Source organism: Pseudomonas sp. M47T1 (assembly GCF_000263855.1).
Taxonomy (GTDB): Bacteria; Pseudomonadota; Gammaproteobacteria; order Pseudomonadales; family Pseudomonadaceae; genus Aquipseudomonas.
This window is the reverse complement of record NZ_AJWX01000005.1, coordinates 112,565-168,712: the sequence shown is the minus strand read 5'-3', so window position 1 is coordinate 168,712 and position 56,148 is coordinate 112,565. Positions and strand designations below refer to the sequence as shown.

At 64.0% G+C, this 56,148-nt stretch carries 52 protein-coding genes, 3 pseudogenes and 1 riboswitch (2 of these 56 only partly in view); of the genes and pseudogenes, 27 read left to right on the top strand and 28 right to left on the bottom strand.

Features of this window, described 5'->3' with window-relative positions:
• From prpC to PMM47T1_RS08230, 3 genes are all read right to left on the bottom strand, one after another.
• Positions 1-983: the 5' portion of a bifunctional 2-methylcitrate synthase/citrate synthase gene (prpC, locus tag PMM47T1_RS08240; RefSeq protein WP_008367566.1), read on the bottom strand. The gene continues 145 nt to the left of window position 1, outside the view; the window shows 983 of its 1,128 coding nt (coding positions 1-983); the start codon lies at positions 981-983; its stop codon lies beyond the left edge, outside the window.
• Positions 984-1,057: 74 nt separating this feature from the next.
• Positions 1,058-1,948, bottom strand: coding sequence for a methylisocitrate lyase (gene prpB / locus PMM47T1_RS08235; protein WP_008367565.1), 891 nt, complete (start codon positions 1,946-1,948; stop codon positions 1,058-1,060).
• 3 nt (positions 1,949-1,951) lie between these two features.
• Complete coding sequence (locus PMM47T1_RS08230) at positions 1,952-2,635, bottom strand: GntR family transcriptional regulator (protein ID WP_008367564.1); 684 nt, start codon at positions 2,633-2,635, stop codon at positions 1,952-1,954.
• A gap of 207 nt (positions 2,636-2,842) precedes the next feature.
• On the opposite strand from PMM47T1_RS08230, the gene PMM47T1_RS08225 reads away from it, so the two are divergent.
• The gene (locus PMM47T1_RS08225; protein ID WP_008367563.1) at positions 2,843-3,340 is read left to right on the top strand and encodes a methylated-DNA--[protein]-cysteine S-methyltransferase; all 498 of its coding nucleotides are present in this window, start codon (positions 2,843-2,845) and stop codon (positions 3,338-3,340) included.
• Here PMM47T1_RS08225 and PMM47T1_RS08220 read toward each other — a convergent pair.
• The gene (locus PMM47T1_RS08220; RefSeq protein ID WP_008367562.1) at positions 3,303-4,196 is read right to left on the bottom strand and encodes a LysR family transcriptional regulator; all 894 of its coding nucleotides are present in this window, start codon (positions 4,194-4,196) and stop codon (positions 3,303-3,305) included. The two genes, PMM47T1_RS08225 and PMM47T1_RS08220, sit on opposite strands and share 38 nt — an antisense overlap.
• 146 nt (positions 4,197-4,342) lie before the next feature.
• On the opposite strand from PMM47T1_RS08220, the gene PMM47T1_RS08215 reads away from it, so the two are divergent.
• From PMM47T1_RS08215 to atzF, 8 genes are all read left to right on the top strand, one after another.
• On the top strand, positions 4,343-5,341 hold the full coding sequence (locus PMM47T1_RS08215) for an NAD(P)H-quinone oxidoreductase (protein ID WP_043300871.1): 999 nt from the start codon (positions 4,343-4,345) through the stop codon (positions 5,339-5,341).
• 174 nt (positions 5,342-5,515) lie between these two features.
• A riboswitch (guanidine-I (ykkC/yxkD leader) is annotated at positions 5,516-5,617 on the top strand.
• Positions 5,618-5,678: 61 nt separating this feature from the next.
• Positions 5,679-6,746 (top strand): putative urea ABC transporter substrate-binding protein, encoded by a 1,068-nt coding sequence (locus tag PMM47T1_RS08210; RefSeq protein ID WP_008367560.1) that lies wholly within the window; start codon positions 5,679-5,681, stop codon positions 6,744-6,746.
• A 17-nt stretch (positions 6,747-6,763) separates the two neighbouring features.
• A complete protein-coding gene (locus tag PMM47T1_RS08205; RefSeq protein ID WP_008367559.1) occupies positions 6,764-7,579 on the top strand; it encodes an ABC transporter permease in 816 nt (271 codons plus the stop codon).
• On the top strand, positions 7,576-8,358 hold the full coding sequence (locus PMM47T1_RS08200; RefSeq protein WP_008367558.1) for an ABC transporter ATP-binding protein: 783 nt from the start codon (positions 7,576-7,578) through the stop codon (positions 8,356-8,358). Before PMM47T1_RS08205 ends, PMM47T1_RS08200 begins: the two co-directional genes overlap by 4 nt.
• Positions 8,355-9,080, top strand: a complete 726-nt coding sequence (locus tag PMM47T1_RS08195) for an urea amidolyase associated protein UAAP1 (RefSeq protein WP_008367552.1) — start codon at positions 8,355-8,357, stop codon at positions 9,078-9,080. The genes PMM47T1_RS08200 and PMM47T1_RS08195 overlap by 4 nt, the downstream gene beginning before the upstream one ends.
• A 10-nt stretch (positions 9,081-9,090) precedes the next feature.
• The gene (locus PMM47T1_RS08190; protein WP_008367551.1) at positions 9,091-9,711 is read left to right on the top strand and encodes an urea amidolyase associated protein UAAP2; all 621 of its coding nucleotides are present in this window, start codon (positions 9,091-9,093) and stop codon (positions 9,709-9,711) included.
• Positions 9,712-9,878: 167 nt separating this feature from the next.
• Positions 9,879-13,436, top strand: a complete 3,558-nt coding sequence (gene uca / locus PMM47T1_RS08185) for an urea carboxylase (RefSeq protein WP_008367548.1) — start codon at positions 9,879-9,881, stop codon at positions 13,434-13,436.
• A complete protein-coding gene (gene atzF, locus PMM47T1_RS08180; RefSeq protein WP_008367546.1) occupies positions 13,433-15,235 on the top strand; it encodes an allophanate hydrolase in 1,803 nt (600 codons plus the stop codon). The genes uca and atzF overlap by 4 nt, the downstream gene beginning before the upstream one ends.
• 165 nt (positions 15,236-15,400) lie before the next feature.
• Here the strand turns inward: atzF and thiM are convergent, their stop codons facing one another.
• Complete coding sequence (thiM, locus tag PMM47T1_RS08175; protein ID WP_008367543.1) at positions 15,401-16,255, bottom strand: hydroxyethylthiazole kinase; 855 nt, start codon at positions 16,253-16,255, stop codon at positions 15,401-15,403.
• 154 nt (positions 16,256-16,409) lie between these two features.
• A complete protein-coding gene (locus tag PMM47T1_RS08170) occupies positions 16,410-17,852 on the bottom strand; it encodes an NCS1 family nucleobase:cation symporter-1 (RefSeq protein ID WP_008367541.1) in 1,443 nt (480 codons plus the stop codon).
• A gap of 262 nt (positions 17,853-18,114) precedes the next feature.
• Here PMM47T1_RS08170 and PMM47T1_RS08165 point away from each other — a divergent pair, with 262 nt between their 5' ends.
• On the top strand, positions 18,115-18,813 hold the full coding sequence (locus PMM47T1_RS08165; RefSeq protein WP_008367539.1) for an AzlC family ABC transporter permease: 699 nt from the start codon (positions 18,115-18,117) through the stop codon (positions 18,811-18,813).
• Complete coding sequence (locus PMM47T1_RS08160) at positions 18,810-19,121, top strand: AzlD domain-containing protein (RefSeq protein ID WP_008367535.1); 312 nt, start codon at positions 18,810-18,812, stop codon at positions 19,119-19,121. The genes PMM47T1_RS08165 and PMM47T1_RS08160 overlap by 4 nt, the downstream gene beginning before the upstream one ends.
• Positions 19,122-19,127: 6 nt before the next feature.
• Here PMM47T1_RS08160 and PMM47T1_RS08155 read toward each other — a convergent pair whose 3' ends face one another.
• The 4 genes and pseudogenes from PMM47T1_RS08155 to PMM47T1_RS30795 all read right to left on the bottom strand — a co-directional run.
• On the bottom strand, positions 19,128-19,652 hold the full coding sequence (locus PMM47T1_RS08155) for a DUF2867 domain-containing protein (protein ID WP_008367533.1): 525 nt from the start codon (positions 19,650-19,652) through the stop codon (positions 19,128-19,130).
• Between the two features lie 172 nt (positions 19,653-19,824).
• Positions 19,825-20,823 carry a nucleoside hydrolase gene (locus tag PMM47T1_RS08150; RefSeq protein WP_008367531.1) on the bottom strand — a complete coding sequence of 333 codons (999 nt, stop codon included), beginning with the start codon at positions 20,821-20,823 and terminating at the stop codon, positions 19,825-19,827.
• A gap of 140 nt (positions 20,824-20,963) precedes the next feature.
• On the bottom strand, positions 20,964-21,689 hold the full coding sequence (locus tag PMM47T1_RS30800; protein ID WP_443216085.1) for a methyl-accepting chemotaxis protein: 726 nt from the start codon (positions 21,687-21,689) through the stop codon (positions 20,964-20,966).
• A gap of 132 nt (positions 21,690-21,821) precedes the next feature.
• Positions 21,822-22,847: pseudogene (locus PMM47T1_RS30795) on the bottom strand (HAMP domain-containing protein); the annotation flags it as partial.
• 266 nt (positions 22,848-23,113) lie between these two features.
• Between PMM47T1_RS30795 and PMM47T1_RS08140 the strand changes: the two are divergent.
• Positions 23,114-23,311 (top strand): hypothetical protein, encoded by a 198-nt coding sequence (locus PMM47T1_RS08140; RefSeq protein WP_008367527.1) that lies wholly within the window; start codon positions 23,114-23,116, stop codon positions 23,309-23,311.
• A gap of 11 nt (positions 23,312-23,322) precedes the next feature.
• Here the strand turns inward: PMM47T1_RS08140 and PMM47T1_RS08135 are convergent, their stop codons facing one another.
• Positions 23,323-24,216 (bottom strand): LysR family transcriptional regulator, encoded by an 894-nt coding sequence (locus tag PMM47T1_RS08135; protein WP_008367525.1) that lies wholly within the window; start codon positions 24,214-24,216, stop codon positions 23,323-23,325.
• A 111-nt stretch (positions 24,217-24,327) separates the two neighbouring features.
• Between PMM47T1_RS08135 and PMM47T1_RS08130 the strand changes: the two genes are divergently transcribed.
• The 3 genes and pseudogenes from PMM47T1_RS08130 to PMM47T1_RS29715 form a co-directional block, all read left to right on the top strand.
• Positions 24,328-25,869: an MFS transporter gene (locus PMM47T1_RS08130; RefSeq protein ID WP_008367524.1), complete on the top strand. Its 1,542-nt coding sequence runs from the start codon at positions 24,328-24,330 to the stop codon at positions 25,867-25,869.
• Between the two features lie 61 nt (positions 25,870-25,930).
• Positions 25,931-27,553: an alpha,alpha-trehalase TreA gene (gene treA, locus PMM47T1_RS08125; RefSeq protein WP_008367523.1), complete on the top strand. Its 1,623-nt coding sequence runs from the start codon at positions 25,931-25,933 to the stop codon at positions 27,551-27,553.
• A gap of 56 nt (positions 27,554-27,609) precedes the next feature.
• Positions 27,610-27,753 (top strand): annotated as a pseudogene (locus PMM47T1_RS29715) (catalase); the annotation flags it as partial.
• Between the two features lie 98 nt (positions 27,754-27,851).
• On the opposite strand, the gene PMM47T1_RS08120 reads toward PMM47T1_RS29715, so the two are convergent.
• Entirely contained in the window at positions 27,852-29,156 is a 1,305-nt protein-coding gene (locus PMM47T1_RS08120) for an ATP-binding protein (RefSeq protein WP_008367522.1), read from the bottom strand.
• The gene (locus PMM47T1_RS08115; protein WP_008367521.1) at positions 29,153-29,893 is read right to left on the bottom strand and encodes a response regulator; all 741 of its coding nucleotides are present in this window, start codon (positions 29,891-29,893) and stop codon (positions 29,153-29,155) included. The genes PMM47T1_RS08120 and PMM47T1_RS08115 overlap by 4 nt, the downstream gene beginning before the upstream one ends.
• Positions 29,894-30,123: 230 nt before the next feature.
• Between PMM47T1_RS08115 and PMM47T1_RS08110 the strand changes: the two genes are divergently transcribed.
• The 3 genes from PMM47T1_RS08110 (at position 30,124) to PMM47T1_RS08105 (ending at position 31,882) form a co-directional block, all read left to right on the top strand.
• Positions 30,124-30,387, top strand: a complete 264-nt coding sequence (locus PMM47T1_RS08110; RefSeq protein ID WP_043300868.1) for a DUF2790 domain-containing protein — start codon at positions 30,124-30,126, stop codon at positions 30,385-30,387.
• A 111-nt stretch (positions 30,388-30,498) separates the two neighbouring features.
• Positions 30,499-30,633, top strand: a complete 135-nt coding sequence (locus PMM47T1_RS30565; protein ID WP_274379842.1) for a hypothetical protein — start codon at positions 30,499-30,501, stop codon at positions 30,631-30,633.
• Between the two features lie 31 nt (positions 30,634-30,664).
• Entirely contained in the window at positions 30,665-31,882 is a 1,218-nt protein-coding gene (locus PMM47T1_RS08105) for a multidrug effflux MFS transporter (RefSeq protein ID WP_008367516.1), read from the top strand.
• Positions 31,883-32,367: 485 nt separating this feature from the next.
• Here PMM47T1_RS08105 and lpxO read toward each other — a convergent pair whose 3' ends face one another.
• From lpxO to PMM47T1_RS08085, 5 genes are all read right to left on the bottom strand, one after another.
• The gene (gene lpxO / locus PMM47T1_RS08100; protein ID WP_008367515.1) at positions 32,368-33,267 is read right to left on the bottom strand and encodes a lipid A hydroxylase LpxO; all 900 of its coding nucleotides are present in this window, start codon (positions 33,265-33,267) and stop codon (positions 32,368-32,370) included.
• Between the two features lie 181 nt (positions 33,268-33,448).
• A complete protein-coding gene (locus PMM47T1_RS08095) occupies positions 33,449-34,636 on the bottom strand; it encodes a hypothetical protein (RefSeq protein ID WP_008367514.1) in 1,188 nt (395 codons plus the stop codon).
• Between the two features lie 140 nt (positions 34,637-34,776).
• Positions 34,777-35,433, bottom strand: coding sequence for a DNA oxidative demethylase AlkB (gene alkB, locus PMM47T1_RS08090; protein ID WP_008367512.1), 657 nt, complete (start codon positions 35,431-35,433; stop codon positions 34,777-34,779).
• Between the two features lie 24 nt (positions 35,434-35,457).
• Positions 35,458-35,619 (bottom strand): hypothetical protein, encoded by a 162-nt coding sequence (locus PMM47T1_RS30080; protein WP_008367510.1) that lies wholly within the window; start codon positions 35,617-35,619, stop codon positions 35,458-35,460.
• Between the two features lie 20 nt (positions 35,620-35,639).
• Positions 35,640-35,942: a DUF1883 domain-containing protein gene (locus PMM47T1_RS08085; protein ID WP_008367508.1), complete on the bottom strand. Its 303-nt coding sequence runs from the start codon at positions 35,940-35,942 to the stop codon at positions 35,640-35,642.
• Between the two features lie 154 nt (positions 35,943-36,096).
• On the opposite strand from PMM47T1_RS08085, the gene PMM47T1_RS08080 reads away from it, so the two are divergent.
• Positions 36,097-36,453 carry a hypothetical protein gene (locus PMM47T1_RS08080; RefSeq protein WP_008367507.1) on the top strand — a complete coding sequence of 119 codons (357 nt, stop codon included), beginning with the start codon at positions 36,097-36,099 and terminating at the stop codon, positions 36,451-36,453.
• A gap of 96 nt (positions 36,454-36,549) precedes the next feature.
• Here the strand turns inward: PMM47T1_RS08080 and PMM47T1_RS08075 are convergent, their stop codons facing one another.
• Positions 36,550-36,831 carry a hypothetical protein gene (locus tag PMM47T1_RS08075; RefSeq protein ID WP_008367506.1) on the bottom strand — a complete coding sequence of 94 codons (282 nt, stop codon included), beginning with the start codon at positions 36,829-36,831 and terminating at the stop codon, positions 36,550-36,552.
• A gap of 328 nt (positions 36,832-37,159) precedes the next feature.
• Between PMM47T1_RS08075 and galU the strand changes: the two genes are divergently transcribed.
• The 8 genes from galU to ahpF all read left to right on the top strand — a co-directional run bounded on the left by galU (position 37,160) and on the right by ahpF (position 47,075).
• On the top strand, positions 37,160-37,999 hold the full coding sequence (gene galU / locus PMM47T1_RS08070) for a UTP--glucose-1-phosphate uridylyltransferase GalU (protein ID WP_008367505.1): 840 nt from the start codon (positions 37,160-37,162) through the stop codon (positions 37,997-37,999).
• A gap of 263 nt (positions 38,000-38,262) precedes the next feature.
• Complete coding sequence (gene gorA / locus PMM47T1_RS08065; RefSeq protein ID WP_008367504.1) at positions 38,263-39,621, top strand: glutathione-disulfide reductase; 1,359 nt, start codon at positions 38,263-38,265, stop codon at positions 39,619-39,621.
• Positions 39,622-39,942: 321 nt separating this feature from the next.
• On the top strand, positions 39,943-40,479 hold the full coding sequence (locus PMM47T1_RS08060; RefSeq protein WP_008367503.1) for a fimbrial protein: 537 nt from the start codon (positions 39,943-39,945) through the stop codon (positions 40,477-40,479).
• A 64-nt stretch (positions 40,480-40,543) separates the two neighbouring features.
• Positions 40,544-41,263 (top strand): fimbrial biogenesis chaperone, encoded by a 720-nt coding sequence (locus tag PMM47T1_RS08055; RefSeq protein ID WP_008367502.1) that lies wholly within the window; start codon positions 40,544-40,546, stop codon positions 41,261-41,263.
• Between the two features lie 17 nt (positions 41,264-41,280).
• Positions 41,281-43,701: a fimbria/pilus outer membrane usher protein gene (locus PMM47T1_RS08050; protein ID WP_008367501.1), complete on the top strand. Its 2,421-nt coding sequence runs from the start codon at positions 41,281-41,283 to the stop codon at positions 43,699-43,701.
• Positions 43,698-44,678: a fimbrial protein gene (locus PMM47T1_RS28615; protein WP_008367499.1), complete on the top strand. Its 981-nt coding sequence runs from the start codon at positions 43,698-43,700 to the stop codon at positions 44,676-44,678. Before PMM47T1_RS08050 ends, PMM47T1_RS28615 begins: the two co-directional genes overlap by 4 nt.
• A 150-nt stretch (positions 44,679-44,828) precedes the next feature.
• Complete coding sequence (ahpC, locus tag PMM47T1_RS08040; protein WP_008367498.1) at positions 44,829-45,392, top strand: alkyl hydroperoxide reductase subunit C; 564 nt, start codon at positions 44,829-44,831, stop codon at positions 45,390-45,392.
• 120 nt (positions 45,393-45,512) lie between these two features.
• Positions 45,513-47,075: an alkyl hydroperoxide reductase subunit F gene (ahpF, locus tag PMM47T1_RS08035; RefSeq protein ID WP_008367491.1), complete on the top strand. Its 1,563-nt coding sequence runs from the start codon at positions 45,513-45,515 to the stop codon at positions 47,073-47,075.
• A 225-nt stretch (positions 47,076-47,300) separates the two neighbouring features.
• Here ahpF and gloA read toward each other — a convergent pair whose 3' ends face one another.
• The 9 genes and pseudogenes from gloA to PMM47T1_RS07990 form a co-directional block, all read right to left on the bottom strand.
• Entirely contained in the window at positions 47,301-47,819 is a 519-nt protein-coding gene (gene gloA, locus PMM47T1_RS08030; RefSeq protein ID WP_008367489.1) for a lactoylglutathione lyase, read from the bottom strand.
• Between the two features lie 256 nt (positions 47,820-48,075).
• The gene (locus tag PMM47T1_RS08025; RefSeq protein ID WP_008367487.1) at positions 48,076-48,441 is read right to left on the bottom strand and encodes a histone-like nucleoid-structuring protein, MvaT/MvaU family; all 366 of its coding nucleotides are present in this window, start codon (positions 48,439-48,441) and stop codon (positions 48,076-48,078) included.
• Between the two features lie 393 nt (positions 48,442-48,834).
• The gene (locus PMM47T1_RS08020) at positions 48,835-49,773 is read right to left on the bottom strand and encodes a carbohydrate kinase family protein (protein ID WP_008367485.1); all 939 of its coding nucleotides are present in this window, start codon (positions 49,771-49,773) and stop codon (positions 48,835-48,837) included.
• 17 nt (positions 49,774-49,790) lie between these two features.
• Positions 49,791-51,257 (bottom strand): xylulokinase, encoded by a 1,467-nt coding sequence (gene xylB, locus PMM47T1_RS08015; protein WP_008367483.1) that lies wholly within the window; start codon positions 51,255-51,257, stop codon positions 49,791-49,793.
• Positions 51,258-51,261: 4 nt separating this feature from the next.
• Complete coding sequence (locus tag PMM47T1_RS08010; RefSeq protein ID WP_008367481.1) at positions 51,262-52,743, bottom strand: mannitol dehydrogenase family protein; 1,482 nt, start codon at positions 52,741-52,743, stop codon at positions 51,262-51,264.
• Between the two features lie 15 nt (positions 52,744-52,758).
• Positions 52,759-53,862 (bottom strand): ABC transporter ATP-binding protein, encoded by a 1,104-nt coding sequence (locus tag PMM47T1_RS08005; RefSeq protein WP_008367479.1) that lies wholly within the window; start codon positions 53,860-53,862, stop codon positions 52,759-52,761.
• A 149-nt stretch (positions 53,863-54,011) separates the two neighbouring features.
• Positions 54,012-54,848: a carbohydrate ABC transporter permease gene (locus PMM47T1_RS08000; protein ID WP_008367477.1), complete on the bottom strand. Its 837-nt coding sequence runs from the start codon at positions 54,846-54,848 to the stop codon at positions 54,012-54,014.
• Positions 54,849-54,858: 10 nt separating this feature from the next.
• Positions 54,859-55,769: pseudogene (locus tag PMM47T1_RS07995) on the bottom strand (carbohydrate ABC transporter permease).
• A gap of 100 nt (positions 55,770-55,869) precedes the next feature.
• A protein-coding gene (locus PMM47T1_RS07990) for an ABC transporter substrate-binding protein (RefSeq protein ID WP_008367473.1) crosses the window boundary here: on the bottom strand, positions 55,870-56,148 show its final stretch. It continues 1,044 nt past the right edge of the window; only the last 279 of its 1,323 coding nucleotides appear in the window; its start codon lies beyond the right edge, outside the window — the gene reads right to left on this strand; the stop codon is at positions 55,870-55,872.

Here is a 56,148-nt window from a genome sequence, read left to right as displayed (position 1 = left end):
AGCTCGGTCGGGATGCCCATGAAATGGTACGCCGAGGCGTGATAGAAGTCGGCGTTGGGGAACAGTTTCTTCTGCTCCCACATGGTCTTGTCGATGGCTTCGGAGACAGGGAAGAGCACAGTGTCACCGACCTCGGCCGCAAGCTTTTTCGACCAGCCCTTGATCACCTCGTTGCGCGGATCGCTGTCTTTGTAGATGGCGTGGCCGAAACCCATGATCTTGTCCTTGCGCTCCAGCATGCCCAGGGTGCCGCGCACGGCTTGCTCGGGGTTGCGGAACTTCTCGATCATGGCCATGGCCGCCTCGTTGGCGCCGCCGTGCAGTGGGCCGCGCAGGCTGCCGATGGCGGCCGTGACGCACGAATGCAGGTCGGACAGGGTGGAGGCGCACACGCGGGCGGTGAAGGTTGAGGCGTTGAATTCGTGCTCGGCGTAAAGAATCAGCGACACGTTCATCACCTTGCGGTGCAGCTCGCTGGGCGCCTTGCCGTGCAGCAGGTGCAGGAAGTGGCCGGCTACGTCGGGCTCGTCACTGGTGCAGTTGATGCGCACGCCGTGATGGCTGAAGCGGTACCAGTAGCACATGATCGCCGGGAAGGCGGCCAGCAGGCGGTCGGTGGCGTCATGCTGCTGGTCGAAGGTTTTTTCCGGTTCCAGGTTGCCCAGGAACGAGCAGCCGGTGCGCATCACGTCCATGGGGTGGGCGTTGGCCGGAATGCGCTCCAGCACTTCCTTCAGCGCCTTGGGCAGGTCGCGCAGGGTGCTCAGCTTGTGCTGGTAGTGGTCCAGGTCCTGGTGGTTGGGCAGCTCGCCATACAGCAGCAGGTAGGCCACTTCTTCAAACGTGGCGTGCTCGGCCAGTTCGCGCACGTCGTAGCCACGGTAGGTCAGGCCGGCGCCCGCCTGGCCCACGGTGGACAGGGCGGTCTGCCCGGCCACCTGGCCACGCAGGCCGGCACCACTCAATACTTTTGCTTCGGCCATGGTTGTCTCCATTCTTGAATTTATTGTCTGGATTCACGGTGTTACATAATTTTCATGGGCCCTGGTGTTGTGGGTCAGGCCTTTTTCTGGGCGAACAGGGCGTCGAGCTTCTGTTCGAACACGTGGTAATCAATGGCGTCGTACAGCTCCATGCGAGTCTGCATGGTGTCGATGACATTTTTCTGCGTGCCGTCGCGGCGGATGGCGGTGTAGACGTTGTCGGCGGCCTTGTTCATGGCGCGGAAGGCCGACAGCGGGTACAGCACCAGGGAAACGTCCACCGACGCCAGTTCTTGGGTGGTGTACAGCGGCGTGGCGCCGAATTCGGTGATGTTGGCCAGGATCGGCGCGCGCACGCGGTCGGCGAACAGTTTGTACATGGCCAGTTCGGTGATGGCTTCAGGGAAGATCATGTCGGCACCGGCCTCGATGCACGCTTCGGCGCGGTCCAGGGCGGCGTTCAGGCCGTCCACGGCCAGCGCGTCGGTGCGCGCCATGATCACGAAGCTGTCATCGGTGCGCGCGTCCACGGCGGCCTTGATGCGATCGACCATTTCCTGCTGGCTGACGATTTCCTTGTTCGGCCGATGGCCGCAGCGCTTGGCGCCCACCTGGTCTTCGATGTGAATGGCCGCAGCGCCGAACTTGATCATCGACTTGACTGTGCGCGCCACGTTGAACGCCGAAGAGCCGAAGCCGGTGTCCACGTCCACCAGCAGGGGCAGATCACACACGTCGGTGATGCGGCGCACATCGGTGAGCACATCGTCCAGGCCGCTGATGCCCAGGTCCGGCAGGCCAAGGGAGCCGGCGGCCACGCCGCCACCGGACAGGTAAATGGCCTTGAAACCGGCACGCTTGGCCAGCAGCGCGTGGTTGGCGTTGATGGCGCCTACCACTTGCAGCGGATGTTCACTGGCCACGGCATCACGGAAGCGTTGACCGGGGCTGTTTTTATTGTTCATGACTCACCTCTCAGGCTGGGTGGAAGCGTCGGCGTAGTGACGCTCGATATTGCGACGCGATGCACCGATATGGCGGCGCATCAGCAATTCGGCCAATTCGCCGTCGCGGTCGGCGATGGCGTCAAGAATACGGTGGTGTTCGGCGAACGCCTGGCGAGGGCGGTTGGGGGTGGCCGAGAACTGGATACGGTACATGCGCACCAGTTGGTACAGCTCGCCACACAGCATCTGCACCAGGGTGCGGTTGCCGCTGCCCTGGATGATGCGGTAATGAAAGTCGAAATCGCCTTCCTGCTGGTAGTAGCCCACGCCGGCCTGGAAAGCTGCGTCGCGCTCGTGGGTGTCGAGCACATGGCGCAGTTCGTCGATTTCGGCGTCGCTCATGCGTTCGGCGGCCAGGCGGCAGGCCATGCCTTCCAAGGACTCGCGGATCTCGTACAGTTCGATCAGCTCGGCATGGCTGAGCGAGACCACCCGTGCCCCCACATGGGGAATGCGCACCAGCAGCCGCTGGCCTTCCAGGCGGTGGATGGCCTCGCGCAGCGGCCCGCGGCTGATGCCGTAGGTACGGGCCAGTTCCGGCTCCGAGATTTTGCTGCCGGGGGCGATATCACCTTTCACGATAGCGGCCTGGATACGTCGAAAGACGTTTTCGGACAGCGTCTCGGTGTCTTCATGGATGAGCATATTGTCGACACGTTGTAGTTTTGTTTGAGTGAAATTAACGTTATGTGCGATTTTAGTCAAAGGAAAAAGAGAGATTGTCGACAATGATCGAATTCAACCCGCGTGGCTGCTGCCGCCAGGCTGCGGCGACACATCGGCGCAATATTCGGGGTTTTCTGCATCGCCCGCTGCTTTACAATGGCCGCTCATTCGCGGGAAACCATTGCCATGCCTGACGCCTTCACGTTCCTTGAATCCCCGGTGGGGCGGCTTACCCTGGTGGCGCGCGGCCCGAAGCTGGCGGCTATCTTGTGGGAAGAGGACCGGCCCAGCCGCGTGCGTCTGGGTGAATTGTGCGAGCAGGAGGACCACCCGATGCTGATGCGCACCGCCACTCAGTTGCAGGAATACTTTGCCGGGCAGCGGCAGCAGTTCGACCTTGAGCTGGATTTCGCCGGCACCGATTTCCAGGTACAGGTGTGGCACGCACTGTTGACCATTCCTTTTGGCGAAACCCGCAGCTACCTGGACATCGCCACGCAACTGGGCAACCCCAAGGCCGTGCGCGCGGTGGGCGCCGCCAATGGCCGCAACCCGATTTCCATCATCGCGCCGTGCCACCGGGTGATCGGCAGTTCGGGCAACCTCACCGGGTTTGCCGGTGGGCTGCCGGCCAAGCAGTACCTGCTTAACCTGGAACGTCGCGACCTGTTGTCGATGTGTTGAAGGCCTGCACCAAGGCCTGTACCACCACATCGACCCGCGCCGTATGGCGCAGGTCGGCGTGGCTGACCAGCCACACTTCATAAGGCTGCGTACGCTGGCGCTCGGGCCACACCCGAATCAAGCCGTCGCGCAGGCCCGCGACCAGCGGCAGCTCGCCCAGCCCCAGGCCGGCGCCGATGGCCTGGCGTATCAGCAGGCTGGTGTTGGCACTGCACCCCAACTGGGCCTGATCGGCCGATTCGTCCAGCAAGGTAGCGGCCTGGCCGGCGTCCAGGTGTGGTTGCCAGGCCACCCATGAGTGGCCGGCAAAGCCGTTGGCGGGCAGGGGCACGCCGTGACGCTGCAAGTACCCCTGGGAAGCAAACAGCCCTACCGGCCAGCAAGCCAGGCGCCGCACCAGCAGGTCGGGGTTGTCGGGCTTGATGGTGCGGATGGCAATGTCGGCCTCGCGCCGGGCCAGGTTGAGCATCTGGGCGCTGGCCTTGACCTCCACCTGCACGTGCGGATAGTCCTGACGCAAGCGGGCAAGGGCAGGGATGACGAAATCCACGGCCAGGGAATCGGTGGTGGCCACCCGCACCTGGCCGCTGGGTTGGTCATCCATGCCCTGGATACGCCGCTGCAGGTCGTGGGCCGATTGCTCCATTTTCAACGCCGCGCTGTACGCCGCCTCGCCCGGTGGTGTCAGCCGGTAACCGTCCGAACTGCGCAAGAACAGCGTGGCCGCCAGTGCCTGCTCCAGGGCGGCGAGGCGCCGGCCCACGGTGGCTTGGTCCACGCCCAGCTGGCGGGCGGCACCGCGCAAGGTGTGCTCGCGGCACAGGGCCAGGAAAAAACGCGTGTCGTCCCAATTCATCGCCGCTCCGATGATGCATATATGCATCGCTACCATGAGAAATCGCTGCATTATCGCATCATTTCCCAGCGTTATGATGAACGCCTGTCTTCTGGCTGTTGTCTGTGCCAGACACCCTTCGACTCCGGAGCCCGACCATGCCTGCCATTCCTTTGCCGTCCACCATGACCTATATCGAGATCACCACCCCTGGTGGCCCCGAAGTGCTCCAGCCGCGCACCGGCCCGCTGCCCGTGGCCCAGGCCCATGAACTGTTGATCAAGGTGCATGCCGCCGGGGTCAACCGTCCCGACGCGCTGCAGCGCGCCGGCAAATACCCCATGCAGCCGGGCATGAACCCCTTGCCGGGGCTGGAAGTGGCGGGGGAAATCGTGGCACTGGGCGCCGAGGTCAAGGGCTTTGCCCTGGGCGACCGGGTGTGCGCACTGACCAATGGCGGCGGCTATGCCGAATACGCCACGGTGCCGGCCACCCAGGTGCTGCCGATTCCGGCGGGTATCGACATGGTGTCGGCGGCAGCCATACCCGAGACGTTTTTCACCGTGTGGGCCAACCTGTTCGACATGGCGCACCTGGGCGCTGAAGAAAGCGTGCTGATCCATGGCGGCACCAGTGGCATCGGCACCACCGCGCTGTCGCTGTGCCGCGCTCTTGGCATCAAGGCGTTCGCCACCGCTGGCAGCAGCGAGAAGTGCGAGCAGATCCGCCAGTTGGGTGGCGAGCCCATCAACTACCGGGAGCAGGACTTCGCCAAGGTGATTGCCGAACGCACCGGTGGCAAGGGCGTGGACGTGATTCTGGACATCATGGGCGGGCCGTATTTCGAGCCCAACGTCGCTTCCCTGGCGCGCCGTGGACGATTGGTGGTGATCGGTTTCCTCGGTTCGCCCACGGTCAAGGAAGCCAATTTGCTGGCGATCATGGCCAAGCAGGCGGTGGTCACCGGTTCGTTGCTGCGTTCGCGCAGCACCGAAGAAAAGGCGGTGATTGCCGCCGGCCTCGAGCGCCACGTCTGGCCGTTGTTGGCCGAGGGCAAATGCCCGCCCGTGCTGGACCAGGTGTTCCCTCTGGCCGATGCCGCCGGCGCACACCGGCGCATGGAAGGTGGCGACCATGTGGGCAAGATCGTGCTTAAGGTCATTTGAGTACGCGCAGGCCACCCTTTGGCGCACCACCCGTGCCGAGCGGCCCACTATGGTGCGCTCGATGGTCTGTCACATGGCCGGCCGCCACGGTTTTCAGGGGGCGGGCCACCTTGGCACGCCTTTCGCTTTCACCTTCAGTGTTCGGCACTCAAACGGATGCGCGACACACAATTTGCAATAGCTGACTAGGGTTCCGGCTCGCCACAGGCGAGTGGCTGGTCCGAGAGCCAGCGACCTCCAGTAGAGGTTACACGGCGGGATAAAAGCCCGGGAGAACAGGACACTTTTTGGTGTCGCGTTGCTCCTGGCCGTCCCCATCACTACTGGAGGTTGTTACATGCACAAGCCCCGTCGTTCCCGCCTGCTGATTGCCGGCATCCTCGCTGTGTTCTCCTTCGCGGCCCAGGCTGCGCCCAAGACCCACTTCAATGTCTGCTGGACGATCTATGCCGGCTGGATGCCCTGGGAGTACGCCAAGGCACAGGGCATTGTCGACAAGTGGGCGAAGAAGTACGGCATCACCATTGATGTGACCCAGCTCAACGACTACGTAGAGTCCATCAACCAGTACACGGCCGGCCAGTTCGACGGCTGCACCATGACCAACATGGACGCCCTGACCATTCCCGCCGCCGGTGGCGTGGAAAGCACCGCGCTGGTGGTCAGCGACTATTCCAACGGCAATGACGGCATTGTCATCAAGGGCACCGGCAAGACCGTGGCCGACCTGAAGGGCATGAACGTCAACCTGGTGGAACTGTCGGTGTCGCACTACCTGCTGGCGCGGGCGCTGGACAGCGTGGGCCTGAAGGAAGCCGACCTGAAGGTGGAGAACACCTCGGACGCCGACATCGCCGCCGCCTTCAACACCGATCAGGTCAAGGCCGTGACCACCTGGAACCCGATGCTTGCCGAGGTCAAGGCTAAGCCGGCCGTCACCGAGGTGTTCGACTCCAGCAAGGTGCCGGGCGAGATCATGGACATGATGGTGGTGAACACCCAGACCCTGAAAGACAACCCCGCGCTGGGCAAGGCGCTGACCGGCGCCTGGTTTGAAACTGTGGCGCTGATGAACGCCGACAACGCGGCGTCCAAGGCAGCACTGGAGCACATGGCCAAGGCGTCGGGCACTGACCTGGCCGGGTTCGAGGCGCAATTGCACACCACCAAACTGTTCGCCACGCCCCGCGAAGCATTGGCTTTCGTCAGTGACAAGCAGATCCCCACCACCATGGGCTACGTCGCCGACTTTTCCTTCAAGCACGGCCTGTTGGGCCAGGGTGCCCAGGACAGCAAGGCGGTGGGCATGACCTTCGCCGGCGGCGCCACCCAGGGTGATCCCGCCAACCTCAAGCTGCACTTCGACCCCAGCTACGTGCAGATGGCCGCTGACGGTAAATTGTGAACCTTGAGGTCAATGCCATGCGCCTGATCAATCGCCGACCGGAACGTGCCAGCCGCCTGTTGCTGGTGATCCTGCCGTTTGCCTTGCTGCTGTTTGCCTACCTGGTGGGCTCGGCGTCGCGGCTGGCAGACAACCCCAGCGACAAACTGTTGCCCAGCGTGGCGCAGATGAGCCAGGCCGTGGACCGCGCGGCCTTCACCGCCGACACCCGCACCGGTGAATACCTGCTGTGGCAAGACACCGGTACCAGCCTGCGGCGCTTGGCACTGGGCCTGGGCATCAGTGCGGTGCTGGGCCTGTGCCTGGGCATAGCCGCCGGCATCGTGCCGCTGCTCGGCGCGCCGTTATCGCCGCTGATGACGGTGTTGTCCATGGTGCCGCCGCTGGCGATCCTGCCGATCCTGTTCATCGTGTTCGGCCTGGGCGAGCTGTCCAAGGTGGTGCTGATCGTCATCGGCATCACGCCCATGCTGGCCCGTGACCTGGAGCAGCGTGCCCGGGAAATTCCCCATGAGGTGCTGATCAAGGCGCAAACCCTGGGTGCTTCCACCTGGACCCTGATCCTGCGCGTGGTGTTGCCCTACCTGTTGCCGCGCCTGTTGATTGCCGTGCGCCTGGTGCTGGGTTCGGCGTGGCTGTTCCTGATCGCGGCCGAGGCCATCGCCTCGACCGACGGCCTGGGGTACCGGATTTTCTTGGTACGCCGTTACCTGGCCATGGACGTGATAGTGCCCTACGTGGTGTGGATCACGGCCTTGGCCTGGGTGATGGACTGGGGCCTGAAGGCCCTGACCCGCAAGGCCTTTCCCTGGTTCGAGGGGGCGCAACCATGAGCTTTATCCAGGTCAATAGCCTGTGGCAGCAGTACGGCGAGCAAGTGGTGCTGGAACAGATGAACCTGAGCATCGCCGAGGGTGAGTTCTGCACCCTGGTGGGCGCCTCCGGCTGTGGCAAATCGACGTTCCTGCGCCTGTTGCTGGGCCAGGAAACCCCCAGCCGCGGGAAGATCCTGCTGGACGGCCAGCCGCTGCCTGGCGAGCCAGACGCCAGCCGTGGGGTGGTGTTCCAGCGCTATTCGGTGTTCGCCCACCTGACCGTGCTGGACAACGTGGCGCTGGGCCTGGAGTTGCCCAACGCACCCTGGCTGGGCCGCCTGTTCGGCGCCGCCAAACAGCGCGCCCGCGAGCAGGCAGCCAGTTTGTTGCAGCGGGTGGGGCTGGGCCATGCATTGGATAAATACCCCAGCCAACTGTCCGGGGGCATGCAGCAACGGCTGGCCATCGCCCAGGCGCTGATCATGAAACCGCGAGTATTGCTGCTGGACGAGCCGTTCGGTGCGCTGGACCCGGGCATCCGCAAAGACATGCATGGGCTGCTGCTGGAATTGTGGCGCGAAACCCGCCTGACGGTTTTCATGGTCACTCATGACCTGTCAGAAGGCTTCAACCTGGGCACCCGCCTGCTGGTGTTCGACAAGGTGCGCCACGACCCCCATGCGCCCCAGGCGTTTGGCGCACGCATTACCTACGACATTGCCTTGAACTCTGATCGTCGCGCCGCGCGCGCGGCGCTCGCTGCCGTGAACCCGGCCCTGATGGAAGCCTGCACATGACTGAATCGACCTTGCCTTTCCCGGCCTTTGCCGAAGAACTGCTGCCTGGCGGCGGCCATCGCTCGTTCGTGCTCAAGCGCGGCGAACTGCTGCGCCTCACCGACCTCAATGGTAACGCCAACGTCAGCCTGACCCTGCTCAATGCGGCGGAAAAAACCGAGCGCCTGAACCTGCCCGACAGCCTCAAGGGCCAGCACACGGCCAAGCTCACCACCGGTCATTGCCTGTACTCGGACATGGGGCGGGTACTGGCGGCCATCACCACCGACACCTGCGGCTGGAGCGACAGCCTGGGTGGCGTGCTGTGCGCCGAGGAAGTGCTGCACAAGTACGGTCAGGGCCGCTATCAGGAGCTGCGTAACGGTGCGTACCGCAACGGCACCGACAACCTGCTGGTGGAGCTGGGCAAGTGGGGGTTGGGCCTGTCCGACCTGCTGATGACCCTGAACCTGTTCAGCCGCGTGGACGTCGACAGTGCTGGCGGCCTGCACTACGTGCCCGGCAACTCGCGCGCCGGTGACCTGATCGAGCTGTACGCGCCAATGGATACCCTGGTGGTGCTCACGGCCTTGCAACACCCCATGGACCCTAATCCCGCATACGCCCCCCAGCCGGTGTTGCTCACCTGGATGAAGGCCCACCCCGAGGTTGCGGAACACTGCCGCACGTCGCGCCCCGAGAACGAACGCGGTTTCATCAACACCGATCGGCTGTTTGCCTGAGGAACTGACCATGACCCCCCTTGCACGTGAACCCCTGTGGCGCTCGGTCGTCCCTGCCGGCGCGCCGTCACTTACCGAAGTAAAAGCCGGCCAGACCCTGCGCATTCTCGACCTGGAAGGCAACCAGGCCGTCGATACCCTGTTCTTCAGCCTGGCCAACCCGCGCGAGCGCTATGACGTGCAGCGTACGTTGCGGCGCCAGGGCAGCGTCTACCTGACCACCGGCAGCGTGCTGTATTCCAACCTGGGCCACCCGATGCTGACCATCGTCGATGACACCTGCGGGCGCCACGACACCCTGGGCGGTGCCTGCGCCCAGGAGAGCAACACCGTGCGCTACGCCCTGGACACGCGCCACATGCACAGCTGCCGCGACAACTACCTGCACGCCTGCCTGCACGACGGCCGCCTGGGCAAGGGCGACATTGGCCCCAACATCAACTTCTTCATGAACGTGCCGGTCACCGCCGAGGGCGGCCTGACCTTCGAGGACGGTATTTCCGCCCCGGGCAAATACGTGGAGCTGCGCGCCGAAATGGACGTGATTGTGCTGATCTCCAACTGCCCGCAATTGAACAACCCGTGCAATGGCTACAACCCCACGCCAGCGGAGTTGCTGGTATGGGCGTGACCCTGCGGCGCTGGCTGTTTGCCCTGTGCCAGAGCCGCGCCGGCCAGTGTCGGCCCCGGCGCCAGGCTTGAACGCCACCGGGGACGGCCCCGGCATGCGATCGTCAATGTGCGGGACGGCCCGCACCCCAGTCGAGGCGCCGGATGGCGCCTCCAGGGAACCCTGCCATGTTCGACACACTGTTGATTGCCAACCGCGGCGCCATTGCCTGCCGCATTTTGCGTACCTTGCGCACCCTGAAGGTCAAGGGGGTGGCGGTGTACTCGGAGGCGGACCTTGCCAGCCGCCATATTCTTGAAGCCGACCAGGCCTTGAGCCTGGGGGAGGGCGCTGCCGCCGGCACCTACCTGGACGTGAACAAAATCCTTGCCGCCGCCCATGACAGCGGCGCCCAGGCCATTCACCCAGGCTACGGTTTTCTTTCGGAAAACGCCGCGTTTGCCGAGGCCTGCGAGGCGGCGGGCATTGCCTTTGTAGGCCCCACGCCCCAGCAACTGCGGGTGTTTGGCCTCAAGCACACCGCCCGCGCCCTGGCCCGCGAGCATGGCGTGCCCATGCTGGAAGGCACAGAACTGCTGGGCAGCCTGGACGACGCCTTGAGCGCCGCCGCGAACATTGGCTACCCGGTGATGCTCAAGAGCACGGCCGGCGGCGGCGGCATCGGCATGCGCGTTTGCCGCGACGCTGCCGAGCTGAGCGAGTCATTCGCCGCGGTGAAGCGCCTGGGCCAGAACAATTTCAGTGACGCCGGGGTGTTCCTGGAAAAGTACATCCAGCGTGCCCGTCACCTGGAAGTTCAGGTATTCGGCGACGGCTGCGGTGAGGTATTGGCGTTGGGCGTGCGTGATTGCTCGGTACAGCGCCGCAACCAGAAGGTGCTGGAGGAAACCCCGGCACCCAACCTGCCGCAGGGTATGGCCCAGGCGCTGTGCGAAGCGGCGGTGCGGCTGGCCCGGGCGGTGAATTACCGCAGCGCCGGTACCGTTGAGTTTGTATTCGACAGCGGCAGCGGGCAGTTCTATTTCCTTGAGGTCAACACCCGCCTGCAGGTGGAGCACGGGGTGACCGAACAGGTGTGGGGCGTGGACCTGGTGAGCTGGATGGTGCAGCTGGCGGCCGGCGACCTGCCGCCGTTGGCCACCTTGGCCGCGGGTTTGCAGCCACGTGGCCACGCCATCCAGGCGCGGTTGTACGCCGAGGACCCAGGCAAGGACTTTCAGCCTAGCCCCGGCCTGCTGACCGAAGTGGTGTTCCCGCCAGCCGACGGCCAGCACCTGCGCATCGACACTTGGGTGGAAGCCGGCTGCGAGGTGGCGCCGTACTTCGACCCCCTGTTGGCCAAGCTCATCAGTTGGGCGCCTGACCGCGAACAGGCCAGTACCGGCCTCGACCAGGCCCTGGCCAATAGCCGGGTGTATGGTGTGGAAAGCAATCGCCACTACCTGCGCCAGATCCTGGCAGACCAACCTTTCGCTGGCGGCCAGGCCTGGACCCGTTGCCTGGAAGGGCTGGCCTACCAGGCCGACACTCTGGAAGTGCTGAGCCCCGGTACCCAGACCAGCGTGCAGGACTACCCCGGGCGGCTGGGCTACTGGGCCGTTGGCGTGCCGCCGTCCGGGCCCATGGACAGCCGCGCGCTGCGCTTGGGTAACCGTTTGCTGGGCAATCCCCAGGGCGCTGCCGGGCTGGAAATCACCATGAGCGGCCCGACGCTGCGGTTCAATACCGACGCCGTTGTCGCCATCACCGGCGCGTGTTTGCCGGTCAGCCTGGACGGCGTCGCGCAGCCCCTGTACACCAGCCTGCTGATCAAAGCCGGGCAGGTGCTGGCGCTGGGCAGTATTGAAGGTGCCGGCGCCCGCAGCTACCTGTGCCTGCGCGGCGGCGTGGACGTGCCCGATTACCTGGGCAGCAAGAGCACCTTTACCCTCGGTCAATTCGGCGGCCACGGCGGGCGTGCCTTGCGCACCGGTGACGTGTTGCACCTGGCGCCCTTGCAGGACGCCTCGGCGGGTACGCAGGCGGCGGCTGAGGACGTGCCGCATTGGCCGGCCTTGCGCCACATCCGGGTGATCTACGGTCCCCACGGCGCGCCGGAGTATTTCACCCCGGCCGCCATCGAGGTGTTTTTCGCGGCCCACTGGGAGGTGCACTTCAACTCCAGCCGCACCGGCGTGCGACTGATCGGTCCAAAGCCGGAGTGGGCACGCACGGACGGCGGCGAAGCCGGCCTGCACCCCTCCAATATCCACGACAACCCCTACGCCGTGGGCGCGGTGGATTTCACCGGTGACATGCCGGTGATTCTCGGCCCCGACGGCCCCAGCCTGGGTGGCTTTGTGTGCCCGGTGACGGTGATCGAGGCCGACCTGTGGCAACTGGGCCAATTGAAGGCGGGCGACAAGGTGCAGTTCGTGCCGGTGTCGTTGGCCTGCGCGCGCGACCCGCAGGCCATGACAGTGGCCGAACCGCTGGCCTCGCCCATTGTGCTCGACATTGGCCAGGGCGACCGGCGCCTGGTGGCTCGCCTGGCCGGTGACACTCACGTGCTGCTGGAGGTGGGGGACGCCGAACTGGACCTGGTGCTGCGCTTTCGCGCCCATGCGTTGATGCAGGCGCTGGCCGCCCAGGAGTTAACCGGGGTAATCGACCTGACGCCCGGCATTCGATCACTGCAAGTGCACTATCAACCCGAGCAACTGCCCCTGGCGCAGTTGTTGGCCCAGTTGCAAGGTGAATGGGCCCAGGTGTGCAGCGCCGGGGACCTCAGCGTGCCGTCGCGCACCGTCCACCTGCCGTTGTCCTGGGATGACCCGGCGTGCCAGTTGGCCATCGAGAAATACATGACCACGGTGCGCAAGGATGCGCCCTGGTGCCCCAGCAACCTGGAATTCATTCGCCGCATCAACGACCTGCCGGACCTGGCCGAGGTGTACCGCACGGTGTTCGAGGCCAGTTACCTGGTGATGGGCCTGGGCGACGTGTACCTGGGTGCGCCGGTGGCCACGCCCCTGGACCCGCGTCACCGCCTGGTGACCACCAAGTACAACCCCGCGCGCACCTGGACGGCCGAGAACTCGGTGGGCATCGGTGGCGCCTACTTGTGCGTGTACGGCATGGAAGGGCCGGGCGGTTATCAGTTCGTGGGCCGCACCCTGCAAATGTGGAATCGTTACCGCGAGGTGGCGGCGTTTGCCGGCAAGCCGTGGCTGCTGCGGTTTTTCGATCAGATCCGCTTCTACCCGGTCAGCGCCGACGAGTTGCTGCGCATCCGTCGTGATTTCCCCCAGGGGCGCTACGACCTGCGCATCGAACAGGGCCAACTGAACCTGGCCGAGTACCAGGCCTTCCTGGCGCGCGAAGCGCAGAGCATCGCCGCGTTTCGTGGCCAGCAGCAGGCGGCCTTCCAGGCTGAGCGTGAGCGCTGGATTGCCAGCGGGCAGGCACACTTCGAAAGCGAGGAAGCCTACGCGCCTGCGCAGGAGGAGGCGACTTTGCAGCCCGGCGAACACAGCGTCGACAGCCCCATTGCCGGCAACCTCTGGCAGGTGCAGGTCAGCGTGGGCGACCAGGTGGCCGCGGGCACGGCGTTGGTGGTGCTGGAGTCGATGAAAATGGAAATTCCGGTGCTGGCGCCCTGCGCCGGTGTAGTTCTTGAGATTCGCGTGCAACCGGGCAGCGCCGTGCGCGCCGGTCAGCGCGTGGTGGTTCTGGAGGCGCAATGAACATGATCGTGAGTACACAGGCAATGACTGACCTGAACCTGGACACCCTGCGTGAAGCCTATCGCACCGGCCGCCAGCAACCCCGCCAGCTGATCCTGGCGCTGCGCGAGCGGGCGGCAGCGTTGAACGACGAATACCGGATGTTCATTCACCTGCTGACGCCTCAGGAACTGGAGCCGTATTTCACCGCCCTGGCTGGGCGGCACCTGGATGACCTGCCGTTGTACGGCGTGCCCTTTGCCATCAAGGACAACATCGACCTGGCGGGTGTGCCGACCACGGCCGCCTGCCCGGCGTTTGCGTATGTGCCGCAACGTTCGGCGACGCTGGTGGAACAGCTGATCGCGCTAGGCGCCGTGCCCCTGGGCAAGACCAACCTGGACCAGTTTGCCACGGGCTTGAACGGCACCCGCAGTCCCTATGGCGCCTGCCGCAACAGTGTGCTGGCGGACTATCCGTCGGGAGGTTCGAGCGCCGGTTCACCGCTGGCGGTGGCATTGGGCCTGGCCAGTTTTGCCCTGGGCACCGACACGGCCGGTTCGGGCCGGGTACCGGCGGCGCTGAACAACCTGGTGGGCCTCAAGGCCAGCAAGGGGCTGTTGTCCACCGCAGGCGTTGTGCCGGCTTGCCGAACGCTGGACTGCGTAACCACCTTCACCCGCACCGCCCGCGAGGCCAGCCACCTGTTGGCGTTGACCGCACGTCTTGACCCGCGCGACGAATACAGCCGCGCCAACCCGGCCTGGAATGATGCCACGGCATTCGGTGCTCTGCGGCCGTTTCGCTTCGGCGTGCCGCAGGTGCAGGACCTGCAGTTCTTCGGCTGCGACGAAGGCCCGGCGTTGTTCGCCGCGGCCGTGTCCCGGCTTGAGGCGTTGGGCGGTCAAGCCGTGAGCCTGGACTTGTCACCCTTTCTGGAGGCCGCCCGGCTGTTGTACGACGGCCCTTGGGTGGCTGAACGTTACAGCGTGGTCGGCGAGTTGGCCGAGCGTGACCCAGGCGCAGTGTTACCGGTGATCCACGCGGTACTGGCCAAGGCGCCGGGCGTCGATGGTGTACAGACCTTCCGTGCCCAGTATCGCCTGCAGCGGCTCAAGGCCCGTTGCGACGCGTTGATGGCTGACCTTGAGTGCGTGCTGACGCCCACCATCGGCCGCCCGGTCACCCTGGCCGAACTCGCCGCCGAACCGGTGCTGCGCAACGCCGAGCTGGGCTATTACACCAACTTCATGAACCTGCTGGACTACAGCGCCGTGGCCGTGCCGGCCGGCACCATGGCCAACGGCTTGCCGTGGGGCGTTACACTGTTCGGCCGAGCCTTTACCGACCAGTACCTGCTCAGCCTGGCCAACGCCTTCCAGGCCATGCCATTGCCCGGCCGTGCGGCCCGCAATGACCGGGTTGCGGTGGTGGTGTGTGGCGCCCACCTGGACGGCCTGCCCTTGAACGGCCAATTGCGCCAACGCGGCGGCCGCCTGCTGGAAGCCACCCACAGCGCGGCCCATTATCGCCTGCACGCCCTGGCCGGTGGCCCCGTGCAACGGCCTGGCATGGTGCGGGTGGCGGAGCATGGTGTAGCAATTGCGGTGGAAGTGTGGGAACTGCCGTCCAGCGAGCTGGGCTCCTTCCTGGGCGGCGTCCCAGCGCCGCTGGGGCTGGGCAAAGTGGAACTGAGCGATGGGCGTTGGGAGACGGGGTTTATTTGCGAGGGGATTGGTCTGGAGGGTGCGACTGATATCAGTGAGTTTGGCGGGTGGCGCGCGTGGTTGGCGAGCGGGCAGGGCCGGACACAGGCCTGACGTCAAACACCCAACGCGGCCAGCGCCTATTTGTCAGCCAATGGTACGTTGCAATCAATATAGGACCAGGGAGCCGGCCATTCGGCTGCGCGTCAGGTGGCCACACCGGGTTGGACTCCAGGCGCGAATGCCCCCATGAAAATCAGCCATTTCATTTGCCGGCTGTCAAAGCTTCACCCCCTCAACCTGCCCCTTCGCACGAATCAAGCGCGCATCGACCAGATCCAGACCATCCAGAAACGCGGGCACGAACGAGCCGGGCCCGCGGGCCTGGCGTTCGGCGTATTCGGCTGCCAAGGCGAAGTGCACGTGGGCGGCGGCCACGGCGCAGAAGCTGTTCTGGGCCACGGCTGCGTAAGCGGCCACCAGGGCACCCAGTGCGCAGCCGGAGGCGGTGACGCGGGGCAGCAGGGCGCTGCCGCCGGCGATGCGCAGCAGGTAATGGGCCAGGTTGCCCTGGTCGTCCTGCACCTTGCCGACCACGTGGTCGATGGGGCCGGAGGCGGAAACGCAACTGGCGTGGGCCAGCAGGCTGAGCGCGGCAGGCACGGCGTCGGCCGGGTCGTTGGAGCTGTCAAAACCCTTGGCGTTGCTGTTGCCCAGGCCGGCCAGGCCAATGATTTCCGAGGCGTTGCCGCGAATCACCGTGGGCCGGCTGGCGAGCAGTTCGGCGGCAATGGCGCCACGCCAGGGCAGGGCGCCAGCGCCGATGGGGTCCAGCACCCAGGGTTTGCCAATGTCATCGGCCGCCTGCACGGCCAGGCGCATGGACTGCACCTGCGCGGTAGTGGGGGTGCCCAGGTTGACCAGCACGGCACCGGCGACGCTGGCAAAGCCTACGGCTTCCTCGGGGTTGTCGACCATGGCCGGCGAGGCCCCGGCGGCCAGCAGCACGTTGGCCATGAAGTTGGCCGACACCACGTTGGTCAGGCACTGCACCAGGGGGCCCTGGGCACGCAAGGCAGCGTGGGCGGCGATGATGGATTCGATGGTGGGGGCCTGGCGGGCGATCTGGAGCATGAGCGATTTCCGAGTGTACGGTAAACCCTCAAATTACCACGGATCATGGTGTGTAGCGCTGCCGCGAGGCTGCGCTGGCCCGAACCAACGCCGAAGACCTTCAGCCTGGTCACTGGCCCGCGCAAGCTGGCGGCAGCGGCAACAAATACGCGAGCTACACCGTCGCTGCCGCCACCGGCAGCGCTCGCTGCGACCAGCGGGTCAGGCCATAGAACAGGGCGCCGCCCAGCAAGCAGCCGGTGAACCAGGCGAAGTTGGCCATGGGCTTGAACCATGGAATAAAGGTGATGCACAGGCCGGCCAGGGCAGTGATGACCAGCGCCTGCACGGCCACGCGGTTGACGCCGTTGGTGTACCAGTAGCGCCCGCTGGGGCCGTCATTGAACAGGGCGTCGATGTCGATCTGCTGGCGCTTGATCAGGTAGTAGTCCACCAGCAGGATGCCGAACAACGGGCCAATGCACGCCGCCAGCACGTCGAGGGTGTAGTGGATCACTTCGGGGTTGTTAAACAGGTTCCACGGCGTGATGAACACCGACAACACCGCCGCGATCATGCCGCCCATGCGCCAACTGATGCGGCTGGGCGACACGTTGGCGAAGTCGAAGGCCGGGGAGACGAAGTTGGCGACGATGTTGATGCCCACGGTGGCAGTGACAAAGGTGAAGGCGCCCAGCAGCACGGCGGTGGTGTTGTCGATGCGGGCTACGGTGGCGATGGGGTCGTGGATCATTTCGCCAAAAATCGGCAACGTGCCGGACACGATCACCACGGTTACCAGGGAAAACGCCAGGAAGTTGATCGGCAAGCCCCAGAAGTTGCCTCGGCGCACTTCGCTCATGCTGCGGCAGTAACGGCTGAAGTCACCGAAGTTCAGGGTAGGGCCGGAAAAGTACGACACCACCAGCGCGATTGCCACGATCACTTGGCCAACCGCCGCCCAGCCGGAGACGGCTTTCTGCGCCAGGGTAAAGCTGATGTTGCTCCAGCCCGCGCGCCACACGACCCACCCGGCCAGGGCAAACATCACCGCATACACCGCAGGGCCCGCCCAGTCGATGAAGCGGCGGATGGATTCCATGCCGGTCCAGAACACCAGGGCCTGCACCACCCACAAGCTCAGAAAGCCCAACCAGCCCAGGTACGACAGGCCGGCAAAGGTCACGTCCTGATAGGCCGCCAGCGCCGGAAAAAAACGCAGCACCACGATCACCAGCGCGCTCGACGCCAGGTAGGTCTGCACCCCGTACCAGGCCACGGCAATCAGGCCACGGATGACCGCAGGGATGTTGGCGCCGAACACACCGAAGGCCAGGCGGCAGATCACCGGGTAGGGCACGGCCGCCTGCTGGCTGGGGCGCGCCACCAGGTTGGCGATAGCCTGGACAATGCAGATGCCCACCAGTAGGGCGATCAGCACCTGCCAGCTGGCCAGGCCCAGGGCGAACAGGCTGGCGGCGAACACGTAACCGCCCACGCTGTGTACGTCACTCATCCAGAAGGCAAAGATGTTGTACGAGCTCCACGTTTGCGGGGTGGGCCCCAGGTCGTGGTTGTAGAGGCGCGGGCTGTAACCGGCCGGGCGTTGATCTGACATGGCGTATGTCCCTCGCAATCGATATTTTTGTATACGAGGTGGTAGGCAGAATGTGTGCCAAATCCGTTTCGACCCGAAATCAAGGAAATATTCGGGTTAAACGTGCTGAGTGTGCCCTGTGCTTGTGCAACCCTGCACGGCACAGGTGCACAGGCGTTGTATACAACCTTGCAAGGCTGGATAAGTGCGCAATATTGTTCAAGACAGCGTCCCTGGGTCTCTGCCACAGTCGCTGTCCGTTTTTTGCCAGCCTTACAAGAACATGCCCAACACACGTCTACCGCGCCACGCCTTCCTGCGCGGCGCTGCTGCCATCATGCCGCTGTCCCTGGCCACCGCCCCGTGGGGCCTCTTGGCCGGTTCCATGGCCATCGAGGCCAACCTCACGCCCTGGCAGGGCCAGGGCCTGTCGACCATCGTCTTCGCCGGTGCCGCGCAACTGGTGGCGATCGGCATGCTCAAGGGCGGCGCCGGCATCCTGTCGATCCTGCTGACCACGTTGCTGCTGACCTCCCAGCACCTGCTGTACGGCATGAGCATGCGCCCGATGATCGCCGGCCTGCCCGGCCGCTGGCGCGCCGGCCTGGGGTTTCTGCTGACCGATGAACTGTTCGCCCTCACCAGCCATTATGACCAGCAGACCTTCAGCCGCTGGTACGCCCTGGGCGTTGGGCTGACATTTTACGTGGCGTGGAACCTGTTCACCCTGGCGGGCATCCTGCTGGGCAGCAGCATCCCCGGCATCGAGCACCTTGGCCTGGACTTCTCCATCGCCGCCACCTTTATCGCCTTGATCACGCCGGTGGTGCGCAATGTGCCCACCGTGGTGTGTGTGGCGGTGTCGTTGTGCTGTTCGGTGCTGTTCAGCTACTGGCACTGGGGCTCGGCGCTGGTGCTCTCGGGCCTGGCGGGCATGAGCGCAGGCTTCATCTGCAACAAACTGCACGGAGCACGGGCATGATCTGGGGCGTGATTATCGGCATGGGGCTGTTGGTGTTTCTCAACCGCTACGTGTTCCTGGAACCGCGGCTGCCGGTTCGCCTGAGCAGCAATGCGCGGCAGTTCCTGGGCTTTGCGGTGCCGGGCATGCTCACCGCCATCTGCGGGCCGATCGTGTTCATGCCCGACAAGCAATTGAACCTGCACTGGGACAACCCCTACCTGATCAGCGCGGTGGTGGCGGTGGGCTTGGTGGTGTACACGCGCAATACCTTGCTGAGCATGTTGCTGAGCATGGCGTTCTTCTTCGCCTTGCGCGCCTGGCTGTAAGCGCACTCAACACCGGTTGATGCCGCGCAAGGTCATGGGCGCAATGCGCCGGTGAAACGGCGCCACCGGCAGCATGTACACCTTGCCCAGCCAGTTGTGCGTGCGCACCACGGTGGACAGCACCACGGTGCGCGTGCCGTCAGCGGCCACGGGCAGGCGCGTCAGGGCCAGGAACACGTCCAGGTGCTTGTCCTGGTCGGCCACCAGCACCTCGTCGGCCGCATTGCTCTGCAAAGTGAAAATCCCTGTCCGGTCGCCGGGCCGATAGTCCTCGTCCGGCCGCGCCAGGTCAATGCGGGCAAGTGAACCCAGGTCCTTGAGCCCCGCGACTTGCACCAGGCTGTTGCGCAACTTCATCAGGTTGTCCAGCCACGGTGGGGTGGCCGCCAGCAGGGTGAGCAAGTGGCGCAGGGCCGTGCGCTCGGTGTCGCGCACCAGCACGTAGTGGCAGTCGATGAAATCGGCGCCGGGCACGTAGCGCATAATGGCCGAGGCGGGTGGAGGGGGGCAGGCGTGGGCTGTGGTGGTCATGGGGATCCTTTGGCGATGCTACTCCTGAGTAGCTGTCAGTTCTATCAGTTGCGCCAGAAAAGGGATTGGGCTTCATCACCCGACATGCAGGTTGAAGGGAGTGAATGATGACATGCCCCCCGCACATCTGCTGCGCCCCTAATGGCCAGCGCAGCCTGTGGCAGCGGCTACATCAGGCGCCGTTGATGACGTTGGCGTATTGCTGCGCGAATTGCGTTTGCGACACGCCCACCACGAAATCGATGGGGCGCGAACCACTGGGCTCCACGCGCACTTGGCCGCAGTGGTTGTCCTGCTCGGTTTCCTTCGTTTCCACCGACAGGAACTCGCTGAGGGTCTTGTTGGCCGCAACGCCGCCGGTCATCAGCAAAGTGGCCAAGGGGTCGAAGATCGGCACGGGCAGGGCGCCTTCCTGGTTGTCGCCGGTCTTTTTCTCGAACACATTGCGCACCAGGGTGGCGACAGGGTCGGTGGCAGTGATCCTGGCGGTGTAGCTTGGGTCGAGGATGACCTGGTTGCAGGCGTCCAGGGGCACCAGGGTCAGGGGCAGGTCGGACTTGAACACAAGGTCGGCGGCCAGGGGGTCGACGAACACGTTCCATTCGGCGTAGTGGTTGCTGCGGTAGCGGCTACCCTGGTCCCATTCGGGCAATGCGCCGTTGAGCGCGGCGACGTTACCGTCGACATGGACGGCGCCGGCCATGGCGACGATGCGCTCGATCTTGGCCAGGTCGCTGGCGGCGGGCTTGAGGGCCAGCAGCTTGGCGAAGGTGGTGAAGCCGCCCAGGGACAGCACAGTGATGGGCGTGGTGCTGACCTTGAGGGTGTCGTGCAGCAGTTCCCAGCCCGGCTTGGCCGACACGCCGGGCAGGTGCGCAGGGTTGAGGCTGCCTAGCAGCCCCATGAGGTCGTTCATGTCGTTCTTGAACGGCTGTGGGAAAACGTTGCTCAGGCTCAGGGGCACGTCGGTGCCGCGGGCCAGCGGCACGTGCTGATGCTCGCCGATGCCCAGCAGGTGCTGGGCGATCAAGGTGCCCCAGCCCAGGTTGGTCTCGCCGCACCCGGTCACGCTCAGGCCCACAATCTCGACGCTGGGGTCTTTCATCAGGTAGGCAATCGATAAAACATCGTCCCAGCCCATGTCTGAATCAATGAAAACTTTTTTCTGCATGGTGGTTTCCCGTGTTGATCGTGCGGCAGGCAAAGGCCCGTGGGCAGTAGCGCGAGCATGCGGGGAGGGGAAGGAGGTGTCAATTTCAGTGGGGATGCGTAGCCGCTGCCGAAGGCTGCGGCTACCGGGGTGTTATCGCGTTACAAGATAAACCGCGCCACCTTGCCGTTCAGGTCGCTGGCGTGCTCTTGCAGCGAGCGGGACTGTTTTTCGGCGTCCAGCGAGCCTTCCACCAGGTCCTCGCCCAGGGTCTTGAGGGTGACCACGTTGCGGGTGATCTCCTCGGTGACCGAGGATTGCTCTTCGGCCGCCGAGGCAATCTGTTGCGACATGCCGGAAATTTCGCTGGCCGCTTCGGTTATCTGCTCCAGCGAGGCGTAGGCTTGCTGCGCATCGGCAACGCTGCGTTCGGCAAGGCCGGTGCTGTTGGCCATGCGCTCCACGGCATCATGGGTGATGCGCTGGATGTTGCTGACCGTGGCCTGAATCGACTTGGTCGACTCCTGGGTGCGCTGTGACAGCATGCGCACCTCGTCGGCCACCACGGCGAAGCCGCGGCCATGCTCGCCGGCACGGGCGGCCTCGATGGCGGCGTTCAAGGCCAGCAGGTTGGTCTGTTCGGCCACGCTCTGGATGCTGGTGAGCACGCTGCTGATCGATTGCGAGTATTCGCTCAGCTCATTGACCACTTGGGTGGCGGCGCTGATCTCGCTGGACAGGTCGACAATGGAACCCTGGGTCTTGCGCACCAGTTCCAGGCCTTGGAGGCTGCTGACCGAGGACTGCTGCGCCGACGCAGCAGTGCGCTCGGCATTGCCGGCGATTTCCTGGGTGGCCGAGGCCATCTCCGTGACAGCGGTGGCCACCAACGTCAGTTCCTGCTGCAAACGCTCCAGGCTCTGGGCAGAATCAGTGCTGCGGTGCAGCACGCTGGTGGACTCCTGGCCAATTTCCACGGCCTGCTGGCGCACGTGGCCAATCAGCGTATGCAGGCTGCCGACAAACTGGTTGAAATGGCGGCCCAGTTCACCCACTTCGTCATCAGACTGCTGCACGATACGCTGGGTCAGGTCGCCGTCGCCGCTGGCAATCACTTGCAGGCCGCGAGACATCGCGCCCAGCGGGCGCAGCAGCCAGACGCACAGGGCGTTGACCACCAGCAGCGACAGCACCAGGATCACCACCAGAGTACCCAGGGCCACCCACAGGCTGCGGTGCAACGGGGCCAGCAGCAGGTCGTTGTCCAGCACCAGCACCAGTTTTTCATGTTGGTGCTGGATAGGGATGACGTACAGGCGCTGGCCCTGGTCGTTGAGCAGGAATTGCGCGCCGTCACTGGCCGCCAGCGATTGCAGGGCACTGCTGGTGAGCGCCGGGTAAAGGCTGTCCACCGGCTTGTCCAGGGCATTGTTATCGTTATGGCCGAGGATGATGCCGTCATGGTCGACGAAAAACGCGAAGCCGTTGCCCGGCAGCTTGATCTGTTTCAGTTGGCCAAGGATTTCGTTCATGCTGACATCGGCGCCCAGCACACCCAGTGTGGTGCCATTGCGGCTGAGTACCTTGCCCAGTGACAGCACGTAGCTTTGCGTGGCGGCGGCGATCGACGGGGTGGAGAAGTACACGTCGTTAGGGGCCAACAGTGCCTGCTGGTACCACTTCCACTTGCGCGGGTCATTGTTGTCGGGCGGCAGGCTGGCACCGTTGGCGTTGATCTGGCTGCCGTCGGGGCGGGCCAGGAACACGTTGTCAAAGCCGCCCGAGACCTTGGCCTGCTGGATCTGTGCCAGCAGTGTCTCATCGCGGGTGCCGGCCACTACCGAGGCCATGGCCATCTGCTTGCTCGCCAGCCAGTAGCTGACGTTGGCCGCGAACACCTTGCCGGTGTTGCTGACCTGTTGGGCAATGCCGGTTTCGATATTGTCGCGGCTTTCAAGGTAATGCAGCGCGGTAAGGCTACAGCCGACCAGCAGCAGCGCCACACTGGCCGACAGGGCCAGCTTTTTTCCTAGGGTCAACTTCATAAAGCACCTTGCTTGGCAGTGCGAACGTGAACGCGGGGCGCATTCCGGGGTTCGTTAGCACACTATCGGCTTGGGTGGCGGAGACTGAAGGGGGTAGGTCGAAAATTGGTATTAAATTGGTATGTAACTAGTTAGTTCATAAGCCTGGCTGGCGTGCGACCTGGGTTCGGCGTTTATCTGATCAAACACCCCGCAGGCGGCGCAATCCGGCCGGGTGGCCAGTGCTACAGTTGTTCTGTGTGCCCTGGCTTTTGAGCGAGTTAAACATGCCTGCTTCTCCACGCACCCTCATCAGCCGCGAACCCTGGTGGGCCCGGCCGCCTGCGCCCGGGCAGGACGAAGCCACCTGTGACTGGGGCTGGCTGGAAATCTATTCCGACCGCACCTTGCGCTTCGACCCCACGCGCCCCACCGATGATGAAATCCGCAACCGCAAGGGCTGCCGTGTGGCGCACGACTCGTAGCGCCGCTGGACTCATGGCCCCAACACCAGGTGCTCGGCGAGGAAATCGATGAACACCCGTAGCTTGGGCAGAGGCTGACGGCTGCCGGGCCACAGCAGTGAGAAAACACCGCCGGCCACCAGGCGCTCATCAAGGATGCTGTGCAGGCGGCCTTCGCGCAGGTATTGCCCCACCGCGAAGTCGGGCAGGTAGGCAATGCCCAGCCCGCCCACCGCTGCGCCAATCAGCGCCTCGACGTTGTTGAACGTCAGCGTGCCCGGCAGGTTCAACGGCGGCAGGCCTTCGCGCCCCTCGAACGTCCAGGGCTGAAGCTGGCCGTTGCTGTGAAAGCGGTAGAACAGGCAGGCATGGGTGCTCAAATCCTCTGGCCGCGCTGGCACGCCATGGGTGGCGAAATAGCCGGGGGCACCCACCAGTACCAGGCGAAAGCGCCCCAGGGTGCGGGCCTTGAGGCGCGAATCGAGCACCTCGCCGCTGCGGATCACGGCGTCCATGCCCTCGGCGATCACATCGACCATGCGGTCGCTGAAGTCCAGATCCAGTTCGACCTCGGGGTAGCGCCGGGTGAATTCAGGCAAGATCGGCAACAGCATGCGGTAGCCCAGGGCGGGCAGGCTGATGCGCAGGCGCCCGCGCGGTACTTCGCGCTGACGCGACAGTTCCGCCTGGGCTTGCTCCAACTCGCTGACCACGCGGCTGCAACGGGCGTAGAACAGCTCGCCCGCTTCGGTCAGGCTGATGTGCCGGGTACTGCGGTTGAGCAGGCGCACGCCCAGGCTCTGCTCCAGGCGGGCAATGCTTTTGCCCACCGCCGAGGCGGATATTTCCAGGCGTTGGGCGGCGGCGACAAAACTGCGCAGCTCTGCGGCCCGGACGAAGGCGGTCAAGCCGCTGAGGCTTTCCATGGACACCCTTTGCGGACAATGTGTCCGGTTAGACGGGACGGCTGGCCTGTTTTTTCAGGATCCCCGACATCCTATCCTCGAGGCCTCGAAATTGGCTACAGGATGTTGCTCATGACCTCACTCACTGCCACGCCCCATCGGTACGCGGCGCAGTATGCCTTGCTGGCCGTGTGCCTGGCGGCGCTGATCCTGCCGCTGAGTTTTTCCGCCGGCGCCATTGCCACACCGGCTATCGGCCGAGACCTGGGCGGCAGCCCCGTGGCGCTGGCGTGGATCACCAACGCGTTCATGCTGACCTTCGGCAGCCTGCTGCTGGCGGCCGGCACTTTGGCCGACACCTACGGGCGGCGGCGCCTGTTTGTGTGGGGCGTGGCCATGTTCGTAGGCGTGTCGCTGGCCTTGGGGGCAGTGCCCAGCGTGCCATGGCTGGACCTGTTGCGCGGCCTGCAAGGCGTGGCGGGCGCGGCGGCGCTGGCCGGCGGCTCGGCGTCCCTGGCCGAACTGTTTGACGGCAACGCCCGCACCCGTGCCTACAGCGCCCTGGGCAGCAGTTTCGGCTTGGGCCTGGCGCTGGGGCCTATGCTATCGGGCTGGTTGATAAGCCAATGGGGCTGGCGCTCGGTATTTGTCACCGCGGCCTTGATCGGTACTGTCGGCCTGGTGCTGGGGCGGCGTTTTCTGCGCGAATCGCGTGACCCAGACGCCGGGCGCCTGGACGTAGTGGCCACGGTGTTGTTCAGCGCGGCCCTGGCGCTGCTCACCTGGGCCATCATGCAATGGCCGGTCAGCGGCCTGTCCAGCGCCGAGGTGCTGGTCAAGTTGGGCGCCTCGGGCCTGCTGTTGGCTGCGTTCGTTCGCGGTCAGCAGCGTGCGGTGCGGCCGATGCTGGACCTGTCACTGTTGCGCTACCCGCGTTTTCTCGGCGTGCAGGTGCTGCCCATTGCTACCTGTTATTGCTTCGTGGTGCTGCTGGTGGCCTTGCCCTTGCGCTTTGTGGGCATCGAGGGCCGCAGTGAGATCGACGCCGGGCTGGCCATGCTGGCGCTGTGCGCGCCGATGCTGGTGGTGCCGGGGATTGCAGCCTGGCTGACACGATTTGCCAGCGCCGGGGTGGTTTGTGCCCTGGGGCTGGTGCTGGCGGCGGCCGGCCTATGGTGGCTGGGGGGTATCGGCACCGGCGCCAGTGCGGCGGCGTGGGTGTCGCCGATGCTGGTGATCGGGATAGGCACCGGGTTGCCCTGGGGGCTGATGGACGGCTTGTCGGTGAGCGTGGTGCCCAAGGCGCGCGCGGGCATGGCCACGGGTATTTTCAGTACTACACGGGTGGCGGGCGAGGGCATTGCCCTGGCCATCGTCACAGCCATGAGCAGCAGCCTGGTGGCTCGCCAATTGGCGCAGGCGGTGCCCCAGGCCAGTGCCGAGCAGACCGCCCAGGCCGCGCAGTACCTCAGCGCCGGTGAACTGAGCCAGGCGGCGGCATTGTTGCCGCCGGTGCCGCGCCAGGTGCTGGCGAGCGCGGTGGCCACGGCGTTTACCGAGGTCACCTGGGTGCTGATTGCCATCACCCTGGTGTCAGCGGCCGTGGTGCTGTTGTTCCTGGGCGAACGACGCTTGAGCCGCGAGCAAGCAACGGTGGTGGCGCAATCCGAGTGAACCCCAGGTTGGCAGGGGCGGTCACTTGACTGTTGCCACCGACCCGACACGGAGTCCGCTTATGCGACCTTTGCACTTTACCAGCCTGACCTGCGCCGCCCTGCTGGTGGCGGCCTGTTCCAGCCAGCCACCGGCCATGTGGGGGGCGGACGATGCCGCCAGCCGCCAGGCCCTGTCCCCGGACCAGGCGTACCCGGAACTGTTTGAAGCGGTACAACGTGGCCAGGTGTTCACCGACCAGAAGCACTTTGTGGACGCGCTGCCCAAGCGCGACCCGGCGCAGATCCGCGCCGATTACCTGGCCCAGCGTGATCATTCCGGATTTGACCTGAAAGCCTTTGTCACCGCCAACTTCATCGAGTCCGGCGAGGCCGAAAGCCCGGCGCCCAGGCCCGGCGCGCCGATCAAGGAACACATCGACAAGCTCTGGCCCGTGCTCAGCCGCAGCTACAGCCAGGTGCCACAGTACAGCAGCCTGTTGCCCTTGCCCCAACCCTATGTGGTGCCCGGCGGGCGTTTCCGCGAGATGTACTACTGGGATTCGTACTTCACCATGCTGGGCCTGGAGCAGAGCGGCGACAAAGCCCAGGTGCGGCAGATGGTCGATAACTTCGCCTACATGATCGACACCTACGGGCATATTCCCAACGGCAACCGCACCTACTACCTGAGCCGCTCGCAGCCGCCGTTCTTCGCCTACATGGTGGACCTGGAAGCGCGCATCGAAGGCGACCAGGCCTATGGCCGCTACCTGCCGCAATTGCAAAAGGAATACGCCTACTGGATGCAGGGCACCAACAGCCTGCAGCCCGGCTACGCCATCGAGCACGTGGTCAAGCTCGCCGATGGCAGCGTGCTCAACCGTTACTGGGACGCCAGCGCCACACCGCGCCAGGAGTCGTGGCTGCAGGACGTGAAAACCGCCGGCCAGGTCGCCGGGCGGCCCAAGGAGCAAGTGTGGCGAGACCTGCGCGCGGGCGCCGAAAGCGGCTGGGACTTCAGTTCGCGCTGGCTGGGCGACAGCAAGAGCCTGGCAACCATCCGCACCACATCGATTGTGCCGGTGGACCTCAACAGCCTGATGTACCACTTGGAAAAAACCATCGCCAAGGCGTGCCAGACCACGGCTGACAGCGCCTGTACCCAGGCCTTCGATACCCGCGCGCAGCAACGCCAGGTGGCCATTGAAACGCACCTGTGGAACACCGCCGCCGGCCATTACGTGGACTACGACTGGCGCCTGAACCAGCAGCGCCCGGCACTGACCGCCGCCGCGCTGTTCCCGCTGTACACGGGCCTGGCGTCCGCGGCCCACGCCAAGGCCACGGCGGATGCGGTACGCACCGGCTTGCTGCGCCCCGGTGGCGTGGCCACTACCCAGGTCAGCAACGGTCAGCAGTGGGATGAACCCAACGGCTGGGCGCCGCTGCAATGGGTGGCGGTGCAGGGCCTTAGCCGGTACCAGGAAACCGGCCTGGCGGCGCAGATCGGCACGCGCTTCCTGCACCAGGTGCAAGAGCTGTACAGCGTGCAGAGCAAGCTGGTGGAAAAATACGACCTGTCGGGCATGGGGCAGGGCGGTGGTGGCGGTGAATATGAGCTGCAGGACGGTTTTGGCTGGACCAACGGCGTTACCTTGAAACTGCTGCAGAAGTACTCAACGCCGTACACCGCTGGTAAATAGACTGATCAGTCTGTCATGACCGTTGCGCCACGGGGGTATGGAACGTAACACGTTCAATCGAGCGCATAGACGCTTTCATTGCCGACACCCTGACCCGCGACAATGGCGCTGCGGTGGGTGATAACCAGCACTCACAAACCGCCGGCGCCAACGGCCCGGTAATGCTGCAGGATGTGCAGTTGCTGCACAAACTCCGAAAAGGTCCGCAGGGCCTTTGACGGTGTCACGGTGATCGCGGGCCCGCAATGCGGGCCTTCGCAGACTGCGGCAGCTACGGCCTGGTGGCCGCTACGGAGGGTCAGGCTGGCAAGTGCAACATCGCCCGCAGGCCGCCGCTTTCGCGGTTGCTCAGGGTCAGGGTGCCGCCGATGGCCAAGGTCAGTTGCTGGGCGATGGCCAGGCCCAGGCCCGTGCCGCCGGTGTCGCGGTTGCGCGAGTTTTCCAGGCGGTAGAACGGTTTGAACACCTCTTGCAGTTGCTCCTCGGCAATGCCCGGGCCGTTGTCGAGCACCTCGATGGTCACGCTGCCGTCCTCGGCCTGGGTGCTGCCCAGGCTGACGTCGCCGGCGAACTTCAGCGCGTTGTCCACCAGGTTCGACAGGATGCGCCGCAGCGCCTGGGGGCGAGTGTCGATCTGCGCCACGCTGTTGCCGGCCAGGCTGACCGGCTGGTTCACGTCCTGGTAGTCGAAAACCAGGCTTTGCAGGAAGGCGTCCACGTCGATGCGGCAACTGGCTTCGGTGGCGCCGTGGATGGTGCGGGCGTAGGCGATGCCTTCGCGCACCAGGTGCTCCATCTCACTGAGGTCGTGCCATAGCTTGTCTTTTTCCACGCCATCATCCATGAATTCGGCGCGCAGTTTCATCCGCGTCAAGGGCGTTTGCAGGTCATGGCTGATGGCGCCCAGCAGTTGCATGCGTTCCTTGAGGTAGGCGCCGATGCGATCCTGCATGGCGTTGAACGCTGACGCGGCGTGGGTCACCTCGCTGGGCCCGCTTTCGTCCAGGCGCTGGCCGCTGCTGTTGGGGTCCAGGGCTTCGGCGGCGCTGGCCAGGCGGGTCAGCGGGCGGGTGGCCATGCGCACCGCCGCCCAGGTGCATCCCCACACCACGGCCAACTGGATCAGCAGCATGATCGGCAACCACTGTGGAATGGGCATGGAGGAGGGGTGCACGTCGATAGTCACCGGCGTGCCGTCTTGCAGGCGAACGTGGGCCTGGAAACGGTCACGAGGGTCCACCGTGTGGGTGAAGCTCAATTGATGGCTGTTGTCCAGGCCGGTGAGAATCGCCTGCCCGGCGTGGGGCAGGTCCTTGATGGCCAGCGGCTGGCCGCCGCTGCCTTCGCCCAGTTCGAACTTGTACACCTGGCGTTCCAGGCGGGTGATCCATTCGCTGCGCTGGTCGGCGGGCACATGGTCGAGAATGGCGACGCCGGTGGCCACGTCGCGCTCCATGGTCTTGTGCATCATCGACTCGGAGCTCAGGTAACGCTCCCAGTATTGCGCGCCGAACGACAAGCCATAGGCCAGCACCAGGCCAGCCAGGAAAATCAGCGACAGCCGCGAGGCCAGGGTGCGCGGCCAGGGAAACCAGGCTTTCATGCGGGGGCTCCGATGACCTGTACCGGCATGGAAAACACATAGCCCTCACTGCGCACAGTCTTGATGTACGCAGGCTCACGGGCGTCATCCAGCAGGCGTTGGCGCAGGCGGCTGACCAGCAGGTCGATGGAGCGGTCGAACAGGTCGGCGTCGCGGCCCTGGGTCAGGTTCAGCAACTGGTCGCGGTTGAGCACCCGCTGGGGATGGTCGAGAAATACCCGCAATAGGCGATATTCCGCGCCGCTCAGGGCCACCAGGGTGTCTTCGGGGTCCAGCAGGTGTCGGGCGCTGGTGTCCAGCCGCCATTGGCCGAACGCCAGCAGCCGGCCGCTTTCGGTCACTTGCAGGTTGGGCGGCAGCATCCGGGTGCGGCGCAGCACGGCATTGATGCGGGCCAGCAGCTCGCGGGCGGCGAACGGTTTGGTCAGGTAGTCGTCGGCGCCCATTTCCAGGCCGATGATGCGGTCGGTTTCGTCGTTGCGGGCGGTCAGCATCAACACTGGTACCGCCTTGTGCTTGCCGGCACGCAGTTCACGGCACAGCAGCAGGCCGTCGTCGCCGGGCATCATGATGTCCAGCACGATCAGGTCAATGGGGGTGTCGTCCAGGGCGGCGCGCATTTGCCGACCGTCACCGGCCACGGTGGTGCGCAGGCCGTTCTTCTTCAGGTAGTTGCCAACCAGTTCACGGATCTCGCGATCGTCGTCGACGATCAGAATATGGTCCACATGCTCCATGACAGCTCCTTTTGGGCAGTTGCCCGCATTCTACCCAGCGGCCTGGGGTTTGCTCGCCTGGCTTTGTATACCAGTGTATCTGCCGGCGTACAGATACACAGTGGTGCAAAACCCTCGTTTCAAGGGCCTATGGTGACACATTGCAGATACCCCGCCGCCATTCAATAGCACCACGGCCTCACAGCAGTAGCGGCCACCTTCCAGCGAATTGAATGATTGAGGGCTTCACCATGAACATCAAGACCATCAGCGCCATTGCCGTGTTTGCCACCGCCAGCTTTGGCGCCGTAGCCGCACAGGCCGCCGCCGCACCGGTCCAGGACACCTACCACTACGGTCAGCACCTGGATATTCAGAAAGTGCTGGCCGACAATGCCGACAATTCGATGACCTGCCAAGTGGTGGGTGCGCACATGACGTACCTGGACTCGCAGCACCAGGAACATGTGCTCAACTACCGTCGCATGGCCGAGGTGTGCAACCTGGGTGAGTGAACCGCAGCTGAATGAGACGCGATCGGGCGTAAAGACTCGGTAAAAACGGTTGCCAGGCCCGCGCCGTTGGGGGGATTCTTGCCGTATCACCCAGCCTGGCAGGGATTGACCATGAACCATTCGACTATCGGCCTGATCGCGCTGGTCGTGATTGCGATACTGGGCCCGGCGACCGTGCTCTACGACCTGTTGCGTGATACTGGCGACAAGCGGCACGTAGACAAGGAGGAGGGCGGTTCCCTATAGTTGGCAGCCTATTCATTAGGTTGCTACCTATATGCCCTCATCCGTTGCCGCGTCACCCCCGCGTGCCCCTGTCTGGCTGTTGGTGCTGATCACCATCAGCGGCACGCTGGCCATGCACATGTTCGTTCCGGCACTGCCTGCCGCCGCCCAGGCGTTGGGGGTGGACAGCGCTGCGATGCAACGCACCATCAGTATCTACATCCTGGGCCTGGCGTTCGGGCAGTTGGCCTACGGGCCGCTGTCCGATGGCCTGGGACGGCGCCCGTTGCTGCTGGTAGGCTTGAGCCTGTACACCGTGGCCGGGTTTTGCGCCGCGTTTGCCGGCGGCGTGCATACCCTGGTGCTGGCGCGCCTGGTGCAAGCGCTGGGCGGTTGTGCGGGCCTGGCCTTGGGGCGGGCGATTGTGCGCGATGGCGCACGGCTGGACGATGCCGTGCGTGACCTGGCGCTGCTCAACCTCATGATGATGATCGGCCCCGGCTTCGCGCCGCTGGTGGGCTCGCTGATCAGCGAGCACCTGGGCTGGCGGGCCATTTTCCTGGTGCTGGCCAGCCTGGGCGCGGTGACGTTGCTGTGCACCTGGCGGTTGCTGCCGGAAACCTCCACCCCCAGCGGGCAAGTCAGTGCCCATGCGCTGGTGCGTGACTACACGCAATTGTTGCGTTCCCCGGTATTTCTCGGCTTTGCCATCGGTGGCGCGTGCATGACCACGGCCATTTACGCCTTCATTGCCGCGGCGCCGTTCATCATTGGCACTGAGCTGCATCGCCCCTTGAGCGAAGTTGGTGTTTACCTGGGCATGCTGATCGTGGGCATGTCAGTGGGCAATGCCCTGACGCGCCGCCTGATTCGGACCATGTCGGTTGATCGCCTGCTGCTGGTGGGGGCGCTGTTGAGCATTGCCTCGGCGCTTAGCCTGCTGGCGGTGGTGATGGCCGGCGGGGTGTCCGTGGCCTGGATTGTCGGGCTGGTCAGCCTGTTTGCCGTGGGGGCGGGGCTGGCAAGCCCCGCGGCCATGAGCCGGGCGTTGAGCGTGGATGCCCACTTGGTAGGGGCTGCGGCCGGTTTGTACGGCTTCGGGCAAATGGCGGTAGGGGCCTTGTGCACCTTTGCGGTGGGCTTTGGCCACGACCCGGCGTTCAGCGCCGCGGCAGTGCTCAGTACCTCGGCGCTGATCGGGTTGCTGGGGTTCGGTCTGGGCATGAGCGCGCGCCGTACCCGCGAGGCCCAGGCCCAAGCCATGGCGTAATCACGTACAGGTTGGTCGCGCGCAGGCCACGCCAAAATCCCGGAGCTGGCGCCAGGCTGCGAGAAAGTCCGCAGGACCTTTGGCGGTGTTATGTCGATCGCAGGCACGCGGTGCGCGCCTTCGCAGCCTGGCGGCAGCTTCTACAGGGGCGGTGTTTGAGGCGATTCGCGGCGTCGTCATCCTCAGGCTTCTTCCAGGCTGTCCACGTGCAGGGCATGGGCCTTGCTCGGCGGCTCCACCACCAGCGGCGCTGAGCATCTAAAACAAGGGTGCAGGCATACTTGCACCGTGGCGGCGACGCAGGAATTTTTATGATGGGCATTCAGCGATTGCCGCTGGGAAGTACAACTAGGGCAAGATAAATCAGGTCGAGGCCCAACTTACACTAAGTGGTAAAGTGATTCATGCCTGAAGTTGGAAAAGACTGTTGCGCAAATTGCAGGTAGTTAGCCGGTGCCCTTTATTGCAAAGGGCACCGCCGGCACTCAGATATAAATGAACAACAGCGCGAACAGCGTCACGACGGCCCATTTTTCTGCGTAGTACTGCGCACGATTGCGTTTTTTCAGCGCCTTGCCGCGTTCGCGCACCTTGTAGATGCGGCTGAACAGGCGGTTGATGCCCCCGGTCTTGTCGCCCTCGCTGTTAGGCGCGGCAGCGGCCGCCATGACCTTGTAGCTGAACCAGCGGTTGAACGCCGCAGCCCAGCGGTATTTCAATGGGCGTTCAACGTCGCAGAACAGAATGATGCGGTTCTGCTCGGTGGTGTTTTCGGCGTAGTGAATGTAGGTCTCGTCGAACAGCACCGGCTCACCGTCGCGCCAGTAATAGTTTTCCCCGTCCACGTTGATGTAGCAGCCGGGGTCGTTGGGGGTTTGCAGGCCCAGGTGGTAGCGGTACGAGCCGGCATACGGGTCGCGGTGGCGTACCAGCCGCGAGCCAGGCGGCAGCGCGGCGAACATGGCGGCCTTGACCGTGCCGATGCCGGCCAGCAGTTCGGTGGTGCGCGGGCACAGCTGGCTGGCCGAAGGATGGCTGTCGCCGTACCACTTCAGGTAGAAGCGCTTCCAGCCGGTCTTGAAAAACGAATTGAAGCCCACGTCGTCGTGGCCGGCGGACTTCTTGATCTCGCCCATTTCCATCAACCGCACGCCTTCCTCGCGGATCTCCTGCCAGTGCTGCTGCAAGGGCGCCAATTCGGGGAAGTCACGGGCATCCAGGTACGGGCGTGCCGGCAATTTGGAGAACAGGTACAGGAACACATTGACCGGTGCGAGGAAGCTGGAGTGGTCACTCAGTTGGCGAGTGAACCTGTGCCGCACACGCCCGCGAAAGTGCACGAAGGCAATGGACAAGATGAACAGGGCAAGAATGATGAGTTTCATAATGGATCGTTTAAGTAGGACTGAACACCAGCAGACGGGCCGCAATGAGTGTAGGAAAAGCAGAAATCAAGATAAGGAAAGCGCCGGCTAGTATAACCCACCAGCAAGTCAGGGGAAGTAGTGGGCGAAAGTCGCAGGGCAAATTTCATATAAAGTTGATGCGGGTCATCGTCAACAGCCTTTAATCGCGTTCGCGCATGAAAAACCCGGCCACATACTTGCGAAAGGTATCCAGGCTCTTGAAGTCGGCCAGGCGCTTGAAGGTGTCGCTACTGGGCTCGGGGCCCAGGGGCTGTTTCATCAGCGACACCGACAGCACCCGATCCAGGTCCGAGGTCAGCACCAGTTCATCCATCACGTCGCCGCCGATCACCGGGCGGCGCATGATGACGTTGACGCCTTTGCCGGCCATCCAGTCGATCAAGGACACCATCAGCGGCTCGCGCTCTTCCTCGCGCAGCACGGGGAACAGTTGCGCGCGGGACAGCACGGGCACGCTGGCCACGTGGATCATTTCGTAGTATTGGCTGCCGGCGGTGGTGGGCGAATACAGGGCCAGGGCTAACAGAGGGCCTGCGGTGCGCTCACCGCCCCATAGCCAGTGGTGGCCTTGGAAGTCGAAGCCGGTGTCGCTGCGGCCGTTGAAGACCTTGCGCGTGCGTACTTCGTTGACGCAGTCGAGCAGCAGGCCATAGCGACGCTGGCTGCCGAACGCGGTGGAGTCTTTGAGGCGCGCCTTGAGCATCATCATGTGCTTCATGTCCATGCGCGTTTCCAGGTAGTTGCTGGCGGGCACCCGTTCCACCAACGGGTAACGGGCCGCCACGCGGCGCAATTCGGCGAATTGCCGGGTCAGGTCCTGTTTGTGTTGGGTGGCATACACGTTCAGGCCCGACGCCTCGATCAACGTGACCAGCAGCGACAGCAAACGGTGCTGTTCCTTGCGGGTATTGGCCGCACTGTCAACACCGCTGTCGCTGGGGTCGGCTGGGCGAAATTCGCCGATCAGGCGCAGCGGAACATCGGGCGCCAGCCAGGCTGCCGGCGGCTCGTCGCGCTCGCTGGCACTGCCCGGCTCGCGGTCGTCCTTGATGAACGGGCAGTCGGCGGCATGCTCGGCGGTGCCGGGGTTGTTCTTGAGGAACAGCGTGCCGGTGCTGCTATTGAGGGTCACGTTCATCACCGGCAAGGCGTTGGCCTGGCAGTCACACGCCAGCCACTGGCCCTGGCCGCGCACCTTCATTAGCCATTGGTTGGCTTGCAGCAGGCGATGGCCGTCCAGGCTGTTGTGCACAAAACCTTCGACCAGCACTTGCTCGGCGGGGGTGAGGGTGCGCACCAGTGCGCCATTTTTTTCGATGATTCGCATGACGAGTCAGGCAGGTCCCTGGCCAGACATGGCCGCTGCACGTTGATGGATTTGCTCGGGCGTCCGGTCTTCCTTAAGGGTGGGCACGAACCAGACATTGCCCAACGTAACCACTAAAAGCTAACAGCAACAGCAACCTCTCAGCCAGCCTTGCGCAGCGTAAAATTGATCCGCTGCGCGCCCATCACCGAATGCACCCCCTCCCTCAACGGCAACACCCCATGAAACCGCAGCCGATCAACCCCTCCCCACACCATCACATCACCATGCAACAGCGGTACCCGCACTGGCCGGTCGCTGCGTTGCTGGCCGCCCATCTGGAACATCGCCGGCAGCCCCAGCGACACCGAAACAATGGGCGCGCTGTAATCGCGCTCATTACGGTCCTGGTGCAGGGACATGCGCGCACCCGGCACGTAGCGGTTGATCAGGCAGGCATCGGGCGTGAAATCGGCGAAACCGGCCAGGGCGGCGGCGTCGTGGGCCAGGCGCTGGAAGGCTTCGGGCAGGGCCGGCCAGGGCTGGCCTGTGCGTGGGTCCAGGGGCGTGTAGCGATAGCCGTGGGTGTCGGTGGTCCACCCCAGCTGCCCGCAATTGCTCAGGGCCACGGACATGGTTTGCCCGCCGGGCGTCATCATGCGCCGCAAGGGCGCCGCCTTGAGCACCGCGCGCAGGGGGGGCAGCAGGTCGTCGATGAAGGGCAGGGCGAAGGCGCGCAGCACGAAGGTCTGCGGGCCGATCTGTTCGGCCCGTGGCGGCTGGCGCGTGGCCGCCTCGTCAAACAGCTCCAGGCTCATGGCAGCGCGGTGCAGGCAGGGCGCTTACAGCGCCTTGCTGATGCGGATCTCGGTGATCTGCTCATCGCTGTCCCCGTGGATGGCCGCCAGCGCTGCCTTGGCTTCATCCAGCGAACCGGTTTGCAGATGGGCGAAGTCCCAACGGCGCTCGCCATTGATCTTGTAGTGGATTACGTACTTGGTCACGGTGTTACCTGCAAAAAGGATCAGCTGAATTTCGACGCCGAGCGGCGCACGATCTTGATCTTGTGGGTGAAGGCCTTGCGGTGCGCGCCCATGGCCAGCTTGGCGCCGGTGGTGTCGATGGTGATGTTCCAGAAACCGGTGGTGGGCGCGGTGATCTTGGCCGGGAAGGTGTCGAACTGGCCACCGTGGTAGGTGTGACGGCCGCCGTTCTTGAAGCTGCGGAAGTTGGCATCACTCATCAGGCGGATGTTGCAGCGCTGGGAACACTCGATGACCACCAGGTCATCCTCGTTTAGGTGCTCGCGCTGGTGTACGAATTTCATGTAGATCTCCGGGATGCATCTTTTGGCAAACCAAAACGATACCATGGCGGGCTTCGCGCCGCCGCGTTTCATGCAGCGACCAGGAAAATTTACGACCAGGTGGAGCAAATGGCCACTTGGGCGGTCACAGTGTCTTTTGAAGGGAGTTTGGCTTATGAAATGGGCGTGGGTGGCAGTGATGGCTTTATTGGGTGGGTGCGCCAGTGTCTCGGACATCGAGCAAAGCCCGGAAACCATGGGGGTGATGTCTGGTAAATCACCGCGCCAGTTCAGCGATTGCGTCGTCAAGCACCTGGCTGAAACCCGCAAGCCTTCGACCATCGAGCCTTGGCGCGAAGGCTTTCGCGTGATTGTGCCGCAGAAGCTGACGTCGGGCCCGGCGGCGATCATCGATATCGACAGGCGCTCCAACGATGGCAGCAGCATCAAGCTGCATGAGCGCATCTCCAACGTGCCGATTCGTCCTCATGATGTGCAGCGTGCGGTCACCGCGTGTATTTCTGGCGAGTGATAGCGGCGCTGAGGCGCCCATGACGCGGCCTGGCGGCGGCTGCTACAGACGTAGCAGTTGCCAAAGGCTGCGTCACGGGCTTCGCGGTAAGTCAGGTTATTTGCACAGAATGGTGAGGTTACGGCTGGCATAGTTGCCCACGTCTGCGCCCAGGGTCTTGTCGCTGTCCTTGGGCGGCGGTGTGCCGGTGGTGCCGACGATGTCGTAGCGCCCGCTGGCGCACGCTTCGCTGGCTTTCTGGTAGCAGGCGTCCCAGGACGCCGCCGCGCCCGAGCAATCGATGCTCACGCCTTGCTTGCCGTTTTTCAGAATGGTAGGCGTGGCCGACGCGCACCCGCCCAGGGCCAGGACCGCGAAAAGAGCCAGGAGTCTGTTCATCGAATGTTTCATCATCACGAAAGTGTGGAAGGGGGCGGCAGATACTGCAGCCGTGCCTGCGTGAACGCGAGGCCGCGCCAGCGGGGACGCCTGATGCTATACAAGGCGTCGGGCGGCGGATAGCCCTGTGATGAAATTCTGCCTTGCGCTGCTGGCGATTGCTGCTAAAACCAGTGCACACGGGTAAATTTGTATCGGGCGTGGAACTATCCGCGACCGGTTTTCTCTATTTCTGCATCGGTCGGCCGGTGGCGGGGCATTGTAAGGTGGCCTGCGCGCGATTAGACTGCGCCGAATCTCGTAAGCACAGCCCTTTGTAAGGACTCATATGATCAAGAAATGCTTGTTCCCAGCAGCCGGTTACGGCACTCGCTTCCTCCCAGCGACCAAAGCCATGCCCAAGGAAATGCTGCCGGTGGTCAACAAGCCACTGATCCAATACGGTGTCGAAGAAGCACTGGAAGCCGGCCTGACCCAGATTTCCATCGTGACCGGCCGCGGCAAGCGCGCCCTGGAAGACCACTTCGACATCAGCTATGAGCTGGAAAACCAGATCAAGGGCACCGACAAGGAAAAATACCTGGTTGGTATCCGCAAGCTGCTGGACGAGTGCACCTTTTCGTATACCCGCCAGACCGAAATGAAAGGCCTGGGCCACGCGATCCTCACTGGCCAGCCGCTGATTGGTGACGAACCTTTCGCCGTGGTACTGGCGGACGACCTGTGCGTGAACCTGGAAGGCGACGGCGTATTGGCCCAGATGGTCAAGCTGTACAACCAGTTCCGTTGCTCGATCGTGGCCATCCAGGAAGTCGATCCTTCGGAAACCAACAAGTACGGCGTGATCGCCGGCGAAATGATCCGCGACGACATCTACCGCGTCAACAGCATGGTCGAGAAGCCAAAGCCTGAAGATGCCCCGTCCAACCTGGCCATCATCGGCCGCTACATCCTGACCCCGGACATTTTCGACCTGATCCGTCAGACCGAGCCAGGCAAGGGTGGCGAAATCCAGATCACCGACGCCCTGATGAAGCAGGCTCAGGCCGGCTGCGTACTGGCTTACAAGTTCAAAGGCCAGCGCTTCGACTGCGGCGGCGCCGAAGGCTACATCGACGCCACCAACTTCTGCTTCGAGAACTTCTACAAGACCGGCAAGGCCTTCTAAGCCAGCCTGTACTTGATGCAGCACCCGACGCCGCGGCCACCAGCCGCGGCGTTTTCATGTGTGCCCCGCGATCGCGCAAGAGCTGCCGCCAGCCCGTAGGAGCTGCCGCCAGGCTGCGAAGGCCCGCACAGCGGGCCCGCGATCGATATGGTACCGCCAAGGGTCCTGCGAACCTCTTCGCAGCGTGACGCCAGCTCTACAGAGGTGGGTGTTTCTTGAGGGGGGCGCGCGGTACTATTGAGCCCTGCCAAGGAGACCTAGCAATGGCCCACGATTTTGATCTGTTTGTTATAGGCGCCGGTTCCGGCGGTGTTCGCGCGGCGCGCTTTGCGGCCGGATTTGGTGCCAAGGTAGCGGTGGCCGAGAGCCGTTACCTGGGCGGTACCTGTGTCAACGTCGGCTGCGTGCCGAAAAAGCTGTTGGTGTACGGCGCCCACTTCGCCGATGACTTCGAGCAGGCGCAAGGCTTCGGATGGACCCTGGGTGAGGCTGACTTCAGCTGGCAAACCCTGATCGCCAACAAGAACCGCGAAATCCAGCGCCTCAACGGCATCTATCGCAACCTGCTGGTCAACAGCGGCGTGACACTGCTCGAAGGCCACGCACGCATCGTCGACGCCCACCACGTGGAAGTCGACGGTCAGCGCTTCAGCACCGAGCGCGTCTTGATTGCCACCGGCGGCTGGCCGCAGATTCCAGACATTCCGGGGCGCGAGCACGCTATCACCTCCAACGAGGCGTTCTTCCTGCCGCAGTTGCCCAAGCGCGTGCTGGTGGTGGGCGGCGGCTACATTGCCGTGGAATTCGCCGGCATTTTCCATGGCCTGGGCGCCGACACCACGCTGCTGTACCGCAAGGACCTGTTCCTGCGCGGCTTTGACCGTTCGGTGCGCGAGCACCTGAGCGAGGAACTGACCAAGCGCGGCCTGAACCTGCAGTTCAACAGCGACATCGAACGCATCGACAAACAGGCCGACGGCAGCCTCAAGGCCACCCTCAAGGATGGCCGAGTGCTGGAAGCCGACTGCATTTTCTACGCCACGGGACGGCGCCCCATGTTGGACAACCTGGGCCTGGAGAACGTGTCGGTCAAGCTCGACGACAAGGGTTTCATTGCCGTGGACGAGCAGTTCCAGACGAGCGAACCGTCGATCCTGGCGCTGGGTGACGTGATTGGCCGCGTTCAACTGACGCCAGTGGCCCTGGCCGAAGGCATGGCCGTAGCCCGTCGCCTGTTCAAGCCTGAGCAGTATCGCCCCGTGGACTATGCGCACATCCCCACGGCGGTGTTCAGCCTGCCGAACATCGGCACCGTGGGCCTCACCGAAGAGCAGGCGCGCGAACAGGGCCATGAAGTGCAGGTGTTCGAAAGCCGTTTTCGGCCGATGAAGCTGACGCTCACCGAGTGCCAGGAGCGCACGCTGATGAAGTTGGTAGTCGATGCCAGCACCGATCGCGTGTTGGGCTGCCACATGGTGGGGCCGGAGGCGGGTGAGATCATCCAGGGCCTGGCGGTGGCGCTGAAAGCGGGGGCCACCAAGCAGGTGTTCGACGAGACCATTGGTGTGCACCCGACTGCCGCCGAGGAATTCGTGACGATGCGTACGCCGGTGGCGAAGTAAAAATGTGTTACGCATGAATACATATTGATATGTACTGTTCGGCAGGCGGCGAATCCCATTTGCGAGGGTTGCCGCCGGCCCTGCTATCGCAAGGGATCTATCTGTTTATTTTTTGAAACACCTCTAAAAACTCCGCTCTAGAGCCTTCTATTGCTGCGTATGAAAGCAGGTCTCACGGCTTTCAGGTTTTATTCCTACAATCCGGGCCAAACGGTCTGACGTTTCTTTTGAGTTCGCCAATTACATACTCCGGCCTCGCAGTCTTGCGTCTGGTCACGCCTTGGCGTGCGCCGACATCGAACTCAACGGGAGTTGTTCACCATGAAACTTTACCCATCTGCGCTGATAACCGGGCTGTGCGGCCTGCTGGCGATGCCAGCGGCAATGGCCGCCGACGGCACGATCGATTTTCTGGGCAGAATCATCGGCCCCACCTGTGATATCAACGATGGTAACCCCAGCTTCAATGTGGAGTTGCCCACCGTGTCGACTACCGCGCTTTCGGTCGTAGGCAAGTCGGCAGGGCGCCAGCCGTTCCAGATTCGCCTGACCGGTTGCGTGCCCGAAACGGGCCGGGTGATGACCTATTTCGAACCGGGCCCCACCATCAACCCACGGACCGGTCGGTTGATCACCAACACCGGGGTTGGCCAGGCCGGGAACGTGGAAGTCGGCCTGCTCAACAACCAGCAACGCACCATGGACCTGCGCGAAGGCCCAGGTTTCCAAGATTCGCAAGTGGTGGATATCACCGCGGGCAACGCCTATCTGGACTATTTCGCCGAGTACATGCCGGTTGGCTCGGTCACCCCGGGCGATGTGCGCACGCAAGTGCGCTACTCCATCGTGCACTACTGATGGCCTCGCCAGGGGCGCCGTCCGGCGTTCCTGGCGTTTCGCATACGTCTGACTGGAATCCCTCATGTTGAAAATGATGCTTGCCCTGTGGGCGGCCTGGCTGTTGGCGTTGCCCGCCCACGCGGGTGTGGTGATCAGTTCCACGCGGGTGATTTACCCGGCGTCGGCGCCGGAAGTCACGGTACAGTTGCTTAACCGCGACGCCACGCCGGCGCTGCTGCAGATATGGCTGGACGACGGCGACGCCGATGCCGACCCCGGTGGGGTCCAGGTGCCGTTCGTGATCAGCCCGGCCATGTTCCGCCTGGAGGCCGAGCAGGGCCAGGCACTGCGCCTGATGTACACCGGCGAGCCGCTGCCTGCGGACCGCGAAAGCCTGTTCTGGCTGAATATGCAGCAAATTCCTCCGCGTGCCGACAGCCCTGGAAACCTGCTTCAGGTGGCTGTGCGCACGCGCATCAAAGTGATGTTTCGACCTGACGGGCTGGCAAGCCACGCAGCCGAGGCGCCGACTCAGGTACGCTGGCAGTTGCTGCACAGTGATGGCCCCTGGCAGCTCGAAGGCCACAATCCGACCCCTTATTTCGTCAACCTGGGCGAGGTCAATCTTGTCGTTGCCGGCCGCGTGTTCGAGGCGGGCGCAGGCCATGTGCCGCCGTTTGGCCAGGCGCGCTTTACTGTACAGGGTGAGCCGGGCGCCGTGAAACAGGGCCAGGTTTCGTTCATTGCGTTGGACGACCACGGCGCCGGCCGGCGCGGTGAGCTGGCGCTGACGTCGCCATGATGGGGGTGGGGCCGCGTATGGCGGGTGCCTGGGCGGTGGCCTGGCTGCCTGTGGTGTGGGCGGTGGAAGAGCCGGCGCCGGTGCTGTTCGAGGAGCGCTTCTTGCGGCCCGGCGCGCCGGGGGCGGTCGACCTGCGGCAATTTTCGTTGCCGGCGCGGGTGCCGGCGGGCGATTACTGGCTGGACGTTAGTGTCAACGCGGCGCCGCGCGGTCGCCTGCAGGTGGCCTATCGTCAGGATGACCCAGCCCCATTCGCCGAAGCGTGTTTCGATCTGCCGCTGTTGCAGCGCCTGGGTGTGGATACGCAAGCGCTGACCATCGACGCGGCGGCTGAGCGATGTATGCCGTTGCAGCAATGGCTGCCCCAGGCGACGGTACAGCTGAACTTCGCCGAGCAGCGGCTCGCGTTGCAGATTCCCCAGGCGTTCATGGTGCGCACGGCCCAGGGCCAGGTCGACGAGCATCGGTGGGAATGGGGCGTGAACAGTGCCTTCGCCAACTATGACGTGAACACCTTCAACGTGGCCACCACGGGTGGCAGGCTCACTCAAACCTATGCGGGGCTGTCCAGTGGCGCCAACCTGGGTGCGTGGCATTGGCGCTTGCAGGGCAATGTCTCCCACCCCGGCAGTTATCAAACCCTGTCCCATTACCTGCAACGCGAAGTGGCGCCCTTGAGTGCCCAACTTCGCCTGGGGCATACCAGCAGTTCCGGGGAATTACTGGAGAGCGTGCAAATGCGCGGGGCCACGTTGTTCAGTGACGAGCGCATGCTGCCGGCCTCCCAGCGTGGTTTCGCCCCGGTGGTGCGCGGTGTGGCGCGGGGCAATGCGCGCGTGACGATCCGTCAGGGCGGGCGTTTGCTGCGTGAGGTGGTCGTGCCGCCGGGGCCCTATGTCATTGATGACCTGTACGCTGCGTCTTACGGCAACGACTTGCAGGTCAGCGTCAGTGAAAGCGATGGCAGCGAGCAGCATTTCACTGTGGCCAATGGTGCCACCGCGATGACGCTGCGTGAGGGCCAGTCGCGCTTCGCGTTGGGTGTGGGCAACCTGTATGCCCCCACGTTGGCCAGTACCCCGGCGTTCGTCCAGGGCACCTGGCAGCAAGGTGTCAGCGATTGGCTCACGGCCTATGGTGGCGGCACAGTGGCCGAGCGCTATCGGCAGGGCCTGCTGGGGGCGGCACTGAACACGCCCGTCGGCGCCATTGGCCTGGACCTGGCCATGGCCCGGACGCAGTTGCCGGGCGCCTCGGACGCTCAAGGCGGGCGGGCACGGGCGACCTACAGCGCGTTGTTCCAGGCCAGCGGCACGCGCGCATCGCTCAGCCATCAGTGGGCCAACCGGCCCGGCTATCATGCCTTGCTGGATGCGCAACTGGCCCGCGAACGGGATGGCCCGGTGAGTGGTCATGAGCGCTCGCGCACCTCCATCAGCCTCAATCAGCCGGTGGGCAGTGACTGGGGGCAGGTCAACGCCGGGTTCTGGCGAGCCCGCGCCTGGGGAGGTGAGGGCAGTGGCCGCGGCTATTCGCTCAACTATGGGCACCGGTTCGGCACCTTGGGGTACAGCATTAGCGCTAACCGCGAGCGCGATGGTCACGGCCGCGAAGACACCTTCTGGACGCTCGATTTCAACCTGCCCCTGGGCGGCACGCGCGCCAGCCTGAGCGCCACGTTGAATCACGGCCCCCAAGGCCCCCAGGGCCAGGTTGGCTACCGCGCGGGCGACGAACGCTATCACTACGGTGCCACTGCCAGTGCCAGCGAAGCCCGTGAGGGCGCACGCGTCAATGCGTTTGGCGGCTGGCGAGCGCCGTTCGGCGACTTTGCGGTGGCGGCGGGCCGCGACGACGACAGCCGGCAGCTGTCGCTCAGCGCCCGTGGTGCGGCTGTCGCTCACGCTGGGGGCATCACGCTCTCGCAGCCCCTGGCCGAGACCTTTGCCATTGTTCAGGTCCCGCACGCCAAGGGCGCCCAGGTGAGCAACAGCAGCCAGGTGCGCGTGGATAGCCGGGGCTACGCGGTTGTCCCGCACCTGGTGCCGTACCAGCTCAACCGCATCGACATCGACCCGCTTGGCTTACCTTTGGACGTGGAATTGGCCACCAACAGCCAGCACGTGGCGCCGCGCGCCGGTACGGTGGCCCTGCTGCGTTATCCCACGGTGTCCGGGCGTACGGCACTGATCGAACTGCGCCGGCCGTGCGGTGTGCCGCTGCCGTTCGGGGCCCAGGTCAGCGATGAGCAGGGTACGCCGATGGGCGTCGTCGGTCAGGGCAGTCGGGTTCTGGCCCGGGGGCTGCAGGCCCATGGCAACCTGCGCGCCGATTGGGGCACCGGGCAGTGCACCGCACGCTACCACCTGCCGACGCCTGGCGAGTCTCTGGTACGGCTTGCGGCAGTATGTGAAACGGCCAGCAAGGAGCAGCCATGAAAACCACGATTGCACTGGCCACGTTGTTGACCGCGCCCATGGTTCAAGGCGCTTGCCAGTATTATCCGGGCATGGGGCCAGCGGTGGCTCACGCGCTTCTGGATGCGCGAATTGTCGTTTCCACCTTGGCGCTGCCGGGGCATCTGCTGTATTCGCGGACTATCCCAGGGGCGGCCACGGCGTTGGAATGCACCGCCGAGACAGTCATGAGCAGTGGCTGGGCCACGCCCATGGAGGCGACTGGCCAGGAGGGCGTCTACGCCACCACGGTACCCGGTGTCGGCTTGCGCGTTGTTCAGCAGCAGCCACTTGAAACTCAATTCTGGCCTCGCCGCGACGTGCGCCTGGAGCCGTCCCACGCCACCCCCTCAGCTGCCTACGTGGTGGAGCTGGTCAAGACCGGACCGTTGCAGGAAGGTCGCCTGCGGTTGCCGCCGGCTGGGGTGACCCGTCGTTACGGGGCGCTGGAAGCCACGGCGCTGCGGTTCTCTCAGGCCGACATCGACATCGTGCTGAACAAGCCCACCTGCGACGTGGCCGCCGACAGCCAACAGGTCACGGTCAACCTGGGGCAACGCGATACCCGCGACTTCACCGGGCCAGGCAGCACCACCCAAGCGGTGCCGTTCAGCCTGCGCCTGGCGTGTGAGGGCGGCGGTGGTGGGGACTCGCTGTTTGTGCACCTCACCCTCAGTGATGCCAGTGACCCTGGCAACCGCACCACGGTATTGAGCCTGCGCAATGACGCTACGGCGTTGGGCGTGGGCGTGCAGGTACTGCGCAGTAATGGGCAGCCAGTGAGTTATGGTGCCGACGCCGGCCATGTCGGTAACCCGGGCCAGTGGCTGGCCGGCGCGGTGGTGGCGGGGCAGCGCAGCTTCGAGGTGCCGTTGCTTGCGCGCTTTATCCAGACCGGCAACACAGTAACGCCGGGCACCGCAGGCGCCCTGGCCACGTTTACCTTCGCCTACAACTGATCTTCATGTGATTCTTCTATATATTAGGCACCCTGATAGGCAAAACCAATCGTGCACATCAGCTTTGCCAATGAGCGCTCTGGCGCCCACTTGGCTAGGATTAGCCCTACACAGTTTTAACCCCTTCGACAAACCCATGGAGATTTACCGATGCCGATCATCAACAGCCAAGTAAAACCTTTCAAAGCACAGGCTTACCACGGCGGCAAGTTCGTTGAAGTCACCGAAGCCAACCTGAAAGGCAAATGGTCTGTCGTGTTCTTCTACCCAGCCGACTTCACCTTCGTCTGCCCAACCGAACTGGGCGACCTGGCTGACAACTACGCTCAATTCAAAGACCTGGGCGTCGAGATCTACGGCGTGTCCACCGACACCCATTTCACCCACAAAGCCTGGCACGACACCTCGGAAACCATCGCCAAGATCCAGTACCCACTGATCGGCGACCCGACCCACGTCATCTCCCGCAACTTCGACGTGCTGATCGAAGAAGCCGGTATCGCTGACCGTGGCACCTTCGTGATCAACCCGGAAGGCCAGATCAAAATCGTCGAACTGAACGACGGCGGTGTGGGTCGTGACGCTTCCGAGTTGCTGCGCAAGGTCAAGGCTGCCCAGTACGTGGCTGCCCACCCAGGCGAAGTTTGCCCAGCCAAGTGGAAAGAAGGCGAAGCGACCCTGGCTCCGTCCCTGGACCTGGTCGGCAAGATCTAAGTCCTCATGACGATGATCGGCTGCGTCATCCCATAGCACCCTCATCGCCCTGAACGCGCCCGGGCGAATTCGCCCGGGCGTTGTTTTTTATACCGTATTGAAAATGAAGGAATCGCCCGCATGTTGGACGCCAATCTTAAAGCCCAGTTGAAGTCGTACCTGGAACGGGTCACCCAACCGATCGAGATCGTCGCGTCCCTTGATGACGGCGCGAAATCCCAGGAATTGCTTGGCCTGCTGCGTGACATCGACGGCCTGTCGGACAAGATCACGCTGCTGGACAACGGTAATGACGCGCGCAAGCCGTCGTTCTCCGTCAACCGCCCGGGCGCGGATATCAGCCTGCGTTTCGCCGGTATCCCCATGGGCCACGAATTCACCTCCCTGGTGCTGGCCCTGCTGCAAGTCGGCGGCCACCCTTCCAAGGCGAGCGCCGAGGTGATCGAACAGATCGTCGGGCTCAAGGGTGAATTCAATTTCGAGACTTACTTCTCGCTGTCGTGCCAGAACTGCCCGGACGTGGTGCAGGCGTTGAACCTGATGGCGGTGCTCAACCCCAACGTGCGCCATGTGGCCATTGACGGCGCGCTGTTCCAGGCTGAAGTCGACGCCCGTCAGGTGATGGCGGTGCCCAGTGTCTACCTCAATGGCGAGAACTTTGGCCAAGGCCGTATGGGCCTGGAAGAAATCCTTGCCAAGATCGACACCAGCGCCGGCGACAAGGCGGCCGAGAAGCTCAACGCCAAGGACGCTTTCGACGTATTGGTGGTGGGTGGTGGCCCGGCAGGTTCTGCCGCAGCTATCTACGCAGCGCGCAAGGGTATCCGTACTGGCGTTGCCGCCGAGCGCTTTGGCGGTCAGGTGCTGGACACCATGGCCATCGAGAACTTCATCTCGGTGCAGCACACTGAAGGCCCGAAACTGGCCGTGGCGCTGGAAGAGCACGTCAAGGAATATGATGTCGACATCATGAACCTGCAACGCGCCGAGGCCCTGATCCCGGGCCAGGACGGTCAGCTGCACGAAGTGCGCTTCGCCAGCGGTGCAAGCCTGAAGGCCAAGACCGTGATCCTGGCCACCGGTGCGCGCTGGCGTGAAATGAACGTGCCCGGCGAGCAGGAATACCGCAACCGCGGCGTGGCCTACTGCCCGCACTGCGATGGTCCGCTGTTCAAAGGCAAGCGCGTCGCCGTGATTGGCGGCGGTAACTCGGGCGTGGAAGCGGCCATCGACCTGGCCGGTATCGTCGCCCACGTGACCTTGCTGGAATTCGACAGCCAACTGCGCGCCGACGCCGTGCTGCAACGCAAGCTGCACAGCCTGCCGAATGTCACGGTCATCACCAGTGCGCTGACCACTGAAGTGACCGGCGACGGCCAGAAGGTCAACGGCCTGCGCTACAAGGACCGCCAGACCAGCGAAACCCAGACCGTGGACCTGGAAGGCATCTTCGTGCAGATCGGCCTGTTGCCCAACACCGATTGGCTCAAGGGTACAATCGAGCTGTCCCAGCGTGGCGAGATCATGGTTGACGCGCGTGGTGAAACCAACTTGCCGGGCATTTTCGCCGCCGGCGACGTGACCACCGTGCCGTACAAGCAGATCGTGATTGCGGTGGGCGAGGGCGCCAAGGCGTCGCTGTCCGCGTTCGACCACTTGATACGCACCTCCGCACCGGCCTGATCAGGCCTGTGCCAACAAAAAGCCCGCTGGCCATTACGGCCAGCGGGCTTTTTTGTGGTGCTTGACGGGATTCACGGGAATACCCTGCGATACTCCGCTGCTGCTGTTAGCTTTTGACGTGGCTTTTGATTGAGTGCCAGGGCCCAAGCAGGGCCCGGCACACCAGGCGCCTGTCGCAGGCAGCGTCTTGCGACGCGGCTGGCGGCGCTGCTACAGCGTTGCCGGTCAGAAGTTTGGCTGGATAATTTCCACCCAGTAGGCATCCGGGTCCTTGATGAACGCGATGTTCTTCATGCGGCCGTCGGTCAGGCGCTTCTGGAAGTCCACGCCCAGCGCTTCGAAGCGCTGGCAGGCGGCCTGGATGTCGGGTACCGACACACAGATATGGCCAAAGCCACGCGGGTCGGTGTTGCCGTTGTGGTACGCGAAGTCGACGTCGTTTTCGGTGCCGTGGTTGTGGGTCAGTTCGAGAATGCCCGGCATCGACTTCATCCAGGTGTGGCGTTGGGCGTCATCAGCCGGGATCTGCGCCTTGTCCACCAAGGCCAGGAAATACAGGCTGAATTGTGCTTCAGGGAAATCGCGCTTTTCCACCAGGCTGAAACCCAGCACACGGGTGTAGAAGTCCAGCGACTGCTCGATGTTCTTGACGCGCAACATGGTGTGGTTGAACACGAAATTATGCGTGGCGGCATCCGGGGTGGCGGTCACGCCGGGGAAGGTATTCAAGTCTTGCAGGCTCATGGGAACTCCAGAACAGGATGAAAGTTGGACAAGACGCGCCGGGCGCATCGCCGCAGTGGATGTAAGAGTTCTTGTAAGCCTGCCATGATACGCAACTGTTGCGACCAGGCCAAATACCCATCGGGCCAATAACCAAATCGCAGGCAATAAGAAGCCCGCCGAAGCGGGCATTGGGGCGCTAGTCCATTAGCAGATTCCATCCTGTAAGATCGGGTGTGAAAATCCTGTGAAAAAAAATGCCCGACCGTACCTTTGGTCAGCCGCGCAGCCAGCTATCAACGGCCGCCGGCCCATATTGCTGCTTCCAGGCCTTCAGGCCGCGGTGGTTGCCGCCCTTGGTTTCTATCAGCTCGCCCGTGTGCGGGTTTTCATAGACCTTCACCACCCGTGGCCGGCGGTGCTGGCGCGGGGTTTGGCGCGTGGCGAGCGACAGGCCGTGGCTGGGGTCGAGGATGGCGACGATATCGCGCAGGCCTTTGTCATAGGCCTTCATCAGGTCCAGCAACTTGTGCTCGAATTCGATCTCCTTTTTCAGGCCGGCGTGATTCTTCAGTGACTCCAATTGGGCAAGCTGTGCCTCAAGGGCTTTTTCAGCGGCGCGAAACTCGGCGAGTCTGGACAATGTCATTCTCCAATCATGTATTCATAACCTGCCGGGCCACCACAAAACGTTGGCGGCCCCGGCAGCGGCACTTACGATCAACTTGCAACATCACGGAATGATCATTCGATGGTCTTGCGTGAGCAGAGGATAGTGGCAGTTATCGCATTAGTAAATGCCGAAAGTGAATGTTTTTCCGGGTGGGTGCCGTTATTTTTAGCGCGTCTTACTCCTGCCCTGCCTCATTCCGGTGCATTATGTAGGACGTCAAGTTTTGTAATTTCCGATAACTCTGTAAGAACTTTCCTGCGAATTGCGAAGTTCTTGCAAAAGTATTAATCAGTTTGTACAAGTTCGTATCTAAGCTAGTTCAAAGAACAAACGTAGCCGCTGCGGGCAGCGGCTACGGGGCGGTCAGGGCAGTTGGCGGCGGTACGGCAGGTCGGGCCCCACTTGGGTGCAGGTCAGGGCCGCTGCAGCCGTGGCAAAGTGCAGCAGTTGCAGCAACTGCTCGCGGCCCAGGCTTTCCAGGCCCTGGGCAGAGGCCAGGTCCTGCTCGTGCAGCCAGGTCAGCAGCGCCGCCTGGAAGGTGTCGCCGGCCCCCACGGTGTCGGCCATTTGCACGGCCTGGGCAGGCACCTGCAGGTGGCCGTGCTGGCGGCTGTAGACGCTGGCCCCTTCGGCCCCACGGGTGACGAACACCACCTGGCAGCGCTCGCCCAGCCACTGGTTGGCGATGGCGCTGGCGTCCTGATCGGGGTACAGCAGCGCCAGATCCTCGTCGCTGACCTTGATCAGGTGCGCAAGGCCGGCGAATTCGCCGATGCGGCGGCGCCACAGGCCGATGTCCGGGGCGGGATTGAGGCGCACGTTGGGGTCCAGGCTGATCAGGCGTTGGTCGTGCTCGCGCCGGGCCAGGGCCAGCAGGGTGCTGCCCACCGGTTCCACCACCAGTGAAAACGAGCCGAAGTGCACGCCACGCACCGAGTCATCGAGGGTGGGCAGGTGCGCCAGGGTCAACAGGCGATCGGCGCAGCCTTGGCCGCGAAAGCTGTACTGCGGTGTGCCATTGGCGCCTACCGCCACCATGGCGAGGGTAGTGGGCGCATCGAAATCATGCAGGTAATGCTCGCTGACGCCTTCGCCGGTCAGCACCGCGCGCAGCCGTTGCCCCAGGAAGTCCTGGGACACCCCGGCCAGCAGCGCCGAAGGCACACCCAGGCGCGCCAGGCCTACCGCCACGTTGAAGGGCGAGCCGCCCGCCACCGCCTCGTAGCCCAGGCGCGAGGCCTGGGCATAGCGATGGGGCTCACAGAAAAAATCGAACAGTGCTTCGCCACAGACCAAAAACATGATGACTCCCTATGAATTCACAGCACCGCAAGGTGCTGACGATAGTGTCGATAGACCTGCTCGTAGGCTTGCACATGGGCGGCGATGGGGCGTGCGTCATGGGCCGGGTCCAATTGCACGCAGCGTTGGCACAGGCTGGTCAACTCTCCCGCGCCGTCGCACCACGCCGCCTGGATGGCCGCGCCAAGGGCCGCTGCCTCGGTGTGCCGAGGGCAGGTGACCTGGGTGTTCATGATGTCAGCCACCATCTGCCGCCAGGCCGCGCTGCGTGCACCGCCGCCGATCAGGCGGATACTGTGGCTGGCAAGGCCTGCCGCGCGCAAGAGGTCCAGCCCGTAACGCAGGCCGAAGGTGGTGCCTTCCACGGCCGCCCGGCACAGGTTGGCCGCATTCAGGTTGCCGGGGGTCAGGCCCAGCAGACTGCCGGTGGCATGGGGCAGGGCGGGTACCCGTTCGCCGTTGAGAAAGGGCAGCATCAGCACACCGTCGGCACCGATAGGGGCCATTTCCACCTGGCGGTTGAACGCCTCCACGCTCAGGGCGAACAGTTCGCGCACGGCGCTGGTGACGTTGGTCAGGTTCATGGTGCAGATCAGCGGCAGCCAGCCGCCGGTGGACGAACAGAAGGTGGCCACCTCGGGCTCTGCGCTGACCGCAGGTTCCGCGCTGTAGGCGTAGACGGTGCCCGAGGAGCCCAGGCTCATGGTCACCACCCCCGGCTCGATGTTGCCGGTGCCGATGGCGCCCATCATGTTGTCGCCACCGCCGCTGGACACCCGCGCCGCCGGGTTCAGCCCCAGCCGCCGTGCCACCTCGGGCAGCAGTTGGCCCACGGCTTCGCGGGGGCCTATCAGGGTTGGCAGGGCCTTTTGCAGGCGGCCGCCTGGATCGATGTCGCGCAGTATCTGCAGGTCCCATTGGCGCTGGCGTACATCAAAGTAACCAGTGCCCGAGGCGTCGCCGTATTCGCTGCAGTGACGGCCGGTCAGCCAGAAATTCAGGTAGTCGTGGGGCAGCAGTACGTGGGCGATCTGGCGAAAGACTTCGGGGTGTTCCTCCAGGGTCCACAGCAGCTTCGACACCGTGTAGCCCGGCGCGATGGCCACGCCCAGGCGGTCCAGCGAGCCTTGCGGGCCGCCCAGGTGGTCCAGCAGGCGCTGGTTCTGCGCGCTGGACTCGGTGTCGCACCACAGCTTGGCCGGGCGCAGCACCTGGCCGTGCTCGTCCAGCAGCACCAGGCCATGTTGCTGGCCCGACACCCCCACCGCTTGCACCTGCTGGCCATCCACGCCGGCCTCGGCCAAGGCCTGGGCAGTGGCGGTGCACAGCGCCTGTACCCATTGGGCCGGGTCTTGCTCTCGGCGGCCGCCGGGGCCGCTGATCATGTCATGGGGGGCTGAGCCCTGGCCCAGCACCTGGCCGCTGGCGGCGTCCAGCAGCAGCGCCTTGGTGCCTTGGGTGCCGCAATCGATGCCCAGGTACATGGCCTTACTCCTCGTAGCTCAGCAGGCGCTCCAGGGTCTTGTCGACCCCCAGTTGGCGCAGGTGCTTGAGCTGGTTTTCGAACGCGGCGACGAAGGCCGCCGATTGCGGGATGCGGGTACCAAAAATCTCTTCCACGCCCAGCAGGCGCTGGGTCAGCATGACGTCGTCGGCCACCAGCGCCTGGCAAAACTCGGCGCGCGGGTCGGGAATGCTGTAGTGCGTGCCATTTTCGTCGACGCCCTTGAGGTACAGCGCCCAGGCGGCGACCACCAGCGCGGCGCGATCCAGCGTGGCGCCGTCCTCGATCAGCCGGTTGAGGGTTGGGACGGTGAATTTGGGAAACTTCGACGAGCCGTCCGAACACACCCGTTCCAGTTGGTCGGCGATGGCCTGGTTGCTGAAACGCTCAATCAGGGTGTCCTTGTAGCCTTCCAGGTCGATGCCTGGCACCGAGACCAGTTGCGGGGTGACGTCGCGGTCCATGTAGGCGCGGATGTAACGCACGAACAGTGGGTCGTTCATGGTTTCGTGGACGAAACGGTAGCCCTTGAGAAAGCCCAGGTAGGTGAGGGCCAAGTGGCTGCCGTTGAGCAGCTTGATCTTCATGTCCTCATAGGGCGTGACGTCGTCGGTAAACTGCACGCCAACCTTCTCCCAGGCCGGGCGGCCGTTGCCGAATTTGTCTTCCAGCACCCATTGCACGAAAGGCTCGCACACCACTGGCCATTGATCGTCCAGGCCATGTTGTTCGAGCAACTGGCGCTTGTGCGCGGTACTGGTCATGGGGGTGATGCGGTCGACCATGGCGTTGGGAAAACTGACGTGCTCGGCAATCCAGTCACGCAAGCCCGCGTCACGCAGCGCGGCAAACGCCAGCACCGCCTTGCGCGCCACCGCGCCGTTGTGTGGCAGGTTATCGCAGGACATCACCGTGAACGCCGGGGTGCCGGCCTTACGCCGCTTGGCCAGCGCCGCGCACAGGAAGCCGAAAACCGTGTGCGGCGCGTCGGGGTGGGCCAGATCATGCTGGATAGCGGGCAGATGCGCCATGAACTCGCCGGTGCTGTCGTCCATGCAGTAGCCGCCCTCGGTAATGGTCAGCGAGACGATGCGCACGGCCGCTTCAGCCAGTTTGTCGACCAGGGCCTGCGGGTTGTCCTCGCCCAGCAGCATGCCGCTGATGGCGGCGATCACCCGTACTTCGTGGCCGCTGCCGTCGCCCAGTTCCACCAGGGTGTACAGCGAGTCCTGGGCGGCCAGGGCGTCGCGCATGGTCTGGTCCTCGCTGCGCAGGCCGGCGCCGCAAATGGCCCAGTCCAGCCCTTCGCCGATGTTCATCAAAGCGTCGGTGTAAAACGCCTGGTGAGCGCGATGAAAACCGCCCACGCCAATGTGCACAATGCCCTGGCGAGTGGCGGCGCGGTCGTAGGTGGGGCGCTTGATGTGCGCGGCCAGGGCAGCCAGGTTCTGCTGATTCAATTTCATCGGTGAAAATCCTCTTCAGGCCGCGGCCAGCAACGGTTTGGCCACGGCGACGCCCTGGGCGTCGAACAGGTGGCAGTGGTTGGCGTCCAGGTGCAGGTTCAGGCGCTCGCCGTACTGGCTGGCCATGTCGCCGCGAATACGCAGGGTCAAGGGCTCGCCCGAATCGGTGACCACGTGGCAGAAGGTGTCGCTGCCCAGGCGTTCACCCACGTCGGCGGTTACCGCCAGCGAGGGCTGGCCCGGCTGCGCCAGCTCCAGGTGTTCGGGGCGGATGCCCAGGGTCACGTCGCTGCCCACGCTGAGGCTGGCGTTGCTGCGCGGCAGGCTGATGCGCGTGCCGGCTGCCAATTCCACCTCACAGCCCTGGTGGTCAACGCGGGTGACGTGGCCTTTGAGAAAACCCATTTTCGGCGTGCCAAGGAAACCGGCCACGAACAGGTTGGCCGGGTGGTGGTACAGCTCCAGCGGCGAGCCCACCTGCTCGATGCGCCCGGCGCTGAGCACCACCACCTTGTCGGCCAGGGTCATGGCTTCCACCTGGTCGTGGGTGACGTAGATCATGGTGGCCTGCAGCTCCTTGTGCAGGCGCGCCAGTTCCAGGCGCATCTGAACCCGCAGGGCAGCGTCGAGGTTGGACAGCGGTTCATCAAAGAGGAAGATCCGCGGGTTGCGCACAATCGCCCGGCCGATGGCCACGCGCTGGCGCTGGCCGCCGGACAATTGCCGGGGCTTGCGCTCCAGCAGCGGTTCCAGTTCGAGGATGCGCGCGGCTTCGCCAACCTTGCGCTGCACTTCCTGTTTGTCGGCGCCGGCCAGGTCCAGGGCGAAGGACATGTTCTTGCGCACCGTCATGTGCGGGTACAGGGCGTAGGTCTGGAACACCATGGCCAGGTCGCGCTTGGCTGGGCTGACTTCAGTGATGTCGCGGCCGTCGAGTTCTATGGTGCCGCTGGTGACCTCTTCCAGGCCTGCGATGAGGCGCAGCAGGGTCGACTTACCACAGCCGGACGGGCCGACGAACACCACGAATTCCTTGTCGTTCACCTGCAGGTCAATGCCCTTGATGATGGACAGGCCTTCAAAGCCCTTTTTCAGGTTTTTTATTTTCAATGTGGCCATGACATCACTCCTGGCGAATGGCTGAACAGCTGTTGTGGGAGCGGGCTCTGCCCGCGAAAAGGACACCTGGGTGTATCAGCAGCAATGCGGTGCCTGTTTCGCGGGCAGAACCCGCTCCCACGAGCATTGAGAAGCTGTGGGTAAGGGGGTCATTTCACAGCACCGAAGGACAGCCCGCGCACCAACTGCTTCTGACTGATCCAGCCAAAGATCAGGATGGGCGCGCAGGCCAGGGTCGACACCGCCGACAGCTTGGCCCAGAACAGCCCTTCAGGGCTTGAGTAGGAGGCAATCAGCGCGGTCAGCGGTGCTGCGTTGGAACTGGTGAGGTTCAGCGACCAGAAGGCCTCGTTCCAGCACAAAATCAGCGACAGCAACAGGGTCGACGCCAGGCCACCCTTGCTGATGGGCAGCAGTACGCGAATCATTTCCTGCAGCAGCGTGGCGCCGTCCAGGCGGGCGGCTTCGAGAATGTCCCGGGGGATGTCCTTGAAATAGGTGTACACCATCCATACCACGATAGGCAGGTTGATCAGGGTGTAGATCACAATCAGCGCCAGCTTGCTGTCCAGCAGGCCGAACCCCTTGGCCAGCAGGTAGATGGGCATTAACACGCCCACCGGCGGCAACATCTTGGTGGACAACATCCACAGCAAGGTCTGCTTGGTGCGCTTGGTCTCGTAGAAGGCCATGGAGTAGGCCGCCGGTACCGCGATCAGCATGCACAGCACCGTGGCGCTGAACGATATGGCCACCGAGTTCCAGGCGAAGTGGAAGTAGTCGCTGCGCTCCTGGATGTGCAGGTAATTTTCCAGCGTGGGCGTGAAAATGAACTGCGGCGGCGTGGCGAAGGCGTCGATCTCGGTTTTGAAGCTGGTCAGCACCATCCAGAAAATGGGGAAGAACAGCAGCAGGGCGATGGCCCAGGCCAGAATGCCCAGTAGCAGGCTCTGCACGCGCCGGTGTTGCTTGAGTGTGAGGTTCATGGCACGGCCCTCAAGGCTGGTCGGTGAGGTTTTTGCCGATCATCCGCACCAGGATGATGGCGGCGATGTTGGCGATGACCACGGCAATCAGGCCACCGGCCGAGGCCATGCCCACGTCGAACTGCACCAGCGCCTGGTTGTAGATCAGGTACGCAAGGTTGGTGGAGGCGAACCCTGGGCCACCGTTGGTGGTGGTGAATATCTCGGCGAACACCGACAGCAGGAAGATGGTTTCGATCATCACCACCACGGCAATCGGCCGGGCCAGGTGCGGCAGGGTCAGGTGCCAGAAAATCGCTATGGGGCCGGCACCGTCCAGGCGTGCGGCTTCTTTCTGTTCCTGGTCCAGCGACTGCATGGCGGTCATCAGCAGCAGAATCGCGAACGGCAGCCACTGCCACGAGACAATGATGATGATCGACAGCAGCGGGTAGTTCGCCAGCCAGTCCACGGGTTGGGCGCCGAATGCCCGCCACAGGGCGGCGAGGATGCCCGACACCGGGTGGAAGATGAGGTTCTTGAAGATCAGCGCGCCCACCGTGGGCATGATGAAAAACGGCGATATCAGCAGCACACGCACGATGCCGCGGCCAAAGAACTCGCTGGCTTCCAGCAGTGCCGAAATCAGCACGCCCAGCACCACGCTGATCAGCAGTACGCTGCCCACCAGCAACAGGGTGTTGGTCATGCCCGGGATAAACCCTTCATCTGTGAAGAAGAAGGTGAAGTTGCCCAGGCCGGTGAAGGTTTTCTCGCCACCGTCCAACAGGTTGTAGCGCATCAGCGAGAAATACACGGTCATGGCCAGCGGTACCACCATCCACAGCAGCAACAGCGCCACGGAAGGGGTGACCAGAAACCAGCCAGGGTTGTTCAGGCGGCGCTTGCCCGGGTCCGGCTGGGCCGGGTGGCGTTGGGCATGGGGCTGCGCCTTGGCAGTGGAGGTGCTCATGGTGTGGGGTACCTTGAAAGGCGGAACAGGCTGGCCGGCCCCGGGGCGGGGCCGGCCGCTACAGTCCTGTTACTTGGGGTAGCCGGCGCGCTTCATTTCGCGCTCAGTAGTTGCCTGGGCGTCGGCCAGGGCTTTTTCCACGGTGCTGGTACCCACCAGGGCGCCGGAGAACAGCTTGCCCACCTGGGTACCGATGCCCTGAAATTCAGGAATGGTCACCAACTGGATGCCCACGTAGGGCACGGGCTTGGCCGAGGGGTGCTTGGGGTCTACCGACTTCAGCGATTCCAGGGTGATCTTCGCGAACGGTGCGGCCTTCATGTAGGCATCGCTGTAGGTGGAGGCACG

Coding starts and splice junctions, on each gene's coding strand:
- PMM47T1_RS08095 (WP_008367514.1), bottom strand. CDS start 34,636: ATGCGAATCATCGAAAAAAATGGCGCACTGGTGCGCACCCTCACCCCC.
- ahpF (WP_008367491.1), top strand. CDS start 45,513: ATGTTGGACGCCAATCTTAAAGCCCAGTTGAAGTCGTACCTGGAACGG.
- gorA (WP_008367504.1), top strand. CDS start 38,263: ATGGCCCACGATTTTGATCTGTTTGTTATAGGCGCCGGTTCCGGCGGT.
- PMM47T1_RS08105 (WP_008367516.1), top strand. CDS start 30,665: ATGCCCTCATCCGTTGCCGCGTCACCCCCGCGTGCCCCTGTCTGGCTG.
- PMM47T1_RS08130 (WP_008367524.1), top strand. CDS start 24,328: ATGACCTCACTCACTGCCACGCCCCATCGGTACGCGGCGCAGTATGCC.
- PMM47T1_RS08200 (WP_008367558.1), top strand. CDS start 7,576: ATGAGCTTTATCCAGGTCAATAGCCTGTGGCAGCAGTACGGCGAGCAA.
- PMM47T1_RS08060 (WP_008367503.1), top strand. CDS start 39,943: ATGAAACTTTACCCATCTGCGCTGATAACCGGGCTGTGCGGCCTGCTG.
- PMM47T1_RS08000 (WP_008367477.1), bottom strand. CDS start 54,848: ATGAACCTCACACTCAAGCAACACCGGCGCGTGCAGAGCCTGCTACTG.
- PMM47T1_RS08120 (WP_008367522.1), bottom strand. CDS start 29,156: ATGAAAGCCTGGTTTCCCTGGCCGCGCACCCTGGCCTCGCGGCTGTCG.
- PMM47T1_RS08190 (WP_008367551.1), top strand. CDS start 9,091: ATGACCCCCCTTGCACGTGAACCCCTGTGGCGCTCGGTCGTCCCTGCC.
- PMM47T1_RS08055 (WP_008367502.1), top strand. CDS start 40,544: ATGTTGAAAATGATGCTTGCCCTGTGGGCGGCCTGGCTGTTGGCGTTG.
- PMM47T1_RS08160 (WP_008367535.1), top strand. CDS start 18,810: ATGATCTGGGGCGTGATTATCGGCATGGGGCTGTTGGTGTTTCTCAAC.
- PMM47T1_RS08195 (WP_008367552.1), top strand. CDS start 8,355: ATGACTGAATCGACCTTGCCTTTCCCGGCCTTTGCCGAAGAACTGCTG.
- galU (WP_008367505.1), top strand. CDS start 37,160: ATGATCAAGAAATGCTTGTTCCCAGCAGCCGGTTACGGCACTCGCTTC.
- PMM47T1_RS08225 (WP_008367563.1), top strand. CDS start 2,843: ATGCCTGACGCCTTCACGTTCCTTGAATCCCCGGTGGGGCGGCTTACC.
- PMM47T1_RS08135 (WP_008367525.1), bottom strand. CDS start 24,216: ATGGAAAGCCTCAGCGGCTTGACCGCCTTCGTCCGGGCCGCAGAGCTG.
- PMM47T1_RS08110 (WP_043300868.1), top strand. CDS start 30,124: ATGAACATCAAGACCATCAGCGCCATTGCCGTGTTTGCCACCGCCAGC.
- PMM47T1_RS08115 (WP_008367521.1), bottom strand. CDS start 29,893: ATGGAGCATGTGGACCATATTCTGATCGTCGACGACGATCGCGAGATC.
- ahpC (WP_008367498.1), top strand. CDS start 44,829: ATGCCGATCATCAACAGCCAAGTAAAACCTTTCAAAGCACAGGCTTAC.
- xylB (WP_008367483.1), bottom strand. CDS start 51,257: ATGTACCTGGGCATCGATTGCGGCACCCAAGGCACCAAGGCGCTGCTG.
- PMM47T1_RS08075 (WP_008367506.1), bottom strand. CDS start 36,831: ATGAACAGACTCCTGGCTCTTTTCGCGGTCCTGGCCCTGGGCGGGTGC.
- PMM47T1_RS08010 (WP_008367481.1), bottom strand. CDS start 52,743: ATGAAATTGAATCAGCAGAACCTGGCTGCCCTGGCCGCGCACATCAAG.
- PMM47T1_RS08140 (WP_008367527.1), top strand. CDS start 23,114: ATGCCTGCTTCTCCACGCACCCTCATCAGCCGCGAACCCTGGTGGGCC.
- PMM47T1_RS08220 (WP_008367562.1), bottom strand. CDS start 4,196: ATGAATTGGGACGACACGCGTTTTTTCCTGGCCCTGTGCCGCGAGCAC.
- PMM47T1_RS08085 (WP_008367508.1), bottom strand. CDS start 35,942: ATGAAATTCGTACACCAGCGCGAGCACCTAAACGAGGATGACCTGGTG.
- PMM47T1_RS08170 (WP_008367541.1), bottom strand. CDS start 17,852: ATGTCAGATCAACGCCCGGCCGGTTACAGCCCGCGCCTCTACAACCAC.
- gloA (WP_008367489.1), bottom strand. CDS start 47,819: ATGAGCCTGCAAGACTTGAATACCTTCCCCGGCGTGACCGCCACCCCG.
- prpB (WP_008367565.1), bottom strand. CDS start 1,948: ATGAACAATAAAAACAGCCCCGGTCAACGCTTCCGTGATGCCGTGGCC.
- PMM47T1_RS08050 (WP_008367501.1), top strand. CDS start 41,281: ATGGCGGGTGCCTGGGCGGTGGCCTGGCTGCCTGTGGTGTGGGCGGTG.
- PMM47T1_RS08020 (WP_008367485.1), bottom strand. CDS start 49,773: ATGTTTTTGGTCTGTGGCGAAGCACTGTTCGATTTTTTCTGTGAGCCC.
- PMM47T1_RS08165 (WP_008367539.1), top strand. CDS start 18,115: ATGCCCAACACACGTCTACCGCGCCACGCCTTCCTGCGCGGCGCTGCT.
- PMM47T1_RS08005 (WP_008367479.1), bottom strand. CDS start 53,862: ATGGCCACATTGAAAATAAAAAACCTGAAAAAGGGCTTTGAAGGCCTG.
- lpxO (WP_008367515.1), bottom strand. CDS start 33,267: ATGAAACTCATCATTCTTGCCCTGTTCATCTTGTCCATTGCCTTCGTG.
- PMM47T1_RS08205 (WP_008367559.1), top strand. CDS start 6,764: ATGCGCCTGATCAATCGCCGACCGGAACGTGCCAGCCGCCTGTTGCTG.
- alkB (WP_008367512.1), bottom strand. CDS start 35,433: ATGAGCCTGGAGCTGTTTGACGAGGCGGCCACGCGCCAGCCGCCACGG.
- PMM47T1_RS08230 (WP_008367564.1), bottom strand. CDS start 2,635: ATGCTCATCCATGAAGACACCGAGACGCTGTCCGAAAACGTCTTTCGA.
- PMM47T1_RS08080 (WP_008367507.1), top strand. CDS start 36,097: ATGAAATGGGCGTGGGTGGCAGTGATGGCTTTATTGGGTGGGTGCGCC.
- atzF (WP_008367546.1), top strand. CDS start 13,433: ATGAACATGATCGTGAGTACACAGGCAATGACTGACCTGAACCTGGAC.
- PMM47T1_RS30565 (WP_274379842.1), top strand. CDS start 30,499: ATGAACCATTCGACTATCGGCCTGATCGCGCTGGTCGTGATTGCGATA.
- thiM (WP_008367543.1), bottom strand. CDS start 16,255: ATGCTCCAGATCGCCCGCCAGGCCCCCACCATCGAATCCATCATCGCC.
- treA (WP_008367523.1), top strand. CDS start 25,931: ATGCGACCTTTGCACTTTACCAGCCTGACCTGCGCCGCCCTGCTGGTG.
- PMM47T1_RS08210 (WP_008367560.1), top strand. CDS start 5,679: ATGCACAAGCCCCGTCGTTCCCGCCTGCTGATTGCCGGCATCCTCGCT.
- uca (WP_008367548.1), top strand. CDS start 9,879: ATGTTCGACACACTGTTGATTGCCAACCGCGGCGCCATTGCCTGCCGC.
- PMM47T1_RS08155 (WP_008367533.1), bottom strand. CDS start 19,652: ATGACCACCACAGCCCACGCCTGCCCCCCTCCACCCGCCTCGGCCATT.
- PMM47T1_RS08150 (WP_008367531.1), bottom strand. CDS start 20,823: ATGCAGAAAAAAGTTTTCATTGATTCAGACATGGGCTGGGACGATGTT.
- PMM47T1_RS28615 (WP_008367499.1), top strand. CDS start 43,698: ATGAAAACCACGATTGCACTGGCCACGTTGTTGACCGCGCCCATGGTT.